The organism is Anaerosporobacter faecicola (assembly GCF_012070565.1).
Classification (GTDB): domain Bacteria; phylum Bacillota; class Clostridia; order Lachnospirales; family Lachnospiraceae; genus Anaerosporobacter; species Anaerosporobacter faecicola.
The window spans coordinates 1-53,971 of sequence record NZ_JAAQRO010000005.1 but is presented as its reverse complement, the minus strand read 5'-3'; the positions used below and the strand labels follow the sequence as shown (position 1 = coordinate 53,971).

45 protein-coding genes and 1 other annotated feature are annotated in these 53,971 nt (G+C 37.2%); of the genes, 39 read left to right on the top strand and 6 right to left on the bottom strand.

All coding sequences use genetic code 11. From position 1 onward, the window contains the following. The first annotated feature begins 148 nt into the window (after positions 1-148). The 5 genes from HBB17_RS02330 (at position 149) to dusB (HBB17_RS02310) (ending at position 3,729) form a co-directional block, all read left to right on the top strand. A complete protein-coding gene (locus HBB17_RS02330) occupies positions 149-1,006 on the top strand; it encodes a LiaF transmembrane domain-containing protein (RefSeq protein ID WP_167955401.1) in 858 nt (285 codons plus the stop codon). A 59-nt stretch (positions 1,007-1,065) separates the two neighbouring features. Further along, a complete protein-coding gene (locus HBB17_RS02325) occupies positions 1,066-1,413 on the top strand; it encodes a DUF6145 family protein (protein WP_167955399.1) in 348 nt (115 codons plus the stop codon). Positions 1,414-1,624: 211 nt separating this feature from the next. Further along, positions 1,625-1,930 (top strand): Dabb family protein, encoded by a 306-nt coding sequence (locus tag HBB17_RS02320; protein ID WP_167955393.1) that lies wholly within the window; start codon positions 1,625-1,627, stop codon positions 1,928-1,930. A 13-nt stretch (positions 1,931-1,943) separates the two neighbouring features. Beyond that, the gene (locus HBB17_RS02315; RefSeq protein ID WP_167955397.1) at positions 1,944-2,726 is read left to right on the top strand and encodes a type III pantothenate kinase; all 783 of its coding nucleotides are present in this window, start codon (positions 1,944-1,946) and stop codon (positions 2,724-2,726) included. 31 nt (positions 2,727-2,757) lie between these two features. Further along, positions 2,758-3,729 carry a tRNA dihydrouridine synthase DusB gene (dusB, locus tag HBB17_RS02310; protein WP_167955389.1) on the top strand — a complete coding sequence of 324 codons (972 nt, stop codon included), beginning with the start codon at positions 2,758-2,760 and terminating at the stop codon, positions 3,727-3,729. A 75-nt stretch (positions 3,730-3,804) separates the two neighbouring features. Here dusB (HBB17_RS02310) and HBB17_RS02305 read toward each other — a convergent pair whose 3' ends face one another. Beyond that, the gene (locus HBB17_RS02305) at positions 3,805-5,043 is read right to left on the bottom strand and encodes a 6-phosphofructokinase (protein WP_167955387.1); all 1,239 of its coding nucleotides are present in this window, start codon (positions 5,041-5,043) and stop codon (positions 3,805-3,807) included. Positions 5,044-5,285: 242 nt separating this feature from the next. On the opposite strand from HBB17_RS02305, the gene HBB17_RS02300 reads away from it, so the two are divergent. The 5 genes from HBB17_RS02300 (at position 5,286) to dusB (HBB17_RS02280) (ending at position 9,680) form a co-directional block, all read left to right on the top strand. After that, complete coding sequence (locus tag HBB17_RS02300; protein WP_167955385.1) at positions 5,286-5,576, top strand: hypothetical protein; 291 nt, start codon at positions 5,286-5,288, stop codon at positions 5,574-5,576. A 712-nt stretch (positions 5,577-6,288) separates the two neighbouring features. Then, positions 6,289-7,374, top strand: coding sequence for an aspartate-semialdehyde dehydrogenase (gene asd / locus HBB17_RS02295; RefSeq protein WP_167955395.1), 1,086 nt, complete (start codon positions 6,289-6,291; stop codon positions 7,372-7,374). 201 nt (positions 7,375-7,575) lie between these two features. After that, positions 7,576-7,881, top strand: a complete 306-nt coding sequence (locus HBB17_RS02290) for a Dabb family protein (protein ID WP_167955393.1) — start codon at positions 7,576-7,578, stop codon at positions 7,879-7,881. 13 nt (positions 7,882-7,894) lie between these two features. Further along, on the top strand, positions 7,895-8,677 hold the full coding sequence (locus HBB17_RS02285; protein WP_167955391.1) for a type III pantothenate kinase: 783 nt from the start codon (positions 7,895-7,897) through the stop codon (positions 8,675-8,677). Positions 8,678-8,708: 31 nt separating this feature from the next. Continuing rightward, positions 8,709-9,680: a tRNA dihydrouridine synthase DusB gene (gene dusB, locus HBB17_RS02280; RefSeq protein ID WP_167955389.1), complete on the top strand. Its 972-nt coding sequence runs from the start codon at positions 8,709-8,711 to the stop codon at positions 9,678-9,680. 75 nt (positions 9,681-9,755) lie between these two features. On the opposite strand, the gene HBB17_RS02275 is transcribed toward dusB (HBB17_RS02280), so the two are convergent. Continuing rightward, positions 9,756-10,994, bottom strand: coding sequence for a 6-phosphofructokinase (locus HBB17_RS02275; protein ID WP_167955387.1), 1,239 nt, complete (start codon positions 10,992-10,994; stop codon positions 9,756-9,758). A 242-nt stretch (positions 10,995-11,236) separates the two neighbouring features. On the opposite strand from HBB17_RS02275, the gene HBB17_RS02270 reads away from it, so the two are divergent. Together HBB17_RS02270 and asd (HBB17_RS02265) are read left to right on the top strand one after the other, a co-directional pair. After that, positions 11,237-11,527, top strand: a complete 291-nt coding sequence (locus HBB17_RS02270) for a hypothetical protein (protein WP_167955385.1) — start codon at positions 11,237-11,239, stop codon at positions 11,525-11,527. A 712-nt stretch (positions 11,528-12,239) separates the two neighbouring features. Continuing rightward, positions 12,240-13,325 carry an aspartate-semialdehyde dehydrogenase gene (gene asd, locus HBB17_RS02265; RefSeq protein WP_167955383.1) on the top strand — a complete coding sequence of 362 codons (1,086 nt, stop codon included), beginning with the start codon at positions 12,240-12,242 and terminating at the stop codon, positions 13,323-13,325. A gap of 143 nt (positions 13,326-13,468) precedes the next feature. Here asd (HBB17_RS02265) and HBB17_RS02260 read toward each other — a convergent pair whose 3' ends face one another. Continuing rightward, positions 13,469-14,311 carry a hypothetical protein gene (locus HBB17_RS02260; RefSeq protein WP_167955381.1) on the bottom strand — a complete coding sequence of 281 codons (843 nt, stop codon included), beginning with the start codon at positions 14,309-14,311 and terminating at the stop codon, positions 13,469-13,471. A 131-nt stretch (positions 14,312-14,442) separates the two neighbouring features. Continuing rightward, positions 14,443-14,721, top strand: a binding site (T-box leader). A gap of 145 nt (positions 14,722-14,866) precedes the next feature. On the opposite strand from HBB17_RS02260, the gene tyrS reads away from it, so the two are divergent. Further along, positions 14,867-16,156, top strand: coding sequence for a tyrosine--tRNA ligase (gene tyrS / locus HBB17_RS02255; protein WP_167955379.1), 1,290 nt, complete (start codon positions 14,867-14,869; stop codon positions 16,154-16,156). Positions 16,157-16,220: 64 nt separating this feature from the next. Here tyrS and HBB17_RS02250 read toward each other — a convergent pair whose 3' ends face one another. Next, positions 16,221-17,459 carry an ammonium transporter gene (locus tag HBB17_RS02250; RefSeq protein WP_167955377.1) on the bottom strand — a complete coding sequence of 413 codons (1,239 nt, stop codon included), beginning with the start codon at positions 17,457-17,459 and terminating at the stop codon, positions 16,221-16,223. A 247-nt stretch (positions 17,460-17,706) separates the two neighbouring features. Next, entirely contained in the window at positions 17,707-18,045 is a 339-nt protein-coding gene (locus HBB17_RS02245) for a P-II family nitrogen regulator (protein ID WP_167955375.1), read from the bottom strand. 441 nt (positions 18,046-18,486) lie between these two features. Here HBB17_RS02245 and HBB17_RS02240 point away from each other — a divergent pair, with 441 nt between their 5' ends. The 7 genes from HBB17_RS02240 to HBB17_RS02210 all read left to right on the top strand — a co-directional run bounded on the left by HBB17_RS02240 (position 18,487) and on the right by HBB17_RS02210 (position 27,857). Then, positions 18,487-19,167, top strand: coding sequence for a hypothetical protein (locus tag HBB17_RS02240; RefSeq protein WP_167955373.1), 681 nt, complete (start codon positions 18,487-18,489; stop codon positions 19,165-19,167). Beyond that, positions 19,158-20,321, top strand: coding sequence for a M20 metallopeptidase family protein (locus tag HBB17_RS02235; RefSeq protein ID WP_167955371.1), 1,164 nt, complete (start codon positions 19,158-19,160; stop codon positions 20,319-20,321). Before HBB17_RS02240 ends, HBB17_RS02235 begins: the two co-directional genes overlap by 10 nt. A 128-nt stretch (positions 20,322-20,449) precedes the next feature. Then, complete coding sequence (locus tag HBB17_RS02230) at positions 20,450-22,054, top strand: ABC transporter substrate-binding protein (protein ID WP_330588120.1); 1,605 nt, start codon at positions 20,450-20,452, stop codon at positions 22,052-22,054. Positions 22,055-22,074: 20 nt separating this feature from the next. Next, positions 22,075-23,028, top strand: a complete 954-nt coding sequence (locus HBB17_RS02225) for an ABC transporter permease (protein ID WP_167955370.1) — start codon at positions 22,075-22,077, stop codon at positions 23,026-23,028. Next, entirely contained in the window at positions 23,028-23,804 is a 777-nt protein-coding gene (locus HBB17_RS02220) for an ABC transporter permease (RefSeq protein WP_167955409.1), read from the top strand. Before HBB17_RS02225 ends, HBB17_RS02220 begins: the two co-directional genes overlap by 1 nt. Before the next feature lie 26 nt (positions 23,805-23,830). Continuing rightward, positions 23,831-25,453, top strand: coding sequence for a dipeptide ABC transporter ATP-binding protein (locus HBB17_RS02215; RefSeq protein WP_167955368.1), 1,623 nt, complete (start codon positions 23,831-23,833; stop codon positions 25,451-25,453). A 316-nt stretch (positions 25,454-25,769) separates the two neighbouring features. Further along, positions 25,770-27,857 (top strand): methyl-accepting chemotaxis protein, encoded by a 2,088-nt coding sequence (locus tag HBB17_RS02210; RefSeq protein ID WP_167955366.1) that lies wholly within the window; start codon positions 25,770-25,772, stop codon positions 27,855-27,857. Positions 27,858-28,038: 181 nt separating this feature from the next. Here HBB17_RS02210 and HBB17_RS02205 read toward each other — a convergent pair whose 3' ends face one another. After that, entirely contained in the window at positions 28,039-28,503 is a 465-nt protein-coding gene (locus HBB17_RS02205) for a YaiI/YqxD family protein (RefSeq protein WP_167955364.1), read from the bottom strand. A 290-nt stretch (positions 28,504-28,793) separates the two neighbouring features. Between HBB17_RS02205 and ftsH the strand changes: the two genes are divergently transcribed. From ftsH to HBB17_RS02110, 19 genes are all read left to right on the top strand, one after another. After that, positions 28,794-30,827 carry an ATP-dependent zinc metalloprotease FtsH gene (ftsH, locus tag HBB17_RS02200; RefSeq protein ID WP_167955362.1) on the top strand — a complete coding sequence of 678 codons (2,034 nt, stop codon included), beginning with the start codon at positions 28,794-28,796 and terminating at the stop codon, positions 30,825-30,827. Positions 30,828-30,969: 142 nt separating this feature from the next. Beyond that, a complete protein-coding gene (locus HBB17_RS02195) occupies positions 30,970-31,779 on the top strand; it encodes a Cof-type HAD-IIB family hydrolase (RefSeq protein WP_167955360.1) in 810 nt (269 codons plus the stop codon). 109 nt (positions 31,780-31,888) lie between these two features. Then, entirely contained in the window at positions 31,889-33,772 is a 1,884-nt protein-coding gene (gene uvrC, locus HBB17_RS02190) for an excinuclease ABC subunit UvrC (RefSeq protein WP_167955358.1), read from the top strand. A 112-nt stretch (positions 33,773-33,884) separates the two neighbouring features. After that, a complete protein-coding gene (gene hprK, locus HBB17_RS02185) occupies positions 33,885-34,808 on the top strand; it encodes an HPr(Ser) kinase/phosphatase (protein WP_167955407.1) in 924 nt (307 codons plus the stop codon). A gap of 277 nt (positions 34,809-35,085) precedes the next feature. Continuing rightward, complete coding sequence (locus HBB17_RS02180; protein WP_167955356.1) at positions 35,086-36,027, top strand: ROK family glucokinase; 942 nt, start codon at positions 35,086-35,088, stop codon at positions 36,025-36,027. Between the two features lie 480 nt (positions 36,028-36,507). After that, complete coding sequence (gene murB / locus HBB17_RS02175; RefSeq protein ID WP_330588118.1) at positions 36,508-37,416, top strand: UDP-N-acetylmuramate dehydrogenase; 909 nt, start codon at positions 36,508-36,510, stop codon at positions 37,414-37,416. A 39-nt stretch (positions 37,417-37,455) separates the two neighbouring features. Beyond that, the gene (gene rapZ, locus HBB17_RS02170; RefSeq protein WP_167955354.1) at positions 37,456-38,334 is read left to right on the top strand and encodes an RNase adapter RapZ; all 879 of its coding nucleotides are present in this window, start codon (positions 37,456-37,458) and stop codon (positions 38,332-38,334) included. An 11-nt stretch (positions 38,335-38,345) separates the two neighbouring features. Then, a complete protein-coding gene (gene whiA, locus HBB17_RS02165) occupies positions 38,346-39,308 on the top strand; it encodes a DNA-binding protein WhiA (RefSeq protein WP_167955352.1) in 963 nt (320 codons plus the stop codon). Continuing rightward, a complete protein-coding gene (locus HBB17_RS02160) occupies positions 39,305-39,562 on the top strand; it encodes an HPr family phosphocarrier protein (protein WP_167955350.1) in 258 nt (85 codons plus the stop codon). The genes whiA and HBB17_RS02160 overlap by 4 nt, the downstream gene beginning before the upstream one ends. Before the next feature lie 289 nt (positions 39,563-39,851). After that, the gene (locus HBB17_RS02155) at positions 39,852-40,787 is read left to right on the top strand and encodes a helix-turn-helix transcriptional regulator (RefSeq protein ID WP_167955348.1); all 936 of its coding nucleotides are present in this window, start codon (positions 39,852-39,854) and stop codon (positions 40,785-40,787) included. Positions 40,788-40,846: 59 nt separating this feature from the next. Beyond that, the gene (locus tag HBB17_RS02150; protein WP_167955346.1) at positions 40,847-41,842 is read left to right on the top strand and encodes a LacI family DNA-binding transcriptional regulator; all 996 of its coding nucleotides are present in this window, start codon (positions 40,847-40,849) and stop codon (positions 41,840-41,842) included. Between the two features lie 204 nt (positions 41,843-42,046). Beyond that, a complete protein-coding gene (locus HBB17_RS02145) occupies positions 42,047-43,390 on the top strand; it encodes an MATE family efflux transporter (protein WP_167955344.1) in 1,344 nt (447 codons plus the stop codon). Between the two features lie 144 nt (positions 43,391-43,534). Next, positions 43,535-44,473, top strand: coding sequence for a hypothetical protein (locus HBB17_RS02140; RefSeq protein ID WP_167955343.1), 939 nt, complete (start codon positions 43,535-43,537; stop codon positions 44,471-44,473). A gap of 111 nt (positions 44,474-44,584) precedes the next feature. Then, positions 44,585-48,070: a DNA polymerase III subunit alpha gene (locus HBB17_RS02135; protein ID WP_167955341.1), complete on the top strand. Its 3,486-nt coding sequence runs from the start codon at positions 44,585-44,587 to the stop codon at positions 48,068-48,070. Between the two features lie 235 nt (positions 48,071-48,305). After that, entirely contained in the window at positions 48,306-49,280 is a 975-nt protein-coding gene (gene pfkA / locus HBB17_RS02130; protein ID WP_167955340.1) for a 6-phosphofructokinase, read from the top strand. Positions 49,281-49,532: 252 nt separating this feature from the next. Beyond that, a complete protein-coding gene (locus tag HBB17_RS02125; protein WP_167955339.1) occupies positions 49,533-51,287 on the top strand; it encodes an ABC transporter ATP-binding protein in 1,755 nt (584 codons plus the stop codon). A gap of 100 nt (positions 51,288-51,387) precedes the next feature. Further along, a complete protein-coding gene (locus HBB17_RS02120; protein ID WP_167955338.1) occupies positions 51,388-51,915 on the top strand; it encodes a sigma-70 family RNA polymerase sigma factor in 528 nt (175 codons plus the stop codon). Next, positions 51,902-52,963 carry a hypothetical protein gene (locus HBB17_RS02115; protein WP_167955336.1) on the top strand — a complete coding sequence of 354 codons (1,062 nt, stop codon included), beginning with the start codon at positions 51,902-51,904 and terminating at the stop codon, positions 52,961-52,963. Before HBB17_RS02120 ends, HBB17_RS02115 begins: the two co-directional genes overlap by 14 nt. A gap of 66 nt (positions 52,964-53,029) precedes the next feature. Beyond that, complete coding sequence (locus HBB17_RS02110) at positions 53,030-53,593, top strand: thymidine kinase (protein WP_167955403.1); 564 nt, start codon at positions 53,030-53,032, stop codon at positions 53,591-53,593. The last annotated feature ends 378 nt before the right edge of the window (positions 53,594-53,971 follow it).

The following is a 53,971-nucleotide window of genomic DNA, read 5'->3' as shown; positions in this document are numbered from 1 at the left end:
TCGTATTTTGTTTGTTGTGGTGACTACATTATACTTCAAAAAGGGAGGTCATTGCTCTTTTTATTGCAAACTCCCATAAAATCGAGGTTTATACAATAAAAAAGGTAGTAAAATTTGACACTACCTGAGCAAGAATGGAGGAAAGAGTATGAAACGTAATGCAACAGGTTATATCTGGGGATTAATTATTATTGCTTTAGGAGTATTAATAGGAGCAAAAGCATTTGGAGCCGATTTTGATATTTTCTTTGATGGTTGGTGGACATTATTTATCATTGTTCCATGTGCCGTAGGATTATTTGAACATGGGGATCGAACAGGAAGTTTAATTGGTCTTGGAATTGGTGTTATGTTATTATTAGCAGCACAGGATTTTATTCCATGGAATATGTTTGGTAAATTAATTGTAGCATTTATCTTTGTTATTATTGGTATTCGTTTAATCTTTGATGGTGGCCATAAAAACAAAACCATTGAATTCCATCAAGGAAATACGACATCAGATAACACATATACGTACACGTACAATGAATCAAATTCTAACAATGGTTCAAACGTAAATAACAACGATTATTCAACAAATAATACTTACAGTAATACAACAGATAACAACAATAACAATACAAACGCAAATTTTAATCAAGGCAGTAATGGTGAAGCATTTAAGACAAATTATAATACAAATGTGAGTGCAATCTTCTCTGGAAAAAGTTTGGATTTCAGTAACCAATATTTTGGTGGAGTTGCTGTTACTGCCATCTTTGGTGGAATAGACGTTAATCTTCGTAATGCAATCATTGATAAAGATGTAATTATTGATGTGACAGCTGTATTTGGTGGAATTGATATCTATGTACCTACTAATGTAAGAGTGGTAACAAACTGTACACCAATACTTGGTGGTGTGGATAACAAAACTTGTTCTGCTGCTATGACAGATGGAATGAATATGCCAACCGTTTATGTAAATGGTGCTTGTATTTTTGGTGGAGTTGATATAAAATAGTCTCGCAACGGAATAGACAAGAGATGCAAAAAATCTCAACTTTATAGACGGGAGTAATTATGTATCAAGAGAATGTGACTTTGTGTGCATCGAGTGCATACGAGCAGAAATATTATTTAAATGATGATTTTAAAGCATTACCAGATTCAATCAAAGAAGAATTGCAGATCATGTGCGTTCTCTATACAGAAGATGTAGGAGGAATCCTTACATTACAATATGAAGAAGATGGAACCTTAATCTTTCATGTAGAAGCTGACGAAGGCGATCTACTGTTTGATGAAGTAGGAAGTGTATTAAAGATTAAGGAACTTCAAAGAACAAAAGCGGATTTGTTAGAAGCGCTTGAGTTATATTATAAAGTATTCTTCTTAAATGAGGATGCTTCAGAACTTTTAGGGGATTAACACACAGATATCTAGACGAATTACTTACTAAATTTATGAATTTAGTGTGGTTCGTCTAATTTACGCATGCAACGAGCCAAAGTCCAAGTTTGCTTGAGACCTTGGCGACTGCCGCGATCACTTGATAAACTCGCAAAGCGTGTTTATCATAGTTCTAATTGTGTCAGTACTCTAGGTTGGGTATAAGTATGTGATAGAAAGGATGAAAGTCATGATTAGACATATCGTTATGTTTGAATTTGCAAAAGAAGCAGAGGGAAGAACAGCAATAGAAAATGCGGTGATTGCTAAAAACCAATTGTTAGAATTAACAGAAAAATTAGATTTTATTCGACGTATGGAAGTTGGAATTAATGATTCGGATGCAGATGAGACAAATTATACATTATGTCTTACATGTGATTTTGATTCTTTAGAGGATTTAAATCGTTATGCGGTAAACCCAGAACATTTAAAAGTTGGAGCATTTATTAGTCGTGTTCGACTAAGTCGTGCTTGTGTGGATTACGAGTTGTAGGAAGGATACAGATATGTTACTGGCAGTAGATGTTGGAAATACGAATATAACACTTGGAATATTTGACGGAGAAACGTTATTGGGAACGTTTCGTATGATGACAAAGATCGCCCGTACATCAGATGAATACGGAATCTTTTTACGTCAGTTGTTATTGGCACGAGGAATTGAGCCGGAATGTGTAGAGGATGTAATTATATCTTCCGTAGTACCGAATATGATGCACTCCTTTAAGAATGGTATCATAAAATATCTGAATACGAATCCCATCATTGTTGGTGCAGGGACGAAGACAGGAATCAAGATTGCAACAGCGAATCCAAGAGAAGTTGGTGCGGACCGAATCGTTGATCTAGTTGCAGCCGATGAAACCTACGGTGGACCAGTGATCGTCATTGATTTCGGTACAGCAACCACATATGATTTGGTGTTAGAAGATGGCTCTTTTGTAGCAGGTATAACAAGTCCGGGAATCCGAATATGTGCCAATGCCTTATGGTCAGATACGGCAGCTCTACCAGAAGTAGAAATTAAAAAGCCAAATTCAATTTTAGCAAAGGATACAATTTCGAGTATGCAGGCTGGACTTGTATATGGATATATTGGACAGACAGAGTACATTATTAGGAAAATCAAAGAAGAGACGGGACGCGATGACATTAAAGTAGTTGCTACCGGTGGATTGGGTAAGATTATTGCAGATGCAACGGAAGAGATTCAATTCTATGATCCTGCATTAACAATGAATGGTCTGCGCATCATATATGAGAAATGTAAGACAAGTAAGAAGAAATAGATTGATTTATTAGAAAGGCACAAAACGTGTTATGAGCTTACAGATAGGAAATGTAAAAGTAGCTGGTAATTTAATATTAGGTCCAATGGCAGGAGTAACTGACCTGCCTTTTCGTTTGCTATGCAAAGAACAAGGTGCAGATTTGATCTATACAGAGATGGTCAGTGCCAAGGGAATTCTATATAATAATAAGAATACGGAAATTTTGTTGGAAGTGGAAGAAAAAGAACGCCCTGTTGCGTTGCAATTGTTTGGAGCAGATCCAGATATTCTAAGTGAGATGGCAAAAAAAATCGAACATCGTAATTTTGATATTCTTGATATCAATATGGGGTGTCCTGTTCCGAAAGTTGTAAACAATGGAGAAGGTTCTGCATTGCTAAAAAATCCAAAGTTGGTAGGAGAGATTGTCTACAAAGTATCCCATGCGATTCAAAAGCCACTTACGGTGAAGATCCGAAAGGGATTTGATGATACCAATTTGAATGCAGTGGAGATTGCAAAGATTGCAGAACAAAATGGTGCAGCAGCAGTAGCGGTTCATGGACGTACAAGAGCACAATATTATAGTGGAAAGGCAGATTGGGATTGTATTCGTCAGGTAAAAGAAGCTGTGTCGATTCCGGTAATTGGGAATGGAGATGTTGCCTCCGTAGAGGACGCTGCCAGAATGCTTAAGGAGACAGGATGCGATGGCATCATGATTGCCAGAGGGGTACGTGGAAACCCATGGTTGTTTTCTCAGATTAAGAGTTATATAGAAACGGGAATTATTCCGGAAAAGCCATCCGTTGATGATGTAATACAGATGATTTTACGACATGCAAAGATGCAGATTGCATTCAAAGGAGATTATGTTGGTATTCGCGAAATGCGGAAACATGTAGCTTGGTATACCACTGGGTATCCACAATCTGCGAAATTAAGAAATTTAGTGAATGAAATTGAAAGCATGGAAGATTTAGAGAGATTAATGATGCAGTATAGGGATATGCTAAAATAGACATATGCCTATACTTATAAACAGGAAAAGCCGATAGCAATTGTTATAGATCAATTGCTATCGGCTTTTTAACGGTTAACGGAATAGATGAGTAACAGGCAGGTATGCTGGTACACCATCTTTGTAGGTAACAGGTACTTCACCCTGAATCAATGGGTAGAGATAATCCAATAACTCTTTTGTAATATCGTTACCAGAACTGGTGATCCACTCTTTTGGTATCTGTTTCTCCACATTAGCTACATTGGAAACATCTGTATTGGAGTATGATACCGTATACGGATCATTGCTTGTACGGGTAAGGGTAACCATTTTGGCAGTTTCCCCTTTTGCTGCTAATAAGAATGCTTCTTTGCCAAGTGTGTATGCCTCATCAAGATCTGTTTGGGAGGAAATATGGGAAGCACAACGTTGGAGTACGTTTAATTCAATGGAACGGACTTTACAGCCAATGGTATCACGAATCAGGATTTCAAGATATTTTCCTGTTCCACTAAGCATAACATGTCCAAACTGATCGGTACCAGTGGAGTTTGCAGAGATATATTGTCCATCGAGATCTTTGATTCCCTCTGAAACAGCCACAATCACATGCTTTCTATCTTTCAGTTTATTTCGTACATCTTGAACAAAAGCAGAAGTAGAGAAAGGTGTTTCTGGAAGATAGATGAGGTGTGGTGCATCACTATATTCAGTACGGGCAAGTGCAGATGCAGCGGTTAACCAACCTGCATTTCTTCCCATGATTTCTACGATTGTAACACTTTTGGTATCATATATATACGTATCATGAGCAATTTCGAGCATGGAAGAGGCGATGTATTTGGCAGCTGAGCCAAACCCAGGAGTATGATCGATGCAGCTAAGATCGTTATCAATTGTTTTTGGAATTCCAATGATTTGAATGTCAATATGATGCTGTAGTGCAAATGCGGATAATTTATCTACGGTATCCATGGAGTCATTTCCACCGATATAGAAGAAATATTTGATGTTATATTTTAAGAATTGTTGAAAAATCGTATGATAATCAGAATCGTCATCAAGAGGGTCTGCAAGCTTATAACGGCAAGAACCTAAGAACATGGATGGTGTATGAATTAAGGTCATTAATTTCTTCGAACTATCTTCAAAAGAAGATGTGAGATTGACTAAATCATCTTTTAATACACCTTGTATTCCATTAAGAGAACCATATATTTGATCAACATTAGTTGCTTGTATAGCTTGATGAATGACTCCTGCTAAGCTAGAATTAATTGCTGTAGTAGGACCACCAGATTGAGCAATAAGACAGTTTATCTTCAACGACATAATATTTTAAAACCTCCTGAAAAATTCTGTAAGCAGACATATAATAGCAGAAAGATATTAAGTTTTCAACCGAAACCATTTAATTTAGTTACTAAATTAAAGCAGAAGAGGGGGGTGGGAAATTCAGAGTATTGCAAATTAAAAAAAATTGATGCATAATGATATCATATGAGATAATGTGCGTAGTATCTCCCGTTTTACTACCGGTTAGATTGTAAAACTAGAAGAAAGGGTTGATTTTCTTGGATTCGTCATTACCAAACAGCAATTTCCCTACGATTAGAACTTGCCAAAGATGTCATAAATTATTAAATAATGATTACGGCGGTGTATCTTTATGTCCGGATTGTATTGATAAAGACAAAGAGGATTATCGTAAAGTGAAGGAATACATACAATCCCATGTGAATACATCTGTGTTTGAGGTCTCTCAAGCCACAGGAGTAGGTCTCAAGATCATCATGCAGTTCGTTCGAGAAGATCGTGTGCAGATTATAGATACAAAGAATAAGATAAAGTTAGAAGATAAATAAATAAGTCAGCAATCGTAAATATTCATAAAATGAATATTTATACTATAAAATTCCATATAAACATAAAAGAAACAAAAATTATTGTTGCAAAAAAGGATAGCTACCAGAAATTGGCATATACGTGTATGCCTTCTTCATGGTGGTTATTTTTATATAATGAGGAGTATGAGTTGAAACTTCCATCCTTTTATATAAGAAAATTTCGATATATGATTGTATAATGATAAGGGAAACGATGATAAGGAAAGGGATATACACATGTCTGAGTAGGTTTGTATAAGAGAATAGTATGTGCGCTAAGAGAAATAGCCATTAGAGAATAGACATAAGAGAGGAGAAGATACAGAAGAAAAGTTAGAAAAGAAGTGTGTGAAATTGGTAAGACGGATAACGTTGGTGCAATTTGGGTTAACCAAAACAGGTAAGGTGTAATGTATGAGTAATAGAGAATATATATAGGAAGAGATCAAATCGGTTGGGGCAGATCAAAGAATCTTGGATTGTGTTCCTAAAAATTATTACCAAATAAAGCAGAAAATGAAATGAACAATTCAACAAAGTAACGAAAAAAAGTAGAAACACCAAAAAACGGTTGCATTTTTATGCAAAACAGTGTACGATACTTATTAGTAAAGACAAATGTACGTAACAGAAAGACATACATGTCGTTATGTGACTGAATTGGTCAATATAGAAAGATGGAGGGTTTAAGATGAGTAGTAAATTAAGAGTAGGTATTCTTGGAGCAACAGGAATGGTTGGACAACGTTTTATCACTTTATTAGAGAATCACCCTTGGTTTGAAGTAGTAGCTGTTGCTGCAAGCCCAAGAAGTGCAGGTAAAACATATGAAGAAGCTATTGGTGGACGTTGGAAGATGACAACACCTATGCCTGAAGCTGTTAAGAAAATGATTGTAATGAATGTTAATGATGTAGAAGAAGTTTCTAGTAAAGTTGACTTTGTTTTTAGTGCTGTTGATATGACAAAAGATGAAATCAAAGCAATTGAAGAAGCATATGCAAAAGCAGAAACTCCAGTTGTATCAAACAACAGTGCACATAGATGGACACCTGATGTACCTATGGTAGTACCTGAATTAAATCCAGAACATTTAGAAGTTATTGAGTCACAGAAGAAACGTTTAGGAACAAAGAGAGGTTTTATTGCTGTAAAACCAAACTGTTCAATTCAAAGTTATACACCAGCGTTACANGCATTAAGAGAATTTGGACCAAAGGTTGTAGTAGCAACAACTTACCAAGCAATCTCAGGTGCAGGTAAAACCTTTAAAGAATGGCCGGAAATGGAAGGAAATATCATTCCATATATCGGTGGAGAAGAAGAAAAGAGTGAACAAGAACCACTTCGTATCTGGGGTAAAGTTGTTGATGGTAAGATTGTAAAAGCAGATAGTCCAATCATTACAACACAATGTATTCGTGTACCAGTATTAAATGGACATACAGCAGCTGTATTTGTTAGTTTTGAAAAGAAACCTACAAAAGAACAGATGATCGAAGCATGGAGAAACTTCAAAGGTTTACCTCAAGAGTTAAATCTTCCAAGTGCTCCAAAACAATTCATTCAATACTTAGAAGAGGATAATCGACCTCAAGTAAGTTTGGATGTAGATTATGAAAACGGTATGGGCGTTTCAATCGGACGTTTAAGAGAAGATACCGTATATGATTACAAATTCGTAGGCTTATCTCATAATACAATTCGTGGTGCAGCAGGCGGCGGTGTATTAAGCGCAGAATTATTAAAAGCGAAGGGATATATTACAGCAAAATAAATGAAAAATTAAAATAAAAAGGAGTGTTGTTTTGCAACACTCCTTTTTATTTACGCGAGCAACGAGCCAAAGTCCAAGTTTTCTTAAGACCTTGGAGATTGCCGCGATCACTTGATAAACTCGCAAAGCGTGTTTATCATAGTTCTAATTGTGTCAGTACTCTAGGTTGGGTATAAGTATGTGATAGAAAGGATGAAAGTCATGATTAGACATATCGTTATGTTTGAATTTGCAAAAGAAGCAGAGGGAAGAACAGCAATAGAAAATGCGGTGATTGCTAAAAACCAATTGTTAGAATTAACAGAAAAATTAGATTTTATTCGACGTATGGAAGTTGGAATTAATGATTCGGATGCAGATGAGACAAATTATACATTATGTCTTACATGTGATTTTGATTCTTTAGAGGATTTAAATCGTTATGCGGTAAACCCAGAACATTTAAAAGTTGGAGCATTTATTAGTCGTGTTCGACTAAGTCGTGCTTGTGTGGATTACGAGTTGTAGGAAGGATACAGATATGTTACTGGCAGTAGATGTTGGAAATACGAATATAACACTTGGAATATTTGACGGAGAAACGTTATTGGGAACGTTTCGTATGATGACAAAGATCGCCCGTACATCAGATGAATACGGAATCTTTTTACGTCAGTTGTTATTGGCACGAGGAATTGAGCCGGAATGTGTAGAGGATGTAATTATATCTTCCGTAGTACCGAATATGATGCACTCCTTTAAGAATGGTATCATAAAATATCTGAATACGAATCCCATCATTGTTGGTGCAGGGACGAAGACAGGAATCAAGATTGCAACAGCGAATCCAAGAGAAGTTGGTGCGGACCGAATCGTTGATCTAGTTGCAGCCTATGAAACCTACGGTGGACCAGTGATCGTCATTGATTTCGGTACAGCAACCACATATGATTTGGTGTTAGAAGATGGCTCTTTTGTAGCAGGTATAACAAGTCCGGGAATCCGAATATGTGCCAATGCCTTATGGTCAGATACGGCAGCTCTACCAGAAGTAGAAATTAAAAAGCCAAATTCAATTTTAGCAAAGGATACAATTTCGAGTATGCAGGCTGGACTTGTATATGGATATATTGGACAGACAGAGTACATTATTAGGAAAATCAAAGAAGAGACGGGACGCGATGACATTAAAGTAGTTGCTACCGGTGGATTGGGTAAGATTATTGCAGATGCAACGGAAGAGATTCAATTCTATGATCCTGCATTAACAATGAATGGTCTGCGCATCATATATGAGAAATGTAAGACAAGTAAGAAGAAATAGATTGATTTATTAGAAAGGCACAAAACGTGTTATGAGCTTACAGATAGGAAATGTAAAAGTAGCTGGTAATTTAATATTAGGTCCAATGGCAGGAGTAACTGACCTGCCTTTTCGTTTGCTATGCAAAGAACAAGGTGCAGATTTGATCTATACAGAGATGGTCAGTGCCAAGGGAATTCTATATAATAATAAGAATACGGAAATTTTGTTGGAAGTGGAAGAAAAAGAACGCCCTGTTGCGTTGCAATTGTTTGGAGCAGATCCAGATATTCTAAGTGAGATGGCAAAAAAAATCGAACATCGTAATTTTGATATTCTTGATATCAATATGGGGTGTCCTGTTCCGAAAGTTGTAAACAATGGAGAAGGTTCTGCATTGCTAAAAAATCCAAAGTTGGTAGGAGAGATTGTCTACAAAGTATCCCATGCGATTCAAAAGCCACTTACGGTGAAGATCCGAAAGGGATTTGATGATACCAATTTGAATGCAGTGGAGATTGCAAAGATTGCAGAACAAAATGGTGCAGCAGCAGTAGCGGTTCATGGACGTACAAGAGCACAATATTATAGTGGAAAGGCAGATTGGGATTGTATTCGTCAGGTAAAAGAAGCTGTGTCGATTCCGGTAATTGGGAATGGAGATGTTGCCTCCGTAGAGGACGCTGCCAGAATGCTTAAGGAGACAGGATGCGATGGCATCATGATTGCCAGAGGGGTACGTGGAAACCCATGGTTGTTTTCTCAGATTAAGAGTTATATAGAAACGGGAATTATTCCGGAAAAGCCATCCGTTGATGATGTAATACAGATGATTTTACGACATGCAAAGATGCAGATTGCATTCAAAGGAGATTATGTTGGTATTCGCGAAATGCGGAAACATGTAGCTTGGTATACCACTGGGTATCCACAATCTGCGAAATTAAGAAATTTAGTGAATGAAATTGAAAGCATGGAAGATTTAGAGAGATTAATGATGCAGTATAGGGATATGCTAAAATAGACATATGCCTATACTTATAAACAGGAAAAGCCGATAGCAATTGTTATAGATCAATTGCTATCGGCTTTTTAACGGTTAACGGAATAGATGAGTAACAGGCAGGTATGCTGGTACACCATCTTTGTAGGTAACAGGTACTTCACCCTGAATCAATGGGTAGAGATAATCCAATAACTCTTTTGTAATATCGTTACCAGAACTGGTGATCCACTCTTTTGGTATCTGTTTCTCCACATTAGCTACATTGGAAACATCTGTATTGGAGTATGATACCGTATACGGATCATTGCTTGTACGGGTAAGGGTAACCATTTTGGCAGTTTCCCCTTTTGCTGCTAATAAGAATGCTTCTTTGCCAAGTGTGTATGCCTCATCAAGATCTGTTTGGGAGGAAATATGGGAAGCACAACGTTGGAGTACGTTTAATTCAATGGAACGGACTTTACAGCCAATGGTATCACGAATCAGGATTTCAAGATATTTTCCTGTTCCACTAAGCATAACATGTCCAAACTGATCGGTACCAGTGGAGTTTGCAGAGATATATTGTCCATCGAGATCTTTGATTCCCTCTGAAACAGCCACAATCACATGCTTTCTATCTTTCAGTTTATTTCGTACATCTTGAACAAAAGCAGAAGTAGAGAAAGGTGTTTCTGGAAGATAGATGAGGTGTGGTGCATCACTATATTCAGTACGGGCAAGTGCAGATGCAGCGGTTAACCAACCTGCATTTCTTCCCATGATTTCTACGATTGTAACACTTTTGGTATCATATATATACGTATCATGAGCAATTTCGAGCATGGAAGAGGCGATGTATTTGGCAGCTGAGCCAAACCCAGGAGTATGATCGATGCAGCTAAGATCGTTATCAATTGTTTTTGGAATTCCAATGATTTGAATGTCAATATGATGCTGTAGTGCAAATGCGGATAATTTATCTACGGTATCCATGGAGTCATTTCCACCGATATAGAAGAAATATTTGATGTTATATTTTAAGAATTGTTGAAAAATCGTATGATAATCAGAATCGTCATCAAGAGGGTCTGCAAGCTTATAACGGCAAGAACCTAAGAACATGGATGGTGTATGAATTAAGGTCATTAATTTCTTCGAACTATCTTCAAAAGAAGATGTGAGATTGACTAAATCATCTTTTAATACACCTTGTATTCCATTAAGAGAACCATATATTTGATCAACATTAGTTGCTTGTATAGCTTGATGAATGACTCCTGCTAAGCTAGAATTAATTGCTGTAGTAGGACCACCAGATTGAGCAATAAGACAGTTTATCTTCAACGACATAATATTTTAAAACCTCCTGAAAAATTCTGTAAGCAGACATATAATAGCAGAAAGATATTAAGTTTTCAACCGAAACCATTTAATTTAGTTACTAAATTAAAGCAGAAGAGGGGGGTGGGAAATTCAGAGTATTGCAAATTAAAAAAAATTGATGCATAATGATATCATATGAGATAATGTGCGTAGTATCTCCCGTTTTACTACCGGTTAGATTGTAAAACTAGAAGAAAGGGTTGATTTTCTTGGATTCGTCATTACCAAACAGCAATTTCCCTACGATTAGAACTTGCCAAAGATGTCATAAATTATTAAATAATGATTACGGCGGTGTATCTTTATGTCCGGATTGTATTGATAAAGACAAAGAGGATTATCGTAAAGTGAAGGAATACATACAATCCCATGTGAATACATCTGTGTTTGAGGTCTCTCAAGCCACAGGAGTAGGTCTCAAGATCATCATGCAGTTCGTTCGAGAAGATCGTGTGCAGATTATAGATACAAAGAATAAGATAAAGTTAGAAGATAAATAAATAAGTCAGCAATCGTAAATATTCATAAAATGAATATTTATACTATAAAATTCCATATAAACATAAAAGAAACAAAAATTATTGTTGCAAAAAAGGATAGCTACCAGAAATTGGCATATACGTGTATGCCTTCTTCATGGTGGTTATTTTTATATAATGAGGAGTATGAGTTGAAACTTCCATCCTTTTATATAAGAAAATTTCGATATATGATTGTATAATGATAAGGGAAACGATGATAAGGAAAGGGATATACACATGTCTGAGTAGGTTTGTATAAGAGAATAGTATGTGCGCTAAGAGAAATAGCCATTAGAGAATAGACATAAGAGAGGAGAAGATACAGAAGAAAAGTTAGAAAAGAAGTGTGTGAAATTGGTAAGACGGATAACGTTGGTGCAATTTGGGTTAACCAAAACAGGTAAGGTGTAATGTATGAGTAATAGAGAATATATATAGGAAGAGATCAAATCGGTTGGGGCAGATCAAAGAATCTTGGATTGTGTTCCTAAAAATTATTACCAAATAAAGCAGAAAATGAAATGAACAATTCAACAAAGTAACGAAAAAAAGTAGAAACACCAAAAAACGGTTGCATTTTTATGCAAAACAGTGTACGATACTTATTAGTAAAGACAAATGTACGTAACAGAAAGACATACATGTCGTTATGTGACTGAATTGGTCAATATAGAAAGATGGAGGGTTTAAGATGAGTAGTAAATTAAGAGTAGGTATTCTTGGAGCAACAGGAATGGTTGGACAACGTTTTATCACTTTATTAGAGAATCACCCTTGGTTTGAAGTAGTAGCTGTTGCTGCAAGCCCAAGAAGTGCAGGTAAAACATATGAAGAAGCTATTGGTGGACGTTGGAAGATGACAACACCTATGCCTGAAGCTGTTAAGAAAATGATTGTAATGAATGTTAATGATGTAGAAGAAGTTTCTAGTAAAGTTGACTTTGTTTTTAGTGCTGTTGATATGACAAAAGATGAAATCAAAGCAATTGAAGAAGCATATGCAAAAGCAGAAACTCCAGTTGTATCAAACAACAGTGCACATAGATGGACACCTGATGTACCTATGGTAGTACCTGAATTAAATCCAGAACATTTAGAAGTTATTGAGTCACAGAAGAAACGTTTAGGAACAAAGAGAGGTTTTATTGCTGTAAAACCAAACTGTTCAATTCAAAGTTATACACCAGCGTTACATGCATTAAGAGAATTTGGACCAAAGGTTGTAGTAGCAACAACTTACCAAGCAATCTCAGGTGCAGGTAAAACCTTTAAAGAATGGCCGGAAATGGAAGGAAATATCATTCCATATATCGGTGGAGAAGAAGAAAAGAGTGAACAAGAACCACTTCGTATCTGGGGTAAAGTTGTTGATGGTAAGATTGTAAAAGCAGATAGTCCAATCATTACAACACAATGTATTCGTGTACCAGTATTAAATGGACATACAGCAGCTGTATTTGTTAGTTTTGAAAAGAAACCTACAAAAGAACAGATGATCGAAGCATGGAGAAACTTCAAAGGTTTACCTCAAGAGTTAAATCTTCCAAGTGCTCCAAAACAATTCATTCAATACTTAGAAGAGGATAATCGACCTCAAGTAAGTTTGGATGTAGATTATGAAAACGGTATGGGCGTTTCAATCGGACGTTTAAGAGAAGATACCGTATATGATTACAAATTCGTAGGCTTATCTCATAATACAATTCGTGGTGCAGCAGGCGGCGGTGTATTAAGCGCAGAATTATTAAAAGCGAAGGGATATATTACAGCAAAATAAATGAAAAATTAAAATAAAAAGGAGTGTTGTTTTGCAACACTCCTTTTTATTTACGCGAGCAACGAGCCAAAGTCCAAGTTTTCTTAAGACCTTGGAGATTGCCGCGAGAACTTGATAAACTCGCAAAGCGTGTTTATCATAGTCTAATCAAGATTCAATAAGTACGAGATAAGTTCTAACACATGCTCTTTATTTGGCGTATTACATACGACTCCTAAAATAGGTTTTGTTATTGTTGAACCACTGTTTTTATAAACGGAACTATCGGTCAAGTAGATTCCATATGGGCATTCGCCAGCGGAAAGTTCTCCTTTTGGTAAGTTATTCTCTGAAATCGTACCCATACAGAATGATTCTGTTAATTTGGAGAATTGATCTGCAGGTAATAGATCAGAAAGATTATAAAAATATCCATTAGCTGCCAACTGTTTAAAGTTTGTCTCATCAGCAATAATTACATCTATTTGTTTGGCGGCGATATAAGTGGATAGTTTCTGAATGGAACTGACAGAGTTTTCAGAAACGTCATTTTCCGCAATGTAATAGCTGTAGTCAAAATTAATCACTTCTTTATCTGGATCAACATCAAAATGTGTATCTAGATCCTTTAAGAATTCTTTTACCTTTGTTTGATCAAAGTAATCATTAACAACGGCAATGTTTAATAGTTCATCTGGTTTTGGTGATAAAGTTTCGAATAGTAAGTAGCTAACAAATACCAATGCAATGACGCCAAAGATTACTTTCTTCAAGTAGTACATGTTAAAGTACTGAACTTTTTCTTTAAACGTCATATCCTGCATCTTTTGACGTTCCGTTTGTTTCTCACGTTTTTCGTAGATTCCTGCAGAATCATCTAATCTCGTTTCTTTTGCCACGATTAAATCCCCTTTTCCATATGGTGATAATGGAAGAACAACGGATGCTTCTTCCTTACGTAGATAGTAACCTATCTCGTATAACTTTTGCTTTATTAAGTGTAACATAAGTCTATCCAGAAAGAAATAATGAGAATCTAAAATTTGTGTGAATAAATAAATTATAGGGGTTGACAGACGGTAAGAAGAGGTTTATGATAAACCAAAACAAGTGAAGAAACACTTGAAATGAATATGTTAGAAAGACATGGAAGAGAAGAAGTAGAGAATCGTATCTTTTAACAGAAAGTAGCCGGTTGATGAGAGGCGCAAGAAGGTCATCTTGAAATACATCTCGGAGTTTCACACTGAACCATATGATTATGAAGTAGGCTGTGACGGGTTCGACCGTTATATTGATAAGGTATAATCCATGAATCGAATGAAATAGAGGAGATGGCGTACCTGATGAGACCAAAGTAGTAATACAATGGTGAATAAAGGTGGTAACACGTGAGATAGATGCTCCCGTCCTTTGCGTATGAATATGCGTAAAGGACGGGTTTTTTTATGTGCGAGAGAGTGTGGAATACACACTTGGTTATGCAAGGATGGAGCAATATATCTCGTTTGGTATCATTGAATTAACGCTCTTTAGCCAATGTCTTGGAAAGGAAGATTTCTATGACAAACAAAGAATTATGTAACAAGGCAACCAAAGTACGGATATCAAAATCCCCAGAAGAACAATTGCGAATTATTAAAAAAGGTCTTTTGGAAATGATCAATGAAGAAGACTTGCTCAAAAAGTTGAAAAAAAGCTATGAGGAACAAACTCCCCTGGTAGTGAAGTTAGGTCTTGATCCTTCTGCTCCTGATATTCATCTGGGGCATACAGTTGTCCTTCGAAAGATCAAACAAATGCAGGATCTTGGACATCGTGCGGTAATAATTATTGGAGATTTTACAGGACGGATTGGTGATCCAACGGGAAAAACCAAAGGAAGAAAGCAAATGTCAGAAGAAGAAGTGCGGGAGAATGCACGTACCTATACGGAGCAAGTAATGAAGATTCTCGATCCTGAAAAAACAGAGATTCATTTTAATAGTGAATGGTTGAAAAGGCTTAACTTTGAAGAGGTACTTGGGCTAGCTAGTAAAGTAACGGTAGCAAGACTTCTTGAACGAGATGACTTCTCAAACCGATATAAAAAACAACAACCAATTGGTTTACATGAGTTCTTCTATCCGTTAATGCAGGCATATGATTCGGTACAGATTAAGGCAGACATTGAGCTTGGAGGAACGGATCAGACATTTAATATTTTAATGGGAAGGGCATTACAAAAAGATTATGGTCTAGAGAGTCAGGTGGCAATGTTCGTACCAATTCTGGAAGGAACAGATGGGATTCAAAAGATGAGTAAGAGTCTTGGAAACTATATTGGAATTGATGAAGCCCCTGAGATCATGTACCGAAAAGTCATGACCATCCCAGATGAACGAATCATTCGGTACTTTGAATTAGTAACGGATCTTTTACCAGACGAAATCGAACGATTTGCTCTTGAACTTGAGAATCAGGAAGTCAATCCAAGAGACGTAAAGATGAGTCTGGCATGTGAAATCGTAAGTTTGTACCATGGAATAGACAAGGCAGAGAAAGCAGAGAAATATTTTCAAGAGATGTACCAGAAAAAAGAAATACCAGATGATATAAAAGAAATTGTAGTAAAAAAAGGGTGTTGTGAAATAGTAGAACAAGATCAAGTAAAAATCGATCTTCCAGCACTTCTTTGTGAGATTGGATTTGCTAAAAGTAAGAGTGATGCGCGTAGATTGCTTATGCAAAATGCGGTGAAGGTAGATGGAGAAAAAGAAACGAAGCTATTCCTTCCACTACAGAAGAAGGAATGGATTATTGCAGTGGGTAAGAATAAGATCGTAAAGGTAATATGTGCCTCCGATCGTTAGGGTGACGATTAGAGGCACGAGGGTGTTAGATAAAGTCTATTCGGATAAGTAGAATTGTGTATACTTATAATTTGAATTGGAAGTCTGCATAGCCGCTTGCACCATGTTCATGGACATCAAGACCATCTTCCTCTTCTTGTTTACTTACACGTAAACCAACTGTTTTATCAATTACTTTGAATATAATAAATGCTAGAATTGCAGTATATGCACCAACAGCTAATATACCAATTAATTGTTTTCCTAGGAATTCAAAACCACCACCATAGAATAAGCCAAGACCAATTTCATCGCTTGTAGAGAATAATCCAGTTAAGAGTGTTCCAAGAATACCACAAGCCCAGTGAACACCAGTTGCACCAACAGGATCGTCAATTCTTAATTTCTTATCAACGAATTCAATAACGAATACAACAGCGATACCAGCGATTAAGCCAATAATAAATGCTCCCCAATAGGAAACAACGTCACAACCAGCGGTAATGGCAACTAAACCAGCTAATGTTCCATTGAATGACATTGAAATATCTGGTTTACCGTAACGAATCCAGGTAAGAATTAATGTAGCTAATGTTGCAGTAGCAGCTGCAAGGTTAGTTGTCATCGCAATATCACCAACACTTGTTGTAGCAGCAGTTGTAGAACCACAGTTGAAACCAAACCAACAGAACCAAAGAATGAATACACCTAATGCACCTAAAGGAAGATTATGACCAGGTATTGCATTCACTTTACCATCTTTTGAATATTTACCAATACGAGGTCCAAGAATCTTGGCACCAATTAAGGCACACCAACCACCAACAGAGTGAACAGCAGTCGATCCAGCAAAATCATGGAAACCAAGATCAGCTAACCAGCCACCACCCCAGATCCAGTGACCTGTGATTGGATAGATGAAAACACTGATACAGGCACTGTAGATTAGGTAAGCTTTGAATTTTGTTCTTTCTGCCATTGCTCCAGATACGATTGTAGCTGCAGTAGCACAGAATACCGTGTGGAAAATCATAAATACACCAATTGGTAAAGGTGTTACATCTGTTAACGATTGTGGATTGAAGAAACCGGAAGTACCGATAATACCACCGGCATCATCACCAAACATTAATGCGAAACCAATCATAAAGAAGAAAATGGTTCCAAGAACAAAGTCCATAAGGTTTTTCATAAGAATGTTACCTGCATTTTTTGCACGCGTAAATCCTGTTTCTACCATAGCGAAACCAGCTTGCATAAAGAATACAAGGAATGCTGCTAGCATAGTCCAAATAATATCCATCAATAATTGTGTATCTTCCATAATAAATCCTCCCTTAATTTGATCTGTTCTAGACCCTACAAAAAAGGAGATAACTAGTCGCCACCTAAGTGACGATTCGTTATCTCCTTTGATAAACGATATGACGTGTTAACTTATGAAACATGAACAGTAGCGTAGCTGCGCGGATTGCAAATGTTTCAGAATTGTGAGAGTTGCAAGGCAACGAAACAATTCATGCATACGAATATATATTAATATGTAAGGTTATTAACAATTTGAAATGATACTAAAGAGCCTCTGTACCACGTTCACCAGTACGAATACGAACGGCATCCTCTACATCATAAATAAAGATCTTACCATCTCCGTAATTACCAGTGTTAATCTCTTTTACTACTTTTTCTACGATATGTTCAGCGATGTCATCCGTAACAACGGTTTCGACTTTTACTTTTGGTAAAAGGTTCACATTGTATTCTGCACCACGATATACCTGTTTGTAACCTTTTTGATTACCATATCCCATGATATTTGTGATCATAATACCACTTGCATGACATTCATCAAGTATTGTTTTCAAGTCTTCCAGTTTTTCTGGCTTAATAATCATCTCAAGTTTTTTCATAAAACTACCTCCTCATTTTATTAACATACATGATGCAATCTAGGAATGTAAGGATATCCCTAACAAATAAAAAAAGCGCTTCTTATGTCATATAAGAAACGCCTTCGCTTTTTATGTGTCTTATTATACATCAAAAGCATGTTTTGTCAAATAGTTTTTTAAAATAATTATGAATTAAATTTTCGTTGATTAATAAAGCCATACCTAGGCAAGGTTTTCGGAGTGTGTTATGATGGTAAAAGAATAAATTTTTGGTTTGGGTGTCAAAAGCCTGAATTTAATACTATGTCCTACATTACATGCAATAGGTTGTTGTTTGTACAAATTGACGTAAGTAATTTTTATGTAGGGCTTTTGACACCCGAATCAGTAAATGGTAGGAGCAACTAGATTCGTAGGTTTATCAAATTTGAGTATAATAACAGGAAGAATGGAGAAAGAATGAAACAAAGTACAAATAAACAAAATACAAGCAAACAAGGGATAATGAAAGGAAAACAGATTGATTGGGATCGTTATATTACTGATGGGAAGAAGAAAAAGAGTACTAGTAACAAAAACGAAAACAACAAGAATGCGAGTAGTAAAAGTGCTAATGGAAAGACTGTAAATAAAAGTACAAACAGTAAAAATACAAATGGTAAGTCTACAAACAATAAGAATACAAACAGTTTTATAAAAAAGACCAATGTACAGAAGAATACTGCAGAGAAAAAAGGAAAGATCATTGGAAAGCTGAAAAAACCAGTGGAGATGAATCTGTTCTATATGGCAACAAAAGAATTGGATTGCAAACAGATCCTTGCTCCGATTCAAGAAGAAAAGGGAATGGAGATTCAAGTTTGGCCAGAACTTGGTATATCCTCCATTGAATTTGGTGAAGGAAAAAGTATTGACTTTCAAGAATGTGAATACGAGTCATTTGATTCGGAAAGTGATCGAGAATTTCTTGAAGAAATGGATGTTAAAGTTATATATGAAGTAATGATGTTAGAAGAGTGCAAATCACAAGCAGTAGACTGGTTCCTTTCCATGATACAGGAAAATGGCGGTTTCTTCTGTACAGATAGTGATGATTTTACCCCAATCTATCATAAAGAGGAGTTGGAGAGATGGAGATAAAAAAGGAAGTCGATCTCATCAGCAATTACATGATCCGATTAAGAAAGCATTTTCATATGAATCCCGAACTCGGGATGCAGGAATATGAAACGTCAAAACGAATTAAAGAAGAACTGACTGTCATGGAGATTCCCTTCGTGACAGCAGCACAAACAGGTGTAATCGGATTTGTTGGTCATGGACCACATGTAATTGCATTACGGTGTGATATGGATGCATTACGGATTACCGAGAAGACCGGTGTTACATATAAGTCCAAAACAGAAGGACTCATGCATGCCTGTGGGCATGATGCACATATGGCAGCCATGTTAGGAGCTGCTGAAATTCTTAAAAAATATGAAGATACCCTAAAATGTACGGTAAAATTGATTTTTCAACCCTCGGAAGAGAACTGTCTGGGAGCAAAAGCAATCTGTGATGGCGGTCATCTTGATGATGTCGAAGAAATCTTTGGATTGCATGTATTTGGTGACATACCTTGTGGCAAAATATCTATAGAGGAAGGTCCAAGAATGGCAGCATCGGATATCTTTCGAATTCGAATAACAGGAAAATCAGGACATGCAGGGAAACCACAACAATGTGTGGATGCAACAGTTGCAGGTGCGGCTACCGTAATCAATCTGCAATCTATTATTAGTAGGGAATTTGATCCTGTGAATAGTGCGGTGGTTACGGTAGGACATTTTGTTTCTGGCACCCAGCATAATGTAATTTCTGGAGAAGCATATATAGAAGGAACTGCTAGAACATTTTCTACAGTAGACTGCAAACACATTGAACAATCTGTTAAGCGAATTGCTTATAATACTGCATCGGCTTATAGTGCAACCGCACATGTAGAATACCTACGTTCCTTGCATCCAGTTGTTATGAACGATAGGAATGTAACGGCGACAGCCTTGAATGCTGCCAAGAAGTTATTTAATTCGACAGAAATTATTTCCGTTCCTAAGATGATGTTAGGCGAGGACTTTTCCATCTATCAGCAACATATCCCAGGAGCATTTGCATTTGTTGGTGGGGGTAATGAAGAATTAGGCAGAGCATATCCAAATCATCATGAGTGTTTTAATATTGATGAACGTGCAGTTTTGGTGTCTGCGCAGCTGTTAATTGGGTATGTTATGGAATATAATAGTAAGCAGTAATTGCATTTTTTTGCGTACCTCTACAAATTTACTTGATTCTTGTTAAAAAAAAATATATGATAGTATCGACAAATGAATAATGGGAGAATATTATCGAAAGGTTTGCTTCGGCAAACAAGGAGGCTAATGTGAAAAACAAACATTTTTCAAAATACCTAGTAATGTTCGTCATTCTCGTATGTACTGTTGCACTTTCTGGATGCAAAGGCGATAAGTCACAGGAGAATACAAACAAGGCGCCGACTACAGATGATACATCTTCTAAGGAGTCTGGACAGGATGCAGATGGTGAAGTTACACCAATCTATGGCGGCTCTATTGTAGTAGGAATTACACAGGATCTAGATAGTCTTGACCCACACAAAGCAGTTGCGGCAGGAACTAATGAAGTCTTATTCAATGTTTATGAAGGTTTAGTTAAACCGAATGAAAATGGTGATTTAGTTCCAGCTGTTGCAAGCGATTACCAAGTATCAGAAGATGGAAAGGAATATACCTTTTCCATCCGCGAAGGAATTACATTCCATAATGGTGATGCAGTAACAGCAGAGGATATAAAATATTCGATCGAACGTTGCGCTGGTTTGCTTGAGGAGACGGATCCGTCTGTTAAAGTGGAATCGGCGCTTTCTAATGTAAAAGAAGTGAATATACTTGATGAGAAAACCGTTCAATTAAAATTAGAGAAGGGAGATACAGAAATTCTTCCTTACCTAACTTGTGCAATTGTTCCAGCGAATTACGATAAACTGGATACACAGCCAATGGGAACGGGACCATTCAAATTCGTTTCTTATGCACCATTGGAAAGTTTCATAATCGAAAAGAACGAAGCATATTGGGGAGAACAAGCATACCTTGATCAGGTTACCTTTAAAATCTCTGCCAATACCGATTCTGCATTTATGGAATTAATGGCTGGTTCCATTGATATCTTCCCATATTTGACAGACGACCAAGCGAATCAATTACCAGATACGTATAACATAGCAGAAGGAAATATGAATCTGGTACAAGCATTATTTCTAAATAATGCAGCAGAACCATTTACAGATGAAAAGGTTCGTCAGGCAGTATGCTATGCATTGGATCGTCAAGCAATTCTAGATATGGTAGCGGGGGGAAGAGGTACGATCATAGATACCAACATGTTCCCTGCATTTACAAAGTACTACAATACGGATCTTACAGGTACGTATGATTACAATGTAGACAAAGCAAAAGAATTATTAGCAGAAGCTGGTTATGGGAATGGATTTACCTTTACTATTACGGTTCCTTCCAATTATCAGTACCATGTGGATACCGCACAGATTCTTGTGGAACAACTAAAAGCAGTTGGAATCACAGCGAAGATTCAGCAGGTAGAGTGGAACGGCTGGTTAGAAGATGTATACAATGGAAGAAATTATGAAGCAACAATCATTGGTCTGGATTCCAATTTAGCACCAAGAGATTCCGTAGAACGCTTCGTGTCAACTGCAAAGAATAATTTCATCAACTACAAAAACGAACAATTTGATGAAACATTTGCAAAAGCAATTGCAAGTACAGTTGATGAAGAAAAAGTAGAATATTATAAACAATTACAAGCATATCTCACACAGGATGCGGCATCTGCATACATTCAGGATCCACCTCTATTAGTTGCGGTGAATAAGAAGTTAGCAGGTTATACGTTCTATCCAGTTTATGTACAGGATATGGCGAAAGTATACTATATCTCAGAATAGGAAGGAAAGGTGGTGCAACGATGAAATATATTCTTAAAAAAATAAGTACTCTCATTATAACATTGTTCCTTGTCACAATATTCACGTTCACTGCCTTCCAAGTAATACCTGGAGATAGTGTATCGAGTACTCTCGGTATGGATGCAAGTCCTGAAGCAATTCAGGCCTTGCGCCATGAGAGAGGCTTAGATGATCCACTCGTTATTCGTTATGGAAGATGGTTAGGAGGCGTTCTAAAAGGCGATTTTGGTGAATCGACGCAGTATAATATGCCTGTTTGGAATCTACTATCCACAAGATTAACCGTTACGATCTGGTTAGCGGCAATCTCCATCGTATTGATTTTTTTATTTTCCTTTCCCATTGGAATCTTATCCGCAAAAAAGGAAGATGGGTTCTTTGATCGTTTGATGGTATTCTTAACACAGACATTTATGGCAATTCCACCATTTTTCTTAGGAATGATCTTAACCTTGGTATTTGGTGTATGTTTGAAATGGTTTATACCGGGCAATTATGTAAGCTTTCAAGAAGATAAAGGAAAATTCTTTGCATATTTGATTTATCCAGCCATTGCAATGGCAATTCCAAAGATCGCAATGACAGTAAAGTTCTTACGAAGTTCGATTCGCAGACAGATGCATTTTGAATATGTAAGAACGGCGAAGAGTAAAGGAAACTCCAAGAGGGGAATCCTTGTGAAGCATGTTTTAAAAAATGCGTGTATTCCTGTTATTACATTCCTTGGAATGATCATTGCAGATGTTCTTGCGGGAAGTATTATTATTGAGCAGGTATTCAACTTGCCTGGAATGGGACGTTTGTTGGTAGTAGCAATTGCTAATCGAGATTATGCGGTTGTCCAAGCAGTGGTGCTCTATATTGCTACCATTGTTGTGGTGATTAATTTACTTGTAGATATCCTCTATCGGGTTATTGATCCGCGGATCAGCAAAGAAGGAGGTGCAAGGTGATGAAAGTCAGTTGGAACCGAATAATTGGTGCAATATTGGTTGGCATTGTCCTACTATTTGTTATCATAGGCGTATTCTACACACCGTACGATCCTAATGCGATGAATGGAGCAGCAAAGAGCCAAGCTCCAAGTTTGCTTCATTGGTTAGGAACCGATAATTTTGGTAGAGACTTATTAAGCCGTGTGATGGAAGGAAGTAGGACAACCTTCTTTGTTGCCATTGCTACCGTGGCCATTGGTGGAACGATTGGTACATTGGTAGGTGCATTAACAGGTTTTTATGGTGGAAGAATTGATCAAATCATTATGAGAATTAATGATGGAATTACTTCTTTCCCGAGTATCCTGTTAACCTTGGTCATCATAAGTGTGTTTGGAATAGGAAAATACAAAATCATATGGGCACTTGGAATTGTCTTCATTCCTAGTTTTGTTCGTGTTGTTCGAAGTGAGTACATGGTACAAAAAGAGATGGATTATGTAAAAACAGCAAAATTAATGGGAGCGAGTGATGTTCGAATTCTATTTCTTCATATATTACCAAATATTCGCCCGATTCTCGTATCTACGATTACCATTGGTTTTAATAATGCAGTGTTAGCAGAAGCAGGAATGAGTTATCTTGGACTAGGTGTGCAACCACCTGATGCCAGTTTAGGACGAATGCTTTCTGAAGCACAAGCATATCTATTTTCCGCACCTTGGTATGCGATTGCACCAGGTGTGATGATTGTGATTACCGTGTTAGGATTAAGTTTAGTAAATGAAGGCTGACCGTGCCCAAGAAAGGAGTTCATCCGATGTTATTGGAAGTTAAGAATTTAACCATTGGGTTTGTTGATACAAAACCAACGCAACAAGTAGTCAATCAAATATCCTTTCATATTAACAAAGGAGAGATTCTTGGCATAGTAGGAGAGTCTGGTTCAGGAAAATCCATGACCGCATTATCCATTATGGGATTGCAGAAAGATTCTGCCCGTATTACAAGTGGAGAGATCAACTTGGAAGGAAAAAATCTTCTTGGGATGTCAGAAAAAGAGCGAAGAGCGTATCTAGGGAAAGAAATAGCAATGGTTTTTCAAGAACCAATGACCAGTTTGAACCCCGTAATGAAGATTGGTGATCAAGTAAGCGAGATGCTGAAATTACACACGAATTTGTCAAAACAGGAACGACTGGAAAAGACATATCAATCATTTGAAGAGGTGGGGTTAAGCAATCCGAAGGAGTTATATGACAAGTATCCATTTGAACTATCTGGTGGTATGAGACAAAGAGTCATGATCGCAATGGCAATGATTTGCAAACCTAAAGTATTGATTGCTGATGAACCGACAACGGCGCTTGATGTATCTGTACAGGCACAGATCTTAGAACTATTAAAGAAAATGAATGAAGAATACGGTGTCAGTATCATTCTTATTTCCCATGATCTTGGTGTAATCCGAACGATGTGTAAACAAGTAATCGTTATGGCAGAAGGAAATATCGTAGAACAGGGACAGGTGGAGGACATTCTCTATCATCCAAAGCAGGAATATACGATAAAATTATTAGAAGCGATTCCTTCCATTCACCGTAATAGAATGCAGAAGCAACATAACAAGGAGAATGAGAAGGAAAGTGCGGATAAACAGACGGTTAACGTACAAGAATTATCCAATCATGCAAATGGTATAGGGAATGTGTCTACAGATAAGATGCTTACGGTGTCGAATTTGTCTGTTTCCTATTATAAGAATGGACGAATCCATCGAGGAGAGAGAAAAGAAATTGTACAAGAGGCTTCTTTCTATATTAATACAGGAGAAGTTGTGGGGATTGTAGGAGAAAGTGGGAGTGGAAAATCCACCCTAGCCAAAGCAATTGTTGGGCTGTTATCTACCTATGAAGGTCATGTACAGTGTGAAGAAGCGAGACCACAGATGGTATTCCAAGATCCGTATAGCAGCTTAAATCAGGCTAAGAGGATTGAATGGATTTTGGAAGAGCCTCTGAAAATCCAAGGTGGGTTCAAAAAGAAAGAGAGAAAGCAATTGGTTCGGGAACGACTGCAGGAAGTAGGGTTATCCGAGGAGATTGGCAAACGCTATATTCATCAATTAAGTGGTGGACAAAGACAAAGGGTATGCATAGCAGCAGCCCTAATGTTGCAATCCCGTTTCGTGGTACTCGATGAAGCGGTGTCGGCGTTGGATGTAACCATACAACGGCAGATTCTTACCTTGTTAATGAATCTAAAGAGAAAACATAATCTAACATATTTATTCATTTCTCATGATATGAACGTGATTCACGAAATTTGTGATCGAGTTTTGGTTATGCATAATGGCAGGATTGTTGAGCAGGGAGAAACCGAAGATGTTTTTGCTTCTCCAAAGGCTGCATATACCAAGAAGCTTTTAGAAGCAGTATTATAGGTTTTATGAGTGGACAAAGTAGAAAAATTATGGTTGAATTTTTCTATTTTGTCCTTTTTTAAATCAATTTATACAAAAGCTGCAATAAATAGTATATAGGAAAAATTTTTGTATGATTTATGATAAAAATAAATCAATTTATAGAGAAAAAGAAGTGAATAAATAAAGAAAAATTGGTATAATAAATCGATACTAGTTATGAAAAATACCCATTATAGTAAGTATGAATTAATTGGTACTTTTCGTTTGATCCATAATCTTGGTATCATACACAGCACAAAAGAGAAACACTTTAGAGGAAAAGGGAGGTCGTTTTATGAGGACGATAAGAAGTAAGATCATTTTAAGTTACATACTTTGCACGATGACACTGTCAATCATACTAAGTTTCATAAGCGTGACAGAGTCTAGTAAAATGGCAAATCGCAACGCAAAAGACTACATGTCACTTACCAGTACAAATCGTAGTTCAGAGATGAATGCACTGATTTCACAAATTGAACAGTCCGTGGACACGTTAAGTGCTATTGTATTAAGTAAACTGGATATAAGTCAGTTTAAGAATAATTATACATATGTTTCGTCTTTTACAAGTTCAGTTGCAGATGACGTTGTGGAATTCGCCAATAATACGAAAGGAGCTATTACTGCATACATAAGATACAATCCTGATTTTACAGAACCAACGTCAGGTATATTCTTAAGTAGAAATTCGGTTGACGAAGCGTTTCAAAGTGTTACACCGACTGATTTTAGTACATATGAGAAGGATGATCTAGAGCACGTTGGCTGGTACTATCTTCCGGTAAACAATAAAGCTCCAATGTGGATGGAACCTTATCAGAATGCAAATATTAATATCTATATGATCTCTTACGTCGTACCACTGTATATAAACGGGGAATCAGTGGGAATTGTAGGAATGGATATTGATTATAGAAAATTAACCGATATTGTATCGAAACCAGTTAGTTATGAGAATGGGTATTCATTTCTACTAGGTGACGATAATAAGATTATGTTTCATAAGGATTTGGATTTTGGATGCGATCTTTCAGAGATCGGTGGAGAGTCTCTTCAAAAAGCAATAGAGAAGATCAATAACGGAGAGCAGGAAGATCAGTTAATTTCCTATAGCTATCAGGGAAAGGATAAGTATCTCACACTCCATAAGTTAGATAATGGCATGCGTTATGTTTTGACAGTTCCAAAAGTGGATATTCAGAAAAATGCCATGGTAATGAAAAAGAAAATAGCAGTGGTAGTGGTAGTGTTAGAACTTATTGTTATTATTTCGGGTATTTTCCTTGGAACCGGACTGGCAAAACCAATAAAGAGAATTACCAAAGTGATCAATGAAACAGCAAAATTAAACTTTGCAGCAAGTGAAGATATGAATACATTGTCCAAGAGACATGATGAAACGGGACAAATGGCAAAAGCGGTACTTACGATGCGAAGTGCTTTGCAGAATACGGTCATTAATATGAACCATGTTAAAGAGAATATCCTGTCCAATGTAACACGACTAGATGAAGTGATGAAACAGTATTATGATATGGCAGAGGATAACTCCTCAACGACGGAAGAGTTGGCATCAGGAATGGAAGAGACTGCCTCTAATACGGAATCCATATCAGAACGGTTGAGAACGGCAAAAGATAATGCACAAGAGATCTCGGGTGTTACAAAAGAGGCGTTAAAAGAATCAGGAAATATCTTGGACAGAGCACTTGCTTTACGGATGAAAGCAAAAGACTCTAATGAAAAAGCACAGACAATATATGAGGATATTGCAAGTAAAGCGAAGGAAGCAATGGATAATTCCAAAGCAGTACATAAGATCAGTGAATTGACGGAGGAAATCAAGGGAATTTCTTCACAGACAAACTTACTAGCATTAAATGCGAGTATCGAAGCGGCAAGAGCGGGTGAAGCAGGTAGAGGATTTGCAGTTGTAGCAACGGAGATAGGAAATCTAGCTTCTGAGACCATGAAAACCTTGGACGGAATCAATGGCATTGTTGACGAGGTGACGACTGCTGTTACGAATATGGCCGCCTGTATGAATGTTACAATGAATTTTATCCAGAATAATGTAGCAGGTGATTATGATAACTTCCAACATGTTAGTGAACAATATGAAAATGATGCCAATACGTTCCGTACCGTAATGAGCGGAACGGATGAAGCGGTAGAAAAGTTATCACAGGATATGAATGAAATCACAGATATTCTTGTTGCCATTAATGCTACGGTTACCCAGTCTTCACAGGGAATCTATGTCATTGCAGAAAAATCCAGTGATGCAGTTATGAAAACGCAGGAAGGATATACGTGCTTGGAGGAGAATAAAGTAGGAGCAAAGGATTTGGAAGAAATTATTCAAAAATTCCATATATAAAGAGTATAAAGGGAAAGTCAAAAGCGAAAAGAGAAGGAGTCAATGACCTGATCAAAATGAATCTTCTATAGGAGTAAGAATTATACTTAACTGAAAAAATAGCACCTTAGAATAAGGCATTAGCTGTAATCGTTTAACGGGATTATAGCAAGTTGTCTTATGCCAGGGTGCTATTCATCATTTAGGAATTCGATGAATCAGATTGACGGCTTAGCGCAAGTTTACATAGTTTGCGGAAGGAATATTCAAAGCGGTCATTATCTTCTTTTGTACGTTTTCGTATACTTGAAGTACGAACACCAGCACGGCGTTGTTTCTTGGCAATATGCCGTTCAAACATTAAAAGATCAATATTTTCATTGGTATAGACTCGACCATTCTGATTGATGGCATACCCCTTTTTTCCAAGAACCATAGTAGCAACACCGTAATCCTGTGTTACGGCGATATCTCCTTCATTTGTTCGGTTGATCAATGCTATATCAACAGCATCAGGGGCTTTGCTGACATGAACAATCTCGGAATAATCGGATTCCAGTATATGACTGGTATCTATGATCATGATCACGGGGATCGATAATTCTTTTGCTACTTTTTCAATGATCAGCCTGACCGGGCATGCATCAGCATCGACTAATATTTTCATAAGAAATTCCTTTCTGAAAGACCTCTTTTCGTAGGATGACAGAACCAATTGGAACAAATTTCAACTTGGTCTTGTAACGCAACATTTGGTAAGGTGACCACTTAATTTGTATTTCCATAAGTGTTCCTACAATACTATAATATGCCAAATATAAAGATGGTTTACAAGTCTTAATTCATATATTTTTCGCTTTTAGGACACAAAAATTTTAGACATTATTCTATTGATTTATGGAAATACTAACATTATAATGAACATAATATGGAATCAATGCATACGGAGGTAGAATATTGGATAAAAAGAACAATAACAAAAAGAATGGAAATAAATCAGGTCTCATCTTCTGTATCGTTGCTACACTCTGTGCATTTGTGCTATTTTATTTTATGACAAATCAACTGAAGGAAAGTGCAAAAGTAGAAGTAAGCTATACAGAATTCATGACTATGTTGGAGGAAGGGAAAGTAAAATCCGTTAAGATTGACTCCAATAAGATTACGATTATACCTAAAGAAGAGAAGTCCAATGGACTTTTTAATATAACCTATTATACAGGGTATTTGAATGAGCCTGGGTTGTATGATGCACTTGATGCAGCAAAAGTAACGTATAGTGGAACGGTTCATGATACAAGTACAGGTATTTTGGAATTTATTACAATTTACTTTCTGCCATTTTTACTAATTGGAATTGTTATGAGCATGGTGTACCGTATGATCAGTAAAGGTGGCGGTGGAATGATGGGCGTTGGCAAGAGCAATGCTAAGGTCTATGTAGAAAAGGAAACAGGTGTAACATTTAAAGATGTTGCGGGACAGGAAGAAGCGAAAGAGTCATTAAAGGAACTTGTGGATTTTCTTCATAATCCAGGAAAATACACGAGGATTGGTGCAAAATTACCGAAAGGTGCGCTTTTAGTTGGACCACCAGGAACAGGAAAAACATTACTTGCGAAAGCCGTAGCAGGAGAAGCAAAAGTGCCATTTTTCTCATTATCAGGTTCTGACTTTGTGGAGATGTTTGTTGGTGTTGGTGCATCTCGTGTAAGGGATTTATTCAAACAGGCACAACAGCAGGCACCTTGTATTATATTTATCGATGAAATTGATGCAATTGGTAAGAGCCGTGATAACCATTATGGCGGCGGTAATGATGAAAGAGAGCAGACATTAAACCAGTTACTATCAGAGATGGATGGTTTTGATACATCAAAAGGACTGGTAATCTTAGCTGCAACAAATCGGCCGGAAGTATTGGATAAAGCATTATTACGTCCGGGACGTTTTGATCGACGTGTAATTGTAGATAAACCGGATTTAAAAGGAAGAATTGATATTCTGAAGGTTCATGCAAAAGATGTTTTGATGCATGATTCCGTTGATTTAGAAGCAATTGCTTTGGCAACTTCAGGTGCCGTAGGTTCTGACCTTGCGAACATGATTAATGAAGCAGCGATCACAGCTGTAAAAGCAGGTAGAACGGTTGTAACACAGGAAGATTTATTTGAATCAGTTGAAGTTGTTATAGCAGGTAAAGAGAAAAAAGATCGAATTCTTGGAAAAGAAGAAAAGAAAGTGGTAGCATATCACGAAGTAGGACATGCACTCGTTACTGCATTGATGAAAGAGGCAGAACCTGTTCAAAAGATTACCATTGTCCCTAGAACAATGGGTTCTCTTGGTTATGTGATGCAAGTACCAGAGGAAGAAAAATATCTGAATACCAAAGATGAATTATTAACGAGAATCACGACGTTATATGGAGGACGAGCTGCAGAAGAGATCGTATTTCATTCAATTACCACTGGTGCTTCCAATGATATTGAGAAAGCAACACAGATTGCAAGAGCAATGGTTACCCAATTTGGTATGACAGAACGATTTGGACTAATGGGATTGGAATCGGTAGAGAATCGTTATTTAGATGGAAGACCTGTATTGAATTGTGGAGATGCTACAGCAGGTGAAATCGATAATGAGATCATTAAGATTCTAAAGGAATGTTACGATAAAGCAGTAGAGTTACTAGAAGCAAATCGTGAAACCTTAGACCGTATAGCAGAATTCCTTATGGAGAAAGAAACCATTACGGGGAAAGAGTTCATGAAGATTTATCGTGAAGTAAAAGGAATCCCAGAAGAGGAAGAAGAAGGAATGGAACTTCCTAATAAAGCAGAAGCATCTGGTGAAGGAAAGGACCTTTTAAGTGTGGCAGAGACAAGCGAGGAAGGGAAAGAACTTTCGAATGAGTCTGAGATAACGGAAGAAACGAAAAAAATAGAGCAAAATGAAATTGACAAAAGTGGAAGAAACAAAGAGGATTAAGGTACAAGATAGGTATCTTTAAATAAAAATCGAATAACGCAGATGGTTTAGTGAGCGTGAAGAAGATCGGTGAATAATCGAAAAATTAAAAAAGCTGTCGCATAGTGGATGTGACAGCTTTTTTACTGAAAAGGAGTTTATAATGAAAGAATATAAAGCAATTGCATTGGATATTGACGGAACATTAACGAATACAAAAAAAGAAGTGACAAGTCGTACGAAGAAAGCGATAACAAGGGCGCAAGAAGAAGGCAAAATTATTATTGTTGCATCAGGAAGACCAATAGCTGGAATTCGTGGAATAGAAGATACATTGGAACTGGAGACGAAAGGTGGATATATCTTAGCATTCAACGGTGCTAGGATAAAGGATTGTAAAACAGGAGAGATTATCTATCAAAATGTAATGCCAAGGGAAATCGTTCCGGTATTATATAATGAAGCAAAAGAACATCAGGTTAGTATTATTACATACGAGGGAGATGATGTAATCTGTGGATGTAATCATGATTCGTATGTAGATATCGAAGCGAAGATCAATAAGATTAAGGTACGGGATATTGAGAATTTCGATCAGTACATTACATTTGATGTGAATAAATGTTTAATGACAGGAGAACCAGAGAAATTAGCAATACTAGAAAAAGAGATGCAACAGAAGTATGGGGATCAGCTAAGTATCTACCGATCAGAACCGTATTTTCTAGAATTCATGCCACTTAATGTGGATAAAGCGAATTCTTTATCCCACTTACTTGAGATTCTTGGATTGACAAAAGAGGAACTAATCGCTATGGGAGATGGTTTTAATGATTTATCCATGATTCAATATGCAGGACTTGGGGTAGCAATGGATAATGCACAGGATATCGTAAAAGAACATGCCGATCTAATTACCAAATCCAATGAGGAAGATGGGGTTGCTCATATAATAGAAGAATATATGCTATGATAGCAAATATTCTTCCGTTCATATATAATCGGTCTTTTGTGGATTATTAATATGAAAGAAATAGTACAAGTGAGTATATAGAAAATCAATTGCTAGAAAGGGGAAGTTCATGTTTAATATTGAAGAAGAATTAAAGAAACTTCCTGCAAAACCAGGAGTTTATATCATGCGTGATAAGCATGATACTATTATCTATGTTGGGAAAGCCATCAGTTTAAAAAATCGAGTTAGGCAGTATTTTCAAAGTAGTCGAAATCTAACCCCGAAAATTGTTAAGATGGTGTCCCGAATCGATCATTTTGAATATATCATTACAGACTCTGAAGTTGAGGCACTTGTTTTAGAAAGTAATTTGATTAAAGAACATATGCCAAGATATAATACAATGCTTAAAGATGATAAAAATTATCCGTATATCAAGGTTACAATACAGGAAGCATATCCAAGAGTAATGATCGCTAGACAGGTGAAGAAGGATAAAGCCAAATATTTTGGTCCGTATACAAGTGGAACAGCGGTCAAAGATACCTTGGATCTCATTCGGAAAATCTACCAGATTCGTACCTGCAACCGGGTGTTACCAAGAGACATTGGGAAGGAACGGGCGTGTTTGTTTTATCATATTAAGCAGTGCAGTGGTCCATGCCAAGGGTATATTACAGAGGCGGAATATCGAAAATCAGTAGATCAGATTATGGATTTTCTGAATGGAAACTTTTCTGAGGTATTGGCGATGCTTGAGAAGAAGATGCTAACTGCTTCGGAGAATATGGAATTTGAAGAAGCTGCCGGATATCGAGACCTAATGAATAGTGTAAGGCATATGGCACAAAAGCAGAAGATTACCAGTACGTCTAATCAAGAGGATAAGGATGTCATCGCCTTTGCACGGGCTGGAGATGAAGCGGTTGTTCAGGTATTCTTTATTCGAAATGGAAAATTGATTGGAAGAGAGCATTATCATCTCACAGGTGTTGAAAATGATACACGGTCCGGGGTTATGACAAGCTTTGTAAAGCAGTTTTATGCGGGAACACCATTTATCCCAAGAGAATTATTGCTGCAAGAGGAATTAGAAGAACCAGAATTGATCAGTGAATGGCTTACGGCGAAAAGGGGACAAAAGGTGTACATCACCAATCCGAAAAAGGGTGAAAAAGAGAAGCTGGTGGAATTAGCGGAAAAAAATGCTTCTCTTGTTTTGCAGCAGGATGCAGAAAAGATTAAGAGGGAAGAGCAACGAACTCGAGGAGCAATGATGGAGATCATGGATTTACTGGATCTACAGAACCTAAAGAGAGTAGAATCCTATGATATCTCCAATATTAATGGATTTGAGTCAGTAGGTTCCATGGTGGTATATGAGAATGGAAAGCCGAAGAGAAATGATTATCGAAAATTTAAGATCAAATGGGTTACAGGCAGTGATGATTATGCAAGTATGAATGAGGTTCTTACAAGACGGTTTACCCATGGAAAACAGGAAAAAGCAGAATTATTGGAGAAAAATATGGACCTGGAACATGGAAGCTTCACACGTTTCCCTGATCTGATTATGATGGATGGTGGACGAGGCCAAGTCAATATTGCATTAAAAGTTATGGAAGAATTACATTTGAACATACCTGTGTGCGGTATGGTCAAAGATGATAATCATAGAACAAGAGGATTGTATTATAATAATGTAGAAATTCCTATTGATCGTAATAGTGAAGCTTTCAAACTAATTACAAGAATTCAGGATGAGACCCACCGTTTTGCCATTGAGTATCACCGTTCCTTACGAAGCAAAGAACAGGTACATTCTATTCTTGATGATATTCCGGGAATTGGTCAGAAGAGAAGAATTGAGTTAATGAAACATTTTATGTCACTGGACGCAATAAAGGCAGCAGAGTTATCGGAGTTAGCAATCATACCAACGATGAATGAAAAAGCGGCTAAACAAGTGTATGATTTCTTTCATAAAGAAGAGAATGAAAAGAACGATTGATTTTTGACACTCCACATAGATTATGGTAATATATGCTTATAAAAGTCCGTTTTCTGCTCTGGAGATTACAAGAATAGATAAAGGAATATTAGATGGCGAAGGAGATTTTGATATGTATACAGTAGAACTGAAAAAGTTAGTAGAGAAGATGAAACTTGTTAATTGTACGCCAGATATTAATATCGATGAAATAATGATTACACAAACGGACGTGAACCGACCAGCATTACAATTAGCAGGCTTCTTTGATTACTTTGATTCGGATCGCGTACAAGTTATTGGTAATGTGGAACATGCTTATATGCAAAAGATGGAGAAAGATCATGGAGTAGGTATCATGACACGTTTACTTGATTACAAGGTTCCATGCATCGTCTTCTGCCGTAATATTGAAATTGAGCCAAGCTTAATTGATTTAGCAACACAAAAAGGGGTTCCAATATTCCAAACAGAGCAACCAACCTCTGCATTCATGGCAGAAGTAATACGTTGGCTTAAAGTAGAATTAGCACCTAGAATATCCATTCATGGAGTGCTTGTGGATGTATATGGTGAAGGTGTTTTAATCATGGGTGAAAGTGGAATTGGTAAAAGTGAAGCAGCTCTTGAATTAATCAAGAGAGGACATCGTCTTGTAACCGATGATGTAGTAGAAATCAAAAAAGTAAGTGATGCAACATTGATCGGTACGGCGCCAGATATTACCCGACATTTTATTGAATTACGTGGTATCGGAATTATTGATGTAAAGACATTGTTTGGTGTTGAAAGTGTTAAGAATACACAATCAATCGACTTAGTCATCAAATTAGAAGAGTGGAACAAAGATCAGGAATACGATCGCCTTGGATTGGATGAACAGTATACAGAATTCCTAGGTAATAAGGTGGTATGTCATCAGATTCCAATTCGTCCAGGTAGAAACCTAGCAATCATCGTGGAATCTGCAGCTGTAAACTACAGACAGAAAAAGATGGGCTATAATGCAGCAAGAGAATTATATAACCGTGTAACGAATAATTTAATGAAGAAATAATAGATTCTAATAAGCACCCTTGCTGGTGCAGTAACAAAACCATGTTATACCAAAGGATGATAAAGAAGCTTCCTTGTCATTCGTAGTCATTGGACACCAGCAAGAATGTGTTTAAATGGTAGGAGCGTAATGCGAGAACGCAACATGTAGTCGAACAAAATTAGGAAAATCGCACATTGCCGGTCCAAAGAGGGGGAATAGGTTCCTGCAAAAGGGAAAAGCAATGGGATTAGAATATATGAATACATAGAAGGCGGAATAGAAAGGAACGAGAAGAATGAATAAATATTGCTTTGGTGTTGATATTGGAGGAACAACAGTTAAAATTGGACTATTTACAACAGAAGGAACAATTGTAGACAAATGGGAGATTAAAACCAATAAGGAGAACGGTGGAGAGAAGATTTTATCGGAGATTAGTGCATCGTTAGCAGATAAGTTAACCGAAAAGTCCATATCCAAAGGTGAAATCGAAGGAATAGGAATTGGTGTTCCAGGACCAGTAGATGCCAAAGGAACTGTTCTGAACTGTGTTAATTTGGGTTGGGGTGTATTCAATGTAGCCGAAGAAGTAACAAAATTAACTGGTATAACCAATGTAAAAGCAGGAAATGATGCAAATGTTGCCGCTTTAGGTGAGATGTGGCTTGGTGGTGGAAAAGGGTATCAAGACATGATCATGATTACACTAGGAACTGGTGTAGGTGGTGGTGTCATCCATGATGGAAAGATCATAACAGGAACCAAAGGAGCAGCAGGCGAAATTGGACATATGGTTGTCAATTACGAAGAAGAAGATAGCTGTAACTGTGGAAAGAAAGGTTGTTTGGAACAGTACGCTTCAGCGACAGGAATCGTGAAAGTTGCAAAACGTATGTTAGCTAAATCTGAAGCAGAATCTACGATTCGAAATAAAGAAAATCTATCTGCAAAGAATATATTTGATGCTGCAAAAGAGGGAGATGCTCTTGCAATGGAATGTGTAGAGCAATTAGGCTGGTATCTTGGAACTGCATGTGCAAACATTGCAGCTGTTGTGGAACCAGATGTATTCGTAATCGGTGGCGGCGTATCCAAAGCAGGAGCAATCTTGTTAGATGTAATTCAAAGACATTATGAAAAATACGCATTTAACCCACACAAAGATAAAGAATTCAAGCTAGCTGAATTAGGAAATGATGCAGGAATCGTAGGAGCAGCGAAATTAGTAATTAAATAATTTGCGTAGAAAAAAACATGCTGATAAGGATGAATTGTATCCTTATCAGCATGTGTACTATACAAGGAAAGTCCTCCGACTTTCCTTGTATAGTACATAAGGCTCTAAACTTTGAAGTTGTTATTAACGCGAAAGTGTACGAAGTACACTTAGTTTCGTTTAAAGCAAAAGAATGTTATGAATTTCTTGTGAAATTTACGGAGTAATGCCTAAAGAAAAGGATAGAATTGTGTACATTTACAAGTAAGAACTTGGAATGAAAAAGAAAGATGGTAGAATTACCAAATTTTTTAAATCGTGAATAAAAAAATAGAATTTTAGTTGAAATAAAGAATTAAGTATTGTATTATAACAATGTACTTAGGACATTATAAATTAGTATTGAATAAGCAAAACAAGAGAAATGAAGCAGATTCTTAGTTATAAAGATTAGAAGTTGCTTCATATATTAATATAGAAAATGAGTAATGAGGTATTATTTTGAATGATATAAATCAAAAGTTAATGGCCATTTTGTCTGAAGAACATATACTACGAAATGAACCGCTTGCAAAGCATACGACATTCAAAATAGGTGGACCTGCAGCATATTTGGTTACGCCAACGAATAAAGAACAGGTGAAGCAGGTAATTGAGATCTGTAAGGAATGTGATGTTCCTTTCTATGTAATTGGGAAGGGTAGTAACCTTCTTGTAGGAGATCAGGGATATCGCGGAGTAATCATTCAGATTTATAAGAACTTTAATAGGATAGAGATAAATGGGAACCAGATAACGGCTGAGGCAGGCGTTATGTTAGCTCGTCTTGCAAAGGAAGCCGCAGAATATGGTTTGAGTGGTTTGGAAGGTGAATCAGGAATACCTGGTACATTAGGTGGTGCTGTAACGATGAATGCAGGTGCTTATGGATATGAGATAAAAGATCATATTATATCGGCAACTGTATTACGTCAAGATGGTGAATTTCAGGTATTGGATAAGTCAGAATTACAACTGGGATATCGAAACAGTATTATACAGAAAGAGGGCTTCGTTGCTATAGAAGCAACATTCCAATTATCTCCGGGTAAGAAAGAAGAAATCTTGGAGACAATGAAGGAGCTAAACCAAAGAAGAGCTGATAAACAGCCATTGGAGTATCCAAGTGCAGGAAGTACATTTAAGCGTCCAGAAGGGTATTTTGCAGGAAAATTAATTATGGATGCAGGATTAGCAGGATATCGTGTTGGTGATATTATGGTATCTGATAAGCATTGTGGTTTTGTAGTGAATGTAGGGAATGGAACGGCAGCACAAGTGAGACAATTAATTGAAGATGTACAGAGAATCGTATATGAGAAGAATCAAGTAAGGTTAGAACCAGAAGTTCGATTTCTTGGGGACTTCTAGTATACTGGATTGAAGCAAATTGTATTGGGAGGTTTTATCTTGAGATTTGTAATCGTTACAGGAATGTCGGGAGCAGGAAAAAGCTCTGTTTTAAAGATGTTAGAAGATATCGGTTATTTTTGCGTAGATAATCTGCCGATACAGCTTATACTAAAATTTGCGCAACTTGCGCATGAACAAAGTTCCCAGATTGACAAAGTCGCTCTGGGAATTGACATACGAAGTGGACAATCCCTTGATGGGCTGAATGAAATACTGGTGGAGGCAAGGAACAAAGGCTATTGCTATGAAATCCTTTATCTCGATGCTGGAAATGAAGTATTGGTAAAACGTTTTAAGGAAACAAGAAGAAACCATCCATTATCAGGTAGTGGTAGGGTGGATTCTGGAATAGAAATCGAGCGGGAACGCTTACAATTTCTAAAAAAACAGGCTGATTTTATAATTGATACCAGTCAATTATTGATTCGGGAACTGAAAAGTGAGATCGATAAGATCTTTGTTCAAAATGGAGATTACGGGAACTTCTATATAACCATTCTTTCCTTTGGATTTAAGTATGGAATCCCTACAGACTGTGATCTTGTCTTTGATGTTCGATTCCTTCCGAATCCATACTATATAGCAGAATTGAAGCCGCAGACAGGCAATGATCAACCGGTGTATGACTATGTAATGCAGTCGCCAAAAGCAATAACCTTTTTGGACAAGTTATCAGATATGTTAGAATTCCTTATTCCTAATTATATTGAAGAAGGAAAGAACCAACTGGTAGTTGGTATTGGTTGTACCGGAGGAAAGCATCGTTCCGTAACCATTGCCAATGCATTATGCAAGAGACTGTCTAAATTGGAATATGGACACAAAGTGGAACATAGAGATATTAAAAAAGATGCATTACAAAAGAAGCAAATCTGAGGTGAAAAACAATGTCCTTTTCAAAAGAAATAAAAGAAGAATTGTCCAATCACATTACTTCTGCTAGACATTGTCAGATCGCAGAAATTGCAGCGATTATCAGTTTATGTGGCAGGATAACAATATCCGTAAATGATGAATACCGTATTAAGATCCACACGGAGAATCTTACGGTAGCAAGAAAGTTCCAAAATTTATTAATAGCTACATTTCAGGTAAAGCCTGAGGTGTCCTTACGAAGGAAAAAACAAGACCGTGAATCGTTGATTTATATTATTCTTGTAAAGAGTCCACAGGTTGCAAAGAAGATATTGCGTGCAACTCGTTTGATTGCAGAGGACGGAGATATCCGAGAGAATCTATCCATTGTTGATAACATTGTTGTACAGAATACCTGTTGCAAGCGGGCATTTATTCGTGGAGCGTTTATTGCGGCAGGTTCCATGAGCGATCCGAGTAAAGCGTATCATTTTGAAATTGCGTTACCTACAAGAGCAAAAGCAGTACAATTACGGGATATGCTTCATGTATTTCAAATTGATGCGAAAATTGTACAGCGAAAACGATATTTTATCGTTTATGTAAAAGAAGGCTCGCAGATTGTAGACGTGCTGAATGTTATGGAGGCACATATTGCCTTAATGAATCTAGAAAATGTGCGAATACTAAAAGAGATGAGAAATTCAATTAACAGACAAGTAAACTGCGAAACTGCCAACATTAATAAAACAGTAGCAGCAGCAAGCAAACAAGCGGAAGATATCCTATTTATCAAGGAGCTAATTGGATTTGGTGATTTAGATGAAGGGTTAAAAGAAGTTGCAGTTCTTCGATTAGAACACCCAGAAGCGTCATTGAAGGAGTTAGGTCTTATGCTGGAAACGCCAATTGGTAAATCAGGAGTTAATCATAGATTAAGAAAATTAAGTATTATTGCAGATAACTTAAGGGAACATAAGGAGGAGAAGTTATGATTACAAAGCAAATAACAATTAAGATTCCAACAGGTTTAGAAGCAAGACCAATCGCATTACTTGTTCAAGTGGCTAGTCAATACGAAAGTAGTATCTATGTAGAGAGTGAAGACAAAAAAGTTAATGCGAAGAGTATCATGGGGATGATGAGCCTTGCAATTGCAGCTGGTGAATCAGTTACTGTTTCAGCAAATGGTACAGATGAAGAAGCTGCAATAGAGAATATCGAGAAGTATTTAAGTAGTAAAGAATAAGAAATAAGAAATAAGAAGAAATAATACGATTCATTATAATAATAATTGGGTTGTGTAAGATTAAAAACAAAAAAGGCTGAAATTGTATGGTGAGAATCCGTTTTGAATACGGTATGGGATCAAATACATGTTCAGTCTTTTTGTGTTTCTTATATGGCTCTATGTCAAGTGTTGGGGTGCTAGATGCACGGCAACCCTCGCCAAAACCGACATTATATGCAGAACAATCTGTTCCCTGCAAAGAACCATTTTTATATTCGTGTAGAATGAATAAGAGGAGATGATAAGCTTGGGATATTTAGAGAAAATGAATGATGCCATTCAATACGTAGAAGAGCATTTGACTGGGGATATAGATTACGATATCATAAGTAAAATAGCTTGCTTAGAAAAGTCAAGCTTTCAACGTATGTTCCTAGTAATGACGGATATGACCATATCTGAGTACATACGAAAACGAAGATTACAGTGTGCGATAATGGATCTTGTAGAAACCACAGATCAAGTCATTACCATTGCAATGAAATATGGCTATGATTCTGCAGCTTCATTTACTAGAGCAATCAGAAGTTTTACGAACCAGACACCAAGTGAAATTCGTAAGAGAAAAACCCAAGTACATTTCCCTAGAATTCAATTTGAAATGGTTATGAAGGAGGGTAAGATGAGTATGAACGATAAGACAATCGTAAGGATTGAAGAGCATTACGGAGAAAAAGTTATTCGTTTTGATGTGGATTGTATGGAGCCAGAGACCGAAGCTTGGAAACTTATGAGCGAGTGGTGTAGAGAGAATGTAACCGATCGAGTGGGGAGACGATACCTGGGACTTGCACCAAAAGGGCACCATCCGGATGGGAAAGAACATGAAAATGCAGAGGAACATGTAAGTCACCCATACAGTGCGATGATGGTTCTTCTTGGAGAGGAAGGACAACAGGATACATATTGTGGGAAAAAGGTTGAAGATGCCCCAAATGGACTGTTTTTGGTAAATGAAGTGTTACTGAACCAATACGACGAATATGGAAATCTAGATATGGCAAGGAGTATGATGAAAGCTTCCGAAGCATTTATGGAGTTCATGAAGAATATGAAGGGGTATGATTTTGATTATGAACAAGGAATCTTTTATGAAGAGCATATCTTTTCTGAAAGATGGTTTCAGGAAGGTGGCTTTCCAGATGGATTCCGTATGTGGGTACCGATAAAGAAGATACAATAAACGAGTACAACAAGCAAATAATAATGCTAGTGGGGTGTATCAAGTAAGAGGTGAACCAAATGGACGAAGAACGGGTACGAATTCGGGATATAGCGGAGGAATTAGGATTAAGTACGGCTACCGTGTCAAATGTATTACATGGAAAGACAAAAAAGGTTTCGGAAGAAACGATAAAACGTGTAGAAAAATTATTGGAAGATCGCCAGTATATACCAAGTATGGCGGGGATTCTTCTGGCGCAGAATGATTCAAAGATTATAGGTGTCGTGGTAAATGACCATATAAAGTATGAAGGACGAACGCTGGAAGATGTATTTATTGCGACTTCATTGAATCATCTATCTACAGAAATTGAAAAAAGTGGGCAATTTATGATGCTGAAAAAGACGACGGTGCCAGAGGATATTATCAAATTCGCTTCAATGTGGAATATGGCGGGGCTGGTTTTGATTGGTTTTTGTGATCAAGATTATATGTACTTAAGAAATCGTATGCACATTCCTTTTGTCGTATATGATGGCTATTGTGATCATGCGGAACGAATCTATAATATCACCATTGATAATTATGATGGTGGGAGACAGGTTGGAAATTATCTGAAACAAAAGGGGCATCAGAATGTGTTGTGTATTTCCGATAATCAAATCTGTGTTGATAAAGAACGTTACGATGGATTTCGAGAGGGATTTGGTACTGGTGCTGATTTTATGCTGATTCCTATGGAAAAGGAGAAGCGAAAAACATTTTATATAGAACAAATAGAAAAAATCCGTAGTTATACAGCTATCTTTGCCGTTTCGGATTATTATGCCATTGAGTTAATTCATTTTCTTCAGGAACAGGGAATTGAAGTTCCGAATGAGATCTCCGTTGTGGGATTTGATGATACACCTATGTGTGAGCTTGTTTCTCCAACGGTAACATCCGTTCGACAGGACGTAAGCCAACGTGCAAAGATTGCAATAAAAAAATTACAGGAATTAAAGGAAAGCAAGCAGACGGAGACAGTAATTCGACTCTCTGTTTCTTTGATCGAACGTGAAAGCTCTTGCTGAGGGGAGCACACGAAATAATTATGGCTCTGTATTAAGGATTGGAGTATGATATATATCTACGCCAATAGGAGATACAGGGCTATTTGTATATAATCTACAAATTCTCCTTACTTTTTTTGTTTGTGGTTATGCGTTTAACCTTTGAGGAATGCAGGGGATAGCATTACAATAAAACTGAGAAGAAGCAAAGGAGGATTATTTATAATGAAGCGAAAAAATACTTTTTTTCAAATGGTTTGCAGTTTGGCAATCCCTGTTGCGCTACAGTCCATGCTGCAAGCTTCATTTAGTATTGTTGACCAAATCATGATTGGTAAACTTGGGAGTGTCAGTATTGCGGGGGTAGGGCTGGCTGGTAAGTTTTCATCAATCTTTTCCGTAATGGTTTCTGCCATAGGTACCGTAGCAGGAATTATGATTGCTCAATACATTGGGCAGAAGAATAAACAAGAGGTACGAAGAAGCTTTCACGTTAATATAATTGTATCAATTGTGTTGGCTGTTATCTTTACCCTGTTATGTATCTTGCTTCCAGATCAGATAATGGGAGTGTACACAAAAGATGCACTTACAAGAAGTATGGCATCAAAGTATCTACGAATCTTAGCAATTACTTTCCTACCTGCTGCAGGAGCAACCATGTTATCAACTATGTTTCGTTGCATGGAAAAAGCAACGCTCCCTTTGTATGCAAGTATTGTTGCCGCTCTATTGAATACAGGACTGAATTATGTTCTTATCTTTGGAAAATGGGGATTCCCTCAAATGAAGGCAGAAGGTGCTGCGATTGCCACGGTCATATCCCAATTTGCTAATTTCTTCATCATGTTCATACTGTTCCTTAAGTATAAGAAAAACATCGATGGGGAAGAAGTAGAGGGTAAGGAACATACTGCTTTTCACTGGAATCAATATGTGGGGATGCTGCTTCCTATATTAGTGTGTGAATTTATGTGGAGTCTTGGGGAAAATGTATATGCTGGAATATACGGAAATCTAGGTACAGAAAGCTGCGCTGCAATGAACCTCATTAATCCCATTCAGGGAATTATGATTGGAGCTTTGTGTGGTATTGCACAAGCAGCAGGAGTGATCGTAGGAAAGAAATTGGGAAACAAGGAATATGAAGAAGCATATTGGGCTTCTAAGAAATTAATTTACTATGGATTTGTGGGTTCCTTCCTTCTGTCTATAATTATTATATTGACAAAGTCTTATTACATAACGCTTTATGAGGTAGAGGCATCCGTAAAACAATTAACAAATCAGATTTTGATTGCTTATGCAATAATTGCTCCATTTAAGGTGGCAAATATGATTTTGGCAGGAGGAATCATTCGAAGTGGTGGTAAAACGAACTATGTTATGATCGTGGACTTGATTGGTACGTGGATCTTTGGAGTTCCTTTGGGGTTGTTAGCAGCTTTTGTTTGGAAATTGTCCATTCCTTATGTCTACTTTATCTTGTCTTTGGAAGAGTGTGTACGTTTTGCAATAGCCCTTGTCATCTTTCACAAAAAATGGTGGTTGCAGAGTCTGGAACCATAAACAAAAAAACTTAATACCCTTCATAATGCACTCTCATTTGACTCGACGCTATTGTGATGATACGTTGGAAAATAGAAAGAGATAGATGTGTTACTCCAGCAATTGGAAGCATATCGAAGAAAAGGAGAGTCGAATAAATTGAGAATGATTAGGCATTGTGTGGTATTAATGGGATGTTGTATGTTGTGTATGAGTGGAATAACTGACGTGGGGAGAGAAACAAAGGCAGAGATGACGAATCAAACGAAACAACAAGTGATTACCAAAGAGAAGATGGATACAGTTGTTGTAAAGGATGGGAAGGATCAAGTGATTCTATCACGTTTTACTATATATCCGGGCACAAGTATTACAACAGAAGAGGATGCGATTGGGAAGCATCGTGTAACATTGAATATGCAGATAAATGATAAAAAGATATTAAATGAAGCAAAAAGCATAGAATCAAAAGCAAAGCCACAGATTTATGTGGAATCGCCCACTTCTGTGATTACAACATATCTAAAATACAACGGAGTAGATGCGCTGATCGTCTCCCTTACTCTTTCTGATGTAATCTGGAATAGTGCAAGTGTGGAATGGAAAAGCATTGAACTAGAAAAGGAAGTATGGGAACTAGTAAGAAGTACAGGGAAACAATTGGTGTATCAGGTTCTTGATGAGAAAGGAATAAAACGATTTGTCTGGACAGTTTCTGGGGAAGCAACGAGTGACTTGGATTATGGTTCGGAGCTTGGTTTAGAAAATAACGCGGAAAAAAGTGTGAAAAAGAATGACTTCAATCTTCTAGTAAAGATTAGGAAGACTACAAATACAGAAAAACAAATTATTACAAAGCTTACAACAGAAGAAAACAATCAACAAGCAGAGTATCTGGTATTAGAACTTAACCAAGAGGAGATGATTCCAGTCCAAAGTGATCTTTGGATAGCACTTGATGATGTGGAATATATACGACCAGGGGATCTGTTACTTGAATGGGTGGCAGAAGGAAAAACGTCAACAGTCACCATTGATTGCAATAATGGAATAAAAATACCAATAAAAGATATGAGATTACATCTATTTCAACGGGTTTTATAATTTAGAATTGGAGAACATTTGTACTGGTAATCATAAGGAAAAGATGGTATGATGAATAGAGAAATTTGTCGGAATACATAGCGTAAAAAGGCTTTGCAGAGGAGGAAGATCATGAGTTTTACACATTTACATGTCCATACAGAATACAGCTTACTGGATGGTTCCAATAAGATCACAGAATTAGTAGCAAGAGTAAAAGAACTTGGCATGGATAGCGTTGCTATTACCGATCATGGAGTTATGTATGGTGTGGTTGATTTTTATCGAGCTGCGAAAGCACAGGGAATTAAGCCAATTATAGGTTGTGAAGTATACGTAACGGCTGGTTCAAGATTGGACAGAGAGCATAATACATCAGAAGCTAGATACAATCACTTGGTGTTATTGGCAGAGAATGATATTGGATTCCATAACTTGATGAAAATTGTTTCAAGAGGATTTACAGAAGGATTTTACTACAAACCACGTGTGGATTATGAGATTCTAGAACAGTTTCATGAAGGTGTGATTGCACTTAGTGCATGTCTGGCAGGAATTGTAGCAAGTGATCTTCGAAAAGGATTTTATGAAGAAGCAAAGAAAGAAGCACTTCGTCTGCAAGAAATCTTTGGAGAGAATAACTTCTTTTTAGAATTGCAAGACCATGGAATTCCAGAACAGAAGACGGTAAATCAAGGTTTGTTACGTTTGAATCGGGATACAAACATACCACTTGTAGCCACCAATGATATTCATTATACATTAGCAAGTGATGAGCAAGCCCATGATATCTTGTTATGTATACAGACACAGAAGAAGGTATCGGATGAGAATCGTATGCGCTATGAAGGAGGACAGTACTATGTGAAGTCCCCAGAAGAGATGGCAGAACTATTCCCATATGCCAAGGAAGCCTTGGAGAACACAGGTAAGATTGCGCAACGATGCAATGTAGAGATTGTATTTGGAGAATATAAATTGCCACGTTATGATGTTCCAGAAGGCTACTCAGCGTGGGATTATCTACAATTACTCTGTAAACAGGGGTTAGAGAAACGGTATCCAAATCCTTCAAAGGAACTTCAAGAACGATTGGCCTATGAACTAGAAACCATTCATAGTATGGGGTTTGTAGATTACTTCCTGATTGTATGGGACTTTATCAAATACGCCAGAGATCATGAGATTATGGTAGGTCCAGGGCGTGGTTCAGCAGCAGGAAGTATCGTTTCCTACACATTGGGTATTACGAATATTGATCCAATCAAATACAATCTATTATTCGAACGTTTCCTTAACCCAGAACGTTTGACCATGCCCGATATTGATATCGATTTCTGTTTCGAACGTAGGCAGGAAGTAATCGATTATGTTGTTCGGAAATATGGAAAAGACCGTGTGGTTCAGATCGTTACATTCGGAACAATGGCAGCGAAGATGGTAATACGAGATATTGGACGTGCATTGGACCTTCCGTATGCTTATGTAGATAGTATTGCTAAGATGATACCAACGGAGATTGGAATCACCATAAAAAAAGCCATTGATATGAACCCTGAGTTAAAGAGTTTGTATCAATCCGATGAGCAAGCCAAATACTTGTTGGATATGTCAATGAAACTGGAAGGGTTACCAAGACATACCTCCATGCATGCTGCGGGGGTTGTAATCAGTAAGGCAGCCGTGGATGAATATGTACCGTTATCCAGAGCCTCTGATGATACGATCACTACGCAGTTTACCATGACAACCTTAGAGGAACTGGGACTATTAAAGATGGACTTCTTAGGGTTACGTACCCTTACCGTAATTCAAAATGCTGTTCGTATAGTAAATCGAAATCTGCCAAAAGATAAGCAGATTAATATTGACCAGATTGATTATGGGGATAAAGGTGTATTTGAATTAATATCCTCTGGTAAGACGGACGGGATCTTCCAGCTAGAAAGTGCTGGAATGAAGAACTTTATGAAGGAACTAAAACCTCAAAATCTAGAGGATATCATAGCGGGAATCTCTCTCTATCGACCAGGTCCAATGGATTTTATACCAAAGTACATTCGAGGTAAGAATGAGCAAAATTCCATTCAATATGAATGTCCACAGTTAGAGCCAATTCTTTCTCCTACTTACGGTTGTATTGTCTATCAGGAACAGGTTATGCAAATCGTACGTGATTTGGCAGGGTACAGTTATGGGCGAAGTGATTTGGTGCGTCGTGCTATGTCAAAGAAGAAAGCTTCTGTTATGGAGAAGGAACGAAAGAACTTTGTCTATGGAAATGAAGAAGAAGGGGTAAAAGGCTGCATTCAGAATGGAATATCAGAGGAGATTGCCAATCATATCTATGATGAAATGACGGACTTTGCCAAGTATGCATTTAATAAATCCCATGCGGCAGCGTATGCAGTAGTATCTTACCAGACTGCTTATCTAAAATTATACTACCCGGTAGAGTTCATGGCTGCATTAATGACTTCTGTTATGGATAATCCATCAAAGGTATCAGAATATATCTATAGTTGTAGGCAGATGGGAATTGAAATCTTACCACCGGATATTAATGAGGGAGAAGGTAATTTCTCTGTGTCTGGAAATCGGATCCGCTATGGACTTAGCGCAATCAAAGGACTTGGTAGACCGGTAATTGATGCAATTGTAGCAGAACGGGATGCCAATGGAAAATTCCTGAATCTAAAAGACTTTGCAAAACGTTTGACAGGGAAAGAAATCAATAAACGTACGATTGAGAGTTTTATTAAATCGGGAGCAGTAGATAGTCTTCCTGGAACAAGAAGACAGAAGATGATGGTTTATGTAAAGGTTTTAGATGATGTAAACCGTGAAAAGAAGGACTCTATTTCGGGACAGTTTTCCTTGTTTGATTTCATGGGAGCAGATGAAAAGGTAGAGGAAGTGCAGATGCCGGATGTAGGTGAATACACAATGGATATGCTCCTTGGTTTTGAAAAAGAAGTACTTGGCATCTATGTAAGTGGTCATCCAATGCAGGAATATGAAAGTTTGTGGCGTAAAAACATTACAGCAACATCAACGGATTTTATACTGGATGAAGAGGTCAATGCAGTAAAGGTGCGGGATGGAGATTTTGCGGTAATTGGAGGAATGATTACATCTAAAACGGTAAAAGCAACAAGAAATAATACCATGATGGCGTTCATAACCATTGAAGATCTATTTGGTACGGTGGAAGTGATTATTTTTCCAAGAGATTATGAACGGTATAAGGAGCATCTACTTGAAGATGAGAAAGTATTCATCAAAGGTAAAATTACTGTAGAGGAAGACAAACCGGGAAAACTCATCTGTTCAGAAATCATACCATTTGATTCATTGCCAAAAGACGTGTGGATTAAGTTCAGAAGTATAGAAGCTTTTCAGGCGGAAGAAGCAAAACTCTATGGATTATTAAGTGAAAGTGACGGACGGGATCAAGTAATCATCTATTGTGAAGAAGAAAAAGCGAAAAAATTGCTACCAAAAAATCGTACAATCCATGCAAATCTAGATATAATGCAAAAACTTCAAGAAAGATATGGAATTGACAATGTTAAAATAATAGAAAAGAGTATTGAAAAACGTAGGAAAATAGATTAAAATGTAGAAGATTATACATTGTATCGACCCGCTTTTTATGTGTATAAACTGTAAGAAAACACTTTCTCGTAAAGTGGAACATGTGTCATGTTTGGTAATGATAATGAAACGTTCAGACAACGCACTTTTAATCGGTATTTTGTAACTGTACAGAGCAAACATACAGTATATTTTCTAGATCAACTCTGAACAGTTACGTTATTTAATATAAATATCCCATGGAGGTTTTTAGTTTATGGCAAAAGAAATCAATACAATTGGTGTATTAACAAGTGGTGGAGATGCTCCTGGAATGAACGCTGCGATCCGTGCGGTTGTTAGAACTGCTTTGGCAGCAGGCAAAAAAGTAAAAGGTATTCGTAGAGGATACAGTGGTCTGCTAGAAGAAGATATTTTTGATATGGATGCAAAGAGTGTTGCAGATATCATCCAACGTGGTGGTACAATCTTATATACAGCTCGTTGTGCGGAGTTCAGAACAGAAGAAGGACAAAAGAAAGGTGCAGAGATCTGCAAGAAACATGGCATCGATGGAATTGTTGTAATCGGTGGAGACGGTTCATTCCAAGGTGCTAGAAAATTAGCTGCATTAGGAATCAATACAATCGCACTTCCTGGAACGATCGATCTAGATATCGCTTGTACTGACTATACAATCGGTTTTGATACTGCAGTTAATACTGCAATGGAAGCAATTGATAAAGTAAGAGATACTTCAACCTCTCATGAGAGATGTAGTATCATTGAAGTAATGGGAAGAAACGCTGGCTATATTGCTTTATGGTGTGGTATTGCCAATGGAGCAGAGGATATTCTTATTACAGAACGTTATGATCACAATGAAAATAGAATTATCAATAATATCATTGAAAAGAGAAAAATCGGTAAGAAACATCATATCATTATTAATGCAGAAGGCATTGGAGATTCTTATGCAATGGCTAAGAGAATTGAAGCGGCTACTGGCATGGAAACAAGAGCGACAATCATTGGACATATTCAACGTGGTGGTAGTCCAACTTGTAAAGACCGTGTGTATGCGTCTGCAATGGGTGCAAAAGCAGTAGATTTATTATGTGCTGGAGCGACGAATCGTGTTGTTGGATACCGTAAAGGTGAATTTGTAGACTATGATATTGAAGAAGCATTGAACATGAAGAAAGACATTGATCAATATTTGTTTGATATTTCTAAAAAATTATCAAGATAATCATTATGGTCAGGAAACTGTCTGTGATCGAGATAACAACTAGAGTTATGCCGGATACAAGGTAACTGGCTGGTTTTTAGGGAGCTATCAAGCGTGAGAATATTTCCAGCGCTTGATAGCTTTTTTAATATTAGGCTCTAAACTACAGAGCCAAAGTACCAACGACTTCATACAGTTGCTCATTAAACTATGTCCTGGAGTGTTTCTTGTAATTATTTATGGGGAAATAGTGGCAGAAAGAAGGAGGAATCAATGAGTTCAAAAGCAAAAAAGTTTATATCGTATTACAAGCCATATAAAGGTTTATTCTTTGCTGATATGTTCTTTGCTTTAATGGCTGCCGCAATAACATTGGTATATCCAATGATCGTGCGCTATATTACCAATACAGTATTGGTACAGTATGAGGTGCATGAAGCGTTGCAGATTATTATTAAGTTGACATTGGTAATGATTGGACTGATCATAATTGAATGTGGCTGTAAGTTCTTTATCAATTATCAAGGTCATATGATGGGGGCAAAGATGGAGTATGATATGCGAAATGAAATCTTTGAACACTATCAAAAGTTATCCTTTAACTTTTATGACAATCAAAAAACAGGACAGTTAATGTCACGTGTTACCAATGACCTGTTTGATCTAACAGAACTTTGTCATCATGGTCCAGAGGATATTGTGATCTCCGTAATCAAGTTTGTAGGAGCCTTTGTCATTCTATTGTTTATTAATGTACCATTAACGTTGATTGTGTTCTCTATCATTCCAATTATGTTTGTATTTGCATATAAACTAAAGGGAAAGATGCATGCAGCATTTAAGAGAAACCGTGAAAGAGTTGCTGATATTAATGCACAGATTGAGGATAATCTCTCTGGAATTCGGGTAGTTAAATCATTTGCCAATGAGGAAGAAGAGATGAATAAATTCCTTGCCAGCAATGCACATTTTGTTGATGCAAAAAGACATAGTTATTTTGTTATGTCGATCTTCCATTCTGGTCTAGGGGCATTTACTACATTAATTAATGTGGCAGTAATCATCGGTGGTGGTGTATTTATCGTAAAAGATATTATTCAATTATCAGATCTGGTAACCTATCTTTTGTATATCAATAACTTAGTGGATCCTGTGAAACAGCTGATTAATTTTACGGAACAGTTTCAGAATGGTATAACAGGGTTTGATCGTTTCTTGGAAATCATTCATGTTAAACCGGATATCGTTGATAAACCAGATGCTGTGGATCTGGAGAATGTAAAAGGGGAAATCGAATTCAAAGATGTTGCCTATCAATATAATGATACCATTAGCGAAGTATTTCATCATATTGATCTTCATGTGAAACCAGGAGAGTATGTGGCACTTGTGGGACCATCTGGAGTGGGAAAGACAACTATGTGTAGTTTGATCCCTCGATTTTACGATGTTACCAATGGAAGTATTACCTTAGATGGGGTGGATATTCGAGATATTTCTCTATACTCCCTACGGAAGAATATTGGTATTGTACAACAAGATGTGTATTTATTTGCTGGAACCGTTATGGACAATATTCGTTATGGTAAAATGGATGCAACCGACGAAGAAATCATGGAGGCTGCCAAGAATGCCAATGCCCATGAGTTTATAATGGAATTGCCAGATGGATATAATACGTATATTGGACAGCGTGGAATTAAGTTGTCAGGTGGGCAGAAACAACGATTAAGCATCGCACGGGTATTTTTGAAAAATCCACCAATTCTTATATTTGATGAAGCTACATCCGCTTTGGATAATGAATCAGAAAAAGTAGTACAAGAATCCCTTGAGAAATTAGCGAAGAATCGAACCACATTTGTAATCGCACATCGTCTTTCCACAATACGAAATGCGGAAAATATAATTGTTCTAACAGAAGATGGAATTAGTGAAAAAGGAACACACGAAGAATTGATCCAGAAGAATGGAATCTATGCGGAATTGTATCAAATGACATTTCGTAAGAGTCAAACGCAGGTTTAACATGTTGTCATATTTACTTTTGTGCGAGTACAAAGTGAAATGACCTTTTGACCCTTGCATCATAATATTACAAGGTAACAGATCGGAAAGGGGAGCAGATATGGTTGCTAGGAGTATAGAACCTCTTAATCTAGAGGTTCTAATGCGTACATATGGGAATGATGTTTTACGAACAGCATATCTCTATGTAAAGGATTTACATTTGGCAGAAGATATCTTCCAGGAAGTGTTTATCAAAGTGAGTCTACATTATGGGCAATTTCGAGGGGATTGTTCGATTAAGACTTGGTTACTGCAGATCACCATTAATACTTGTAAGGACTATCTGAAAAGTGCTTGGAATCAGCGAGTAGAGCCAACAGAAGAATTTCAGACACAGCAATTTATGGAAGAGGGATACGATCGGATTGAAAAGAAAGAAGATCAAAAGGTAGTAAAAAAAGCGGTAATGGATTTGCCAAATAAGTACAAGGAAGTTATTTTATGTGTGTACTATCAGGAGATGAGCATAGAAGAGACGGCGGTGGCACTGCAGATTGCAGCTGGAACAGTGAAAAGCAGGTTAAGTCGGGCAAGACAAAAGATGAAAGAGCTATTGGAAAGGAGGGGTTCATATGAAAAAAAATGAAAACAAACAGATACAGAATCAACAAGAATGGAAAGAAATAGACACAACAGTAGATAAGGAACAATATGACTTCTCCAATTTAAAGATGGATCTTAATGATGTGCTGAGTCTAGAACAGGTTACTGTTTCAGAAACATTAATACAAGCAACGTTATTAAGAGCAAAGGAAGCACAAAGAGTAGAAGGTTTAGATGAAATAACAGCAACAAAAGAAGAAAACATAAGGGAACAGGAACGACACGAGGGACAGGAAGCGAATACGGTAGAACAGAGGATATACGATAAAAAATACCCGAAAAACAAAAAATATCACAGGATACAGTATGGCTTATTAGCAGCAAGTGCCTGTATATTGGCTATAGCAGGCTATAGCATGATTGATAGTCTGGGTAGTAAAAAGGATACAGCAACAGAAATTTCAAAGAATAATACAAGTGTTAACGCTGAATCAGCTAGTGAGGAAACAACTGCAGCTGATATGAATGAAGATGCAATGATGGACAGTAATGAAGAGGCAGCAGTGGATAATAGCATGTTGACGGAAGGCAGTGACAAATCGGAAAGTGTAATAATTGATGAAGACAACGGTGATGGAAGTGATAATACGGCTACTTCCTCTGGAGAGATAGAGGATGTGGGAGAACTATTTACGATAGAGCAGAAAGAGAATACGTATCAAATCACAGAAGATCAAATTGCACAGATTATTATTTACGATGAAAAGGGAATGGCGTTACAAACGATCAGTGATACAAACACCATTCAGATTATGTATAAAATCTTCCAAGAAAATACCTATACAGATGTTACGAAATTGGAAAATGGGGCGTATACAGGGCAATATGTTCGACAATATGCTATAATAGCAAACAATGATGCAAATTGGTCAGCGTTCACGATCTGGATCACGAAAAATGAAAAAGATACGGATATCTTTACGGTTAGAAGCCAGCTATTAACGGAAGATGAGTTGCTAGTTACACGAAAGATGAAAGGCCTAACGGAAGTAAATATGAGGAATCTGTTGAGCTGTGAAGAACAGGAGTAAGGAAATCTTACTAGAAAAGATGTAAATTTAGAAATAGATGTTTTGTGAAAGGGCATGGTAAATACAATGGCAAAATTATACTATCGTTATGGAGCAATGGGGAGCTCGAAAACAGCGAATGCATTGATGGTGGACTATAATTATTATGAGAGAGGTAAGAAAGCATTATTAGTGAAACCAAGAATCGACAATCGAGATGGAGAGGTCATTATCCGTTCTAGAATGGGATTAGAGAAGAAATGCGATTTCCTAGAAAATCTGGTAACGATGAATGACGAAGACATTACAAAGTATGATTGCATCATTGTTGATGAAGCTCAATTTGCAACAAAACAGCAGATTGAATTTCTTGTCCATATTGTAGATGACCTTGGAATTCCGGTTATTTGTTATGGATTGCGTGCTGATTTCAGAAATGAACCATTTGAAGGAAGTTTATGGCTCATGGCATGGGCAGATCGAATTGAGGAAATTAAAACCGTATGTTGGTGTGGAAAAGGTGCTACTTGTAATGCAAGAATAGGAGAGAATGGAAAGATTGTTCGCTCTGGTGATCAGGTAGTATTAGGTGGAAACGATAAATATATCGCTTTATGTAGAAAGCATTATAGGGAAGGAAACTTAGGGTAAAATTGTTCCGCACTAGGTGCTCTCACAATACGAAAAAACATTCGAAATCCGCCCCAAAAGGGCTACTTTCTCATGTTTTAGCGGGTCACAAAGTCATGTTCTTTCATGCAAGCATGAAAAACATGACCTTGTGAAGTGTTAAACCTATCGGATTGTTCCGCACTAGGTGCTCCCACAATCCGAAAAAACATTCGAAATCCGCCCCAAAAGGGCTACTTTCTCATGTTTTAGCGGGTCACAAAGTCATGTCTTTTCATGCAAGCATGAAAAACATGACCTTGTGAAGTGTTAAACCTATCGGATTGTTCCGCACTAGGTGCTCCCACAATCCGAAAAAACATTCGAAATCCGCCCCAAAAGGGCTACTTTCTCATGTTT

Bases quoted from the DNA above. Each gene is read 5' to 3' on its own strand.
- HBB17_RS02120 (WP_167955338.1), top strand. From the start codon at position 51,388: ATGGTTGCTAGGAGTATAGAACCTCTTAATCTAGAGGTTCTAATGCGT.
- HBB17_RS02160 (WP_167955350.1), top strand. From the start codon at position 39,305: ATGATTACAAAGCAAATAACAATTAAGATTCCAACAGGTTTAGAAGCA.
- HBB17_RS02290 (WP_167955393.1), top strand. From the start codon at position 7,576: ATGATTAGACATATCGTTATGTTTGAATTTGCAAAAGAAGCAGAGGGA.
- HBB17_RS02220 (WP_167955409.1), top strand. From the start codon at position 23,028: ATGAAAGTCAGTTGGAACCGAATAATTGGTGCAATATTGGTTGGCATT.
- HBB17_RS02260 (WP_167955381.1), bottom strand. From the start codon at position 14,311: ATGTTACACTTAATAAAGCAAAAGTTATACGAGATAGGTTACTATCTA.
- HBB17_RS02180 (WP_167955356.1), top strand. From the start codon at position 35,086: ATGAATAAATATTGCTTTGGTGTTGATATTGGAGGAACAACAGTTAAA.
- HBB17_RS02305 (WP_167955387.1), bottom strand. From the start codon at position 5,043: ATGTCGTTGAAGATAAACTGTCTTATTGCTCAATCTGGTGGTCCTACT.
- HBB17_RS02320 (WP_167955393.1), top strand. From the start codon at position 1,625: ATGATTAGACATATCGTTATGTTTGAATTTGCAAAAGAAGCAGAGGGA.
- uvrC (WP_167955358.1), top strand. From the start codon at position 31,889: ATGTTTAATATTGAAGAAGAATTAAAGAAACTTCCTGCAAAACCAGGA.
- HBB17_RS02330 (WP_167955401.1), top strand. From the start codon at position 149: ATGAAACGTAATGCAACAGGTTATATCTGGGGATTAATTATTATTGCT.
- asd (WP_167955383.1), top strand. From the start codon at position 12,240: ATGAGTAGTAAATTAAGAGTAGGTATTCTTGGAGCAACAGGAATGGTT.
- HBB17_RS02225 (WP_167955370.1), top strand. From the start codon at position 22,075: ATGAAATATATTCTTAAAAAAATAAGTACTCTCATTATAACATTGTTC.
- HBB17_RS02125 (WP_167955339.1), top strand. From the start codon at position 49,533: ATGAGTTCAAAAGCAAAAAAGTTTATATCGTATTACAAGCCATATAAA.
- HBB17_RS02275 (WP_167955387.1), bottom strand. From the start codon at position 10,994: ATGTCGTTGAAGATAAACTGTCTTATTGCTCAATCTGGTGGTCCTACT.
- HBB17_RS02215 (WP_167955368.1), top strand. From the start codon at position 23,831: ATGTTATTGGAAGTTAAGAATTTAACCATTGGGTTTGTTGATACAAAA.
- tyrS (WP_167955379.1), top strand. From the start codon at position 14,867: ATGACAAACAAAGAATTATGTAACAAGGCAACCAAAGTACGGATATCA.
- HBB17_RS02115 (WP_167955336.1), top strand. From the start codon at position 51,902: ATGAAAAAAAATGAAAACAAACAGATACAGAATCAACAAGAATGGAAA.
- HBB17_RS02205 (WP_167955364.1), bottom strand. From the start codon at position 28,503: ATGAAAATATTAGTCGATGCTGATGCATGCCCGGTCAGGCTGATCATT.
- HBB17_RS02235 (WP_167955371.1), top strand. From the start codon at position 19,158: ATGGAGATAAAAAAGGAAGTCGATCTCATCAGCAATTACATGATCCGA.
- HBB17_RS02250 (WP_167955377.1), bottom strand. From the start codon at position 17,459: ATGGAAGATACACAATTATTGATGGATATTATTTGGACTATGCTAGCA.
- HBB17_RS02245 (WP_167955375.1), bottom strand. From the start codon at position 18,045: ATGAAAAAACTTGAGATGATTATTAAGCCAGAAAAACTGGAAGACTTG.
- HBB17_RS02240 (WP_167955373.1), top strand. From the start codon at position 18,487: ATGAAACAAAGTACAAATAAACAAAATACAAGCAAACAAGGGATAATG.
- whiA (WP_167955352.1), top strand. From the start codon at position 38,346: ATGTCCTTTTCAAAAGAAATAAAAGAAGAATTGTCCAATCACATTACT.
- HBB17_RS02210 (WP_167955366.1), top strand. From the start codon at position 25,770: ATGAGGACGATAAGAAGTAAGATCATTTTAAGTTACATACTTTGCACG.
- dusB (WP_167955389.1), top strand. From the start codon at position 8,709: ATGAGCTTACAGATAGGAAATGTAAAAGTAGCTGGTAATTTAATATTA.
- HBB17_RS02325 (WP_167955399.1), top strand. From the start codon at position 1,066: ATGTATCAAGAGAATGTGACTTTGTGTGCATCGAGTGCATACGAGCAG.
- dusB (WP_167955389.1), top strand. From the start codon at position 2,758: ATGAGCTTACAGATAGGAAATGTAAAAGTAGCTGGTAATTTAATATTA.
- HBB17_RS02145 (WP_167955344.1), top strand. From the start codon at position 42,047: ATGAAGCGAAAAAATACTTTTTTTCAAATGGTTTGCAGTTTGGCAATC.
- HBB17_RS02315 (WP_167955397.1), top strand. From the start codon at position 1,944: ATGTTACTGGCAGTAGATGTTGGAAATACGAATATAACACTTGGAATA.
- hprK (WP_167955407.1), top strand. From the start codon at position 33,885: ATGTATACAGTAGAACTGAAAAAGTTAGTAGAGAAGATGAAACTTGTT.
- HBB17_RS02135 (WP_167955341.1), top strand. From the start codon at position 44,585: ATGAGTTTTACACATTTACATGTCCATACAGAATACAGCTTACTGGAT.
- HBB17_RS02110 (WP_167955403.1), top strand. From the start codon at position 53,030: ATGGCAAAATTATACTATCGTTATGGAGCAATGGGGAGCTCGAAAACA.
- HBB17_RS02285 (WP_167955391.1), top strand. From the start codon at position 7,895: ATGTTACTGGCAGTAGATGTTGGAAATACGAATATAACACTTGGAATA.
- HBB17_RS02195 (WP_167955360.1), top strand. From the start codon at position 30,970: ATGAAAGAATATAAAGCAATTGCATTGGATATTGACGGAACATTAACG.
- HBB17_RS02150 (WP_167955346.1), top strand. From the start codon at position 40,847: ATGGACGAAGAACGGGTACGAATTCGGGATATAGCGGAGGAATTAGGA.
- HBB17_RS02140 (WP_167955343.1), top strand. From the start codon at position 43,535: ATGATTAGGCATTGTGTGGTATTAATGGGATGTTGTATGTTGTGTATG.
- pfkA (WP_167955340.1), top strand. From the start codon at position 48,306: ATGGCAAAAGAAATCAATACAATTGGTGTATTAACAAGTGGTGGAGAT.